The sequence below is a fragment of the Cupriavidus basilensis genome (genome assembly GCF_000876015.1).
GTDB classification, from domain to species: domain Bacteria; phylum Pseudomonadota; class Gammaproteobacteria; order Burkholderiales; family Burkholderiaceae; genus Cupriavidus; species Cupriavidus basilensis_B.
Genome location: NZ_BBQM01000034.1, coordinates 1 through 54,646 on the forward strand (window position 1 = coordinate 1; position 54,646 = coordinate 54,646).

The window sequence follows — 54,646 nt, forward strand, 5'->3', positions numbered from 1 at the left end:
TTTGACTTTGACTTTGACTTTGACTTTGACTTTGACTTTGACTTTGACTTTGACTTTGACTTTGACTTTGACTTTGACGTTCAGCCGTTAATGTTAAGCAGTTGACTTTGACGTTCAGCAGCCAACGTTAAGACACCGACTTCAAAATCAACCAGTTGACACCAAACTCAAAGCCCCCAGCAAAAAAACAAAAAACCCGCCCCAGGCTCACAGCCCCAAGACGGGTCCACCAGCCACCCTACAGCCGGCAAGGCACAAGAAACAAAAAACTCACCTCGGCAATTCAGAATGCCCCATCAGGAACGCATCCACCGACCGCGCCGCCTGGCGCCCCTCACGAATCGCCCACACCACCAGTGACTGCCCGCGACGCACGTCGCCGGCGGCAAACACCTTCGGCACATTGGTCTGATACGCCCGCTCGCCTTCGGTGGCGGCACGCGCGTTCTTGCGCGCATCGGTATCCACGCCGAACGCCGAGAGCAGCGAGCCGACCGGGTTGGTGAAGCCCATCGCCAGCAGCACGAGGTCGGCCTTGAGGATGAACTCGCTGTCCGGCACTTCCTGCATCTTGCCGTCCTTCCACTCCACGCGGCAGGCCTTGAGCGCGGTGATCTTGCCGCTGTCCTTGCCTTCCCCGCCGATGAATTCCTTGGTCGCCACCGACCAGTCGCGCTCGCAGCCTTCGTCGTGCGACGACGAGGTGCGCAGCTTGATCGGCCAGTACGGCCACACCAGCGGCTTGTTTTCTTCTTCCGGCGGCTGCGGCAGCAGCTCGAACTGGACGACCGACTCGGCGCCGTGGCGGTTGGAGGTGCCAACGCAGTCAGAGCCCGTGTCGCCGCCGCCGATCACGATCACGTGCTTGCCTTCGGCGCGGATCTCGTTGGGGCCGTCGCCGGCGACTTCCTTGTTCTGCGGGATCAGGAATTCCAGCGCGTAGTGCACGCCGGCCAGCTCGCGGCCGGGCACGGGCAGGTCGCGCGGCACTTCCGAGCCGCCGGCCAGCACGACGGCGTCGAACTGGTCCTGCAGCGCCTGCGCCGAGATGGTTTCGCGCGCGTAGTTCTTGATGCCGGCCGGCAGTTCGCCGTCGGTCACCATCACGCCGGGGCGGAAGGTCACGCCTTCGGACTGCATCTGCTCGATGCGGCGGTCGATCAGCGTCTTCTCCATCTTGAAGTCGGGGATGCCGTAGCGCAGCAGGCCGCCGATGCGGTCGTTCTTCTCGAACACGGTCACGTCGTGGCCGGCGCGCGCCAGTTGCTGCGCGGCGGCCATGCCGGCGGGGCCGGAGCCGACCACGGCCACGGTCTTGCCGGTCTTGTGCTTCGCCGGCTGCGGCGCGACCCAGCCTTCTTCCCAGGCCTTGTCGATGATGGCATGCTCGATCGACTTGATGCCGACCGGCAGCTCGTTGATGCCAAGCGTGCAGGCGGCCTCGCACGGCGCCGGGCAGATGCGGCCGGTGAACTCGGGGAAGTTGTTGGTCTGGTGCAGCACCTGGATCGCCGACTTCCAGTCCTGGCGGTACACCAGGTCGTTGAAGTCGGGGATGATGTTGTTGACCGGGCAGCCGTTGTTGCAGAACGGGATGCCGCAGTCCATGCAGCGCGCGCCCTGGATCTTCGCTTCGCTGTCGGACAGCGCGAAGACGAATTCCTTGTAGTGCTTCACGCGCTTGGTTACGGGCTCGTAACCTTCGTTCTGGCGCGGAAATTCGAGAAAGCCAGTCGCCTTACCCATGTTGCGTCCTTGGTCTTGCTGGGCGGCACCGGCGCATGCGCCGGCCCCGCTGTGAGGTCAGTATCTTGTGAGCCGGCGGCGCGGGCCGCGCCGCCGCTCCTGCTTGGTCGGGCCCGCGGGCCCTGCCTGCGAACTCAGGCGGCGATGGCTTCCCGGTCGCTGTCCTTCGCTTCCTGTTCCTTCGCGTACATCTCGCCCAGGGCGCGCTTGTACTCGGTCGGGAAGACCTTGACGAACTTGCGGCGCGCCGTGGCCCAGTCGGCCAGCAGCGCCTTGGCGCGCTCGGAGCCGGTGAAGCGGAAGTGCTGCTCGATCAGGCCCTTGAGGATGGCCTCGTCGAGCTGGCGCTTGCCGCCGACCTTGTGCCAGGAAGCGGGCGACTGGCCCTTTTCCTGGTCCGCCGACGCCAGCACCGCTTCGAGCGCGACCATCGAGGTGTTGCAGCGCTTGTCGAACAGGCCGTCCTCGTCGTAGACGTAGGCCACGCCGCCCGACATGCCGGCCGCGAAGTTGCGCCCGGTGCCGCCCAGCACCACCACCGTGCCGCCGGTCATGTACTCGCAGCCGTGGTCGCCGGTGCCTTCCACCACGGCGGAGGCACCCGAGTTGCGCACCGCGAAGCGCTCGCCGGCCACGCCGTTGAAGAACGCCTCGCCGGCGATGGCGCCGTACAGCACCGTGTTGCCGACGATGATGTTGCGGGTCGGATCGCCGCGGAACTCGTGCGGCGCGCGCACGATCACGCGCCCGCCCGACAGGCCCTTGCCGACGTAGTCGTTGCCGTCGCCCACGAGGTCCAGCGTGACGCCGTGCGCGAGGAACGCGCCGAAGGACTGGCCGGCGGTGCCCTGCAACTGGATGTGGATGGTGTCGTCGGGCAGGCCTTCATGGCCGTACTGCTTGGCCACCACGCCGGACAGCATCGCGCCGACCGTGCGGTTGACGTTCTTGACCGGCTGGATGAACGACACGCGCTCGCCCTTGTCGATGGCCGGGCGCGCCTTGGCGATCAGCACGTGGTCGAGCGCCTTGCCGGCTTCGACCGACAGGCCGTGGTCCTGCGTGTCGGTGTGGTAGCGCGGCACTTCGGCGGCGATCGGCGCCTGGTAGAACACGCGCGAGAAATCGAGGCCGCGCGCCTTCCAGTGCTCGATGCCGGCACGGGTGTCGAGCAGGTCGGCGCGGCCGATCAGCTCGTTGAACGTGCGGATGCCCAACTGCGCCATGATCTCGCGCGCTTCTTCGGCGATGAAGAAGAAGAAGTTCACCACGTGCTCGGGCTTGCCCTGGAATTTCTTGCGCAGCACCGGGTCCTGCGTGGCCACGCCCACCGGGCAGGTGTTCAGGTGGCACTTGCGCATCATGATGCAGCCTTCGGCCACCAGCGGCGCGGTAGCGAAGCCGAACTCGTCGGCGCCCAGCAGCGCGCCGATGACCACGTCGCGGCCGGTCTTCATCTGGCCGTCGGCCTGCACGCGGATGCGGTTGCGCAGGCCGTTGAGCATCAGGGTCTGCTGGGTCTCGGCGAGGCCCAGTTCCCACGGGGTGCCGGCATGCTTGATCGACGACAGCGGCGAGGCGCCGGTGCCGCCGTCATGGCCGGCGATCACCACGTGGTCGGCCTTGGCCTTGGCCACGCCCGCGGCCACCGTGCCCACGCCCACTTCGGACACCAGCTTGACCGAGATGTCGGAGACCGGGTTGACGTTCTTCAGGTCGTGAATCAGTTGCGCCAGATCCTCGATCGAGTAGATGTCGTGGTGCGGCGGCGGCGAGATCAGGCCGACGCCCGGCACCGAGTAGCGCAGCTTGCCGATGTAGTCCGACACCTTGTGGCCGGGCAGCTGGCCGCCTTCGCCGGGCTTGGCGCCCTGCGCCATCTTGATCTGGATCTGGTCGGCCGAGGCCAGGTATTCGGCGGTCACGCCGAACCGGCCCGAGGCCACCTGCTTGATCTTCGAGCGCAGCGAGTCGCCGGCCTGCAGTTCCAGGTCGCGCACCACGGCATCCGAGCCCAGCAGGCCCTGCATGGTGTCGCCCTGCTTGATGGGAATGCCGCGCAGCTCGTTGCGGTAGCGCTTCTCGTCCTCGCCGCCTTCGCCGGTGTTGGACTTGCCGCCGATGCGGTTCATCGCCACGGCCAGCGTGGCGTGGGCCTCGGTCGAGATCGAGCCCAGCGACATGGCGCCGGTGGCGAAACGCCGGACGATGTCCTTGGCCGACTCGACTTCCTCGAGCGGGATCGCGCGCGCCGGGTCGACCTTGAACTCGAACAGGCCGCGCAGCGTCATGTGGCGGCGGCTCTGGTCGTTGATGATGTTGGCGTATTCCTTGTAGGTCTGGTACGCGCCGCGGCCTTCGTCGGCGCGCACGGCGTGCTGCAGCTTGGCCACCGAGTCCGGCGTCCACATGTGCTCTTCGCCGCGGATGCGGAACGCGTACTCGCCGCCGGTCTCGAGCATGCCCTCGAGCACCGGGTTGTCGCCGAACGCGTCGCGGTGCAGGCGCAGCGCTTCCTCGGCCACCTCGAAGATGCCGATGCCTTCGACGTTCGAGGCGGTGCCGTGGAAATACTTCTGCACCAGCTCGCGCGACAGGCCGATCGCTTCGAAGATCTGCGCGCCTGTGTACGACATGTAGGTGGAGATGCCCATCTTGGACATCACCTTCTGCAGGCCCTTGCCGATCGCCTTGACGAAGTTCTTGACCGCCTTCTCGGACGAGAGGTCGCCGGACAGGCCCTGCGCCATGTCGGACAGCGTTTCCATCGCCAGGTACGGGTGCACGGCTTCGGCGCCGTAGCCGGCCAGCAGCGCGAAGTGGTGCACTTCGCGCGCGGTGCCGGTTTCCACCACGAGGCCGGCCGAGGTGCGCAGGCCCTTGTCCACCAGGTGGTGGTGGATCGCCGAGGTGGCCAGCAGCGCGGGAATGGCGACGTGCTCGGCGTCGACGCGGCGGTCCGACACGATCAGGATGTTGTAGCCCGAGCGCACCGCGTCAACGGCTTCGGCGCACAGCGAGGCCAGGCGCGCTTCGATGCCTTCCTTGCCCCACGCCTTCGGATAGCAGATGTTCAGCTCGTACGAACGGAACTTGCCGCCGGTGTAGTGCTCGATGTTGCGGATCTTGGCGATGTCCTTGAAGTCCAGCACGGGCTGGGACACTTCGAGGCGCATCGGCGGGTTGATGTTGTTGAGCTCGAGCAGGTTCGGCTTCGGGCCGATGAACGACACCAGCGACATCACCATGTTCTCGCGGATCGGGTCGATCGGCGGGTTGGTGACCTGGGCGAACAGCTGCTTGAAGTAGTGGTACAGCGTCTTGTTCTTGGACGAGAGCACGGCCAGCGGGCTGTCGTTGCCCATCGAGCCGGTGGCTTCCTCGCCGGACAGCGCCATCGGCGCCATCAGGAACTTGACGTCTTCCTGGGTGTAGCCGAACGCTTGCTGGCGGTCCAGCAGGCGCGCGTCGGGCTTCTTCTCGGCGGCCACGTCCTCGGGCTTCGCTTCGAGCTCGTCGAGCTTGATGCGCACGGCGTCGATCCAGCTCTTGTACGGCTTGGCGTTGGCCAGGTTGTCCTTGAGCTCCTTGTCGTCGATGATGCGGCCCTGCTCCATGTCGATCAGGAACATCTTGCCCGGCTGCAGGCGCCACTTCTGCACGATGCGCGACTCGGGGAACGGCAGCACGCCGGCTTCCGAGGCCAGCACCACGACGTCGTCCTCGGTCACGTAGAAGCGCGCCGGGCGCAGGCCGTTGCGGTCCAGCGTGGCGCCGATCTGGCGGCCGTCGGTGAAGCAGATCGCGGCGGGGCCGTCCCACGGCTCCATCATGGCGGCGTGGTACTCGTAGAACGCGCGGCGGTTGTCGTCCATCAGCGTGTGCTGTTCCCAGGCTTCCGGGATCATCATCATCATCGCGTGGACGAGCGGGTAGCCCGCCATCGTCAGCAGCTCGAGGCAGTTGTCGAACGAGGCGGTGTCGGACTGGCCGGGGTAGATCAGCGGCCACAGCTTGGGCAGGTCGTCGCCGAGCACCGGCGAGGAGATCGCGCCGGTGCGCGCGTTGACCCAGTTCACGTTGCCCTTGACCGTGTTGATTTCGCCGTTGTGGGCGACCATGCGGTACGGGTGGGCCAGCTCCCAGGCCGGGAAGGTGTTGGTGGAGAAGCGCTGGTGCACCAGGGCCAGCGCCGACACGGCGCGCGGGTCCTGCAGGTCGAGGTAGTACTCGCCGACCTGGTTGGCCAGCAGCAGGCCCTTGTACACCACCGTGCGCGCCGACATCGACGGCACGAAGTATTCCTTGCCGTGCTTGAGCTTGAGCGCCTGGATGGCGTGGCTGGCGGTCTTGCGGATCACGTAGAGCTTACGTTCGAGCGCGTCCGTGGTCATGATGTCGCGGCCGCGCCCGATGAAGATCTGGCGGATCACCGGCTCGGTCTTGCGCACGGTCGGCGACATCGGCATGTTGCAGTCCACCGGCACGTCGCGCCAGCCCAGCACGACCTGGCCTTCCAGGCGCACGGTGCGCTCGAGCTCCTGCTCGCAGGCCAGGCGCGAGGCGTGTTCCTTGGGCAGGAAGATCATGCCCACGCCGTACTCGCCCGACGGCGGCAGGGTCACGCCCTGCCTGGCCATTTCCTCGCGGTAGAACTGGTCCGGGATCTGGATCAGGATGCCCGCGCCGTCGCCCATCAGCGCATCGGCGCCGACCGCGCCGCGGTGATCGAGGTTTTCCAGGATCTTCAGGCCCTGCTGGACGATCTCGTGGCTCTTCTTGCCCTTGATGTGGGCGACCATGCCGACGCCGCATGCGTCTTTCTCATTGGCGGGGTCGTACATGCCCTGGGCCTGCGGCAGCGAGGCGGGCGCGTGCGTGGCGGCGGCAGAGGCGGACTCGGCGGCCTGCGCCAGCGTTGGCTTCGATTGGGATTGCGATTGGTCCACGGGCTTGATTCCGGTGAGGGCTGCGCAGCCAGCAGGGCAGACCGGAACGGGGACCGCACTCTGCCACCTGGGCCGGCCGGGGCCGGGAGCGGGATGACGAGAGGGACAGCGGGGCCGCAGCGGCGTACGCAAGCGTGACGCGCCGCACAATGAATGTGGGTGGAGGAACTATAAAAGAATCATCCACGTCTCGCAAAAAATTTAAATGGGGTCAGAAGATATTAAATCTCGCACCACAAACGGGATGGTCTTTATTTGGGGACATATTACTTTTTGGTGCATCGCGCGCCGTCCCGCGCACATCGGGCACCGCGACGGTTCAAGCCGCGCCGCCGCCTACGCAGCGCCGGGTTCGGGGTCCATGCCGCCCGCGCTGCGCCCCGGCGGCCGGCCCTTCGGCAACGGCTGCACGCGGCGCGTGCCCTGCCGCTCCAGCTGCGCCAGGAAAGCAGCATCGCCGAGCGGCCAGCCGCTGTGCGCGTGGCTGCGCAGCGTGGCCAGCGCCGCCGGCGACAGGCCTTCAGCCGCCACCGCGCGGTAGTTGGACTGGCGCTCGAACGGCGTATTGCCGAGCGCCCAATAGACGGAGTGATCGCTCACAAAGGGGCTGGCCTCGATGCCGGCGTGGTGGCGGTAGCTGCTCCAGCGGTCCGCCTCGGGCTGCGCGACCTCGCCGGCGCGCATGGCGTTGCCTTCCACGTACAGCATGGCCGGCAGCAGCCACTGCGCCGGGTCGAACACCGCGGAACGGAAGCGCCCGTCCCACAGCGTGCCGGTGCGCCCCGCGGCGCGGTTGAAGTAGCGCGCGTAGCGGCGCCCGACCGCCTGCATGGTCAGGCTGAGCGAGTCGGCCTGGCGCGGCGTGGCGACCAGATGCACGTGGTTGGGCCGCAGCGCGTAGGCGTGGATGGCGAGATCGTGCTCGCGCGCGGCCATGCGCAGGCAGTCCAGGTAGTGGACGTAGTCGTCGGGGCCGAGGAACACCGGCTGGCGGTTGTTGCCGCGCTGCAGTACGAGGGCGGGCAAGCCGGTCGGCGAAAAGCGGGGAAGTCGGGCCATGAGGGCAAACGCGGGAATCGGCGCCAGCGCCTTGCGGCGCGCCGGCAAAACCCGATGATAGCGCAGGCGCGCGCTGATCCGTCCCCAATTTGTCGGGGGCGTCCCGCTCCCCGCATGCGGCGCCTAGTTGCCGCCCTCGTGGACCGAGAAGATGCGGCGGTGCTCGCGGATCGCGTAGCGGTCCGTCATGCCGGCGATGTAGTGGGCGACCAGGCGCGCCTGATCGCGCCCCTGCCCGGCCTGGTACTGCGGCGGCAGCAGGCGCGGATCGGCCATGAAGACGTCGAACAGGTCGGTGATGATGCGCTGCGCCTTGGCCGACATGCGCATCACGAGGTAGTGCCGGTACAGGTGGCGGAACAGGAAGCGCTTGAGTTCGGCGGCTTCCTCGCGCACGGCGGCGCTGAAGGCGACCAGCGGGCCGGCGGCGCGCACCGCCTCGATGTTGCGCGGGCCGGCTGCGGCGATATTGCGGCTGGTGGTCTCGATCAGGTCGACGATCAGCGTGTTGATCATGCGCCGGACGGTCTCGTTGATGACGCGCCGGCCGTTGATGCCCGGGAACGCGGTCATCGCCTCGGCGCGGTGGCGGCGCCACATCGGCACTTCGTCCATCTGCTCGAGCGTGAGCAGGCCGGAGCGCAGGCCGTCGTCGATGTCGTGGTTGTTGTAGGCGATCTCGTCGGCCAGGTTGGCCAGCTGGGCTTCCAGCGAGGGCTGGGTGCCTTCCAGGAAGCGCCGGCCCAGCTCGCCCAGCGCCGAGGCATTGACGCGCGAGCAGTGCTTGAGCACGCCCTCGCGCGTCTCGAAGGTCAGGTTGAGGCCGTCGAAGCCGCCGTAGCGCTCCTCCAGCTCGTCCACCACCAGCAGGCTCTGCAGGTTGTGCTCGAAGCCGCCGTGGTTCTTCATGCAGGTGTTCAGCGCGTCCTGCCCGGCGTGGCCGAACGGCGTGTGCCCGAGGTCGTGGGCCAGCGAGATGGCCTCCACGAGGTCTTCGTTCAGGCGCAGGTTGCGGGCGATCGAGCGCGCGATCTGGGCCACTTCCAGGCTGTGCGTGAGCCGGGTGCGGAACAGGTCGCCCTCATGGTTGACGAAGACCTGGGTCTTGTATTCGAGCCGGCGGAAGGCCGTGCTGTGGATCACGCGGTCGCGGTCGCGCTGGAACTCGCTGCGCGAGGACGACGGCGGTTCGACGTGCACGCGCCCGCGCGACAGCGCGGAGCGGGCAGCATACGGAGCGAGATGGCTTTCGAGGTCGGTCATGCGGCAATCCGGTCGGCAGCCGGCCGGGGCTCGCGCCGCCGGCCGGGGTTGCGAGGCACAACCGATCGCGTCAGGCGACCGGCGCCTCGGTGGGCGGCCTGAGCACCGCGTGCTGCAGCGTAGCGCGCAGGTCGGCGTCCGGCACGGTGGTGATGAAGGCCTCGCCCAGCTTCCTGAGCAGGATGAACTTGACGCTGCCGGCTTCCGCCTTCTTGTCCACTTTCATCAGTTCGATGTAGCGGTCGGTGCCGAGATCCGGCGCCACCACGGGCAGCATGGCCGCGCGCGTGAGCTGCGTCACGCGCGCGCGCGTCTCGGTGTCGATGAAGCCGAGCCGGTGCGACAGGTCGGCCGCCATCACCATGCCGCAGCCCACGGCCTCGCCGTGCAGCCATTCGCCGTAGCCCATGCCGGCCTCGATGGCATGGCCGAAGGTGTGGCCGAAATTGAGGATGGCGCGCAGGCCGCCCTCGCGCTCGTCCTGGGCCACCACCGCGGCCTTGATCTCGCACGAGCGCTGCACCGCCAGCGCCATCATGTCCGGGTCGCAGTCGTTGAGCGCGCGGATGTTGCGCTCGATCCAGCCGAAGTACTCGGCGTCGGCGATGGCGCCGTGCTTGATCACCTCGGCCAGGCCGGCGGCCAGTTCGCGCGCCGGCAGCGTGCGCAGCGTGTCGATGTCGGCGATCACCGCGTTGGGCTGGTGGAACGCGCCGATCATGTTCTTGCCGAGCGGGTGGTTGATGCCGGTCTTGCCGCCCACCGAGGAATCCACCTGCGCCAGCAGCGTGGTGGGCATCTGCACGAACGGCACGCCGCGCATGTAGCTGGCGGCGGCAAACCCGGTCATGTCGCCGACCACGCCGCCGCCGAGCGCGACCAGCGTGGTCTTGCGGTCGGCGCCGGCCCGGAGCAGCGCGTCGAAGATCAGGTTGAGCGTTTCCCACTGCTTGAACGCTTCACCGTCGGGCAGGGTCACGGTGCGCACGGTCTTGCCGAGCGCGGCCAGCGTGGCCTCCACGCGCGCCGCGTAGAGCGGGCCGACGGTCTCGTTGGTGACGATGACGGCATGGGTGCCGCGCACGTGGGGACGCAGCAGCTCGGCCTGGTCGAGCAGGCCGGTGCCGATATGGATGGGGTAGCTGCGCTCCCCGAGGTCGACTTCAAGGGTGATCATCGTGATTCCGGTCCTGCGCCGGCGGTGCTTCCGCGCCGTCGCCGTCGTCCTGCCCGGGCTCGCCCGGCTCTTCGGCGGCCACGCTGAAACCGGCCATTTCAAGTTGCATCAACACCATATTAGCAAGCTGGGCCACCGAGGGCTTGCCGGTTTCGATGATGAAGTCCGCCACCTCGCGGTAAAGCGGGTCGCGCTCGGCATAGAGCGCCTCGAGCCTGCCCTTCGGGTCCGCGGTCTGCAGCAGCGGGCGGTTGCGGTCGTGGCGCGTGCGCAGCCACAGGTCGTGCGGGCTGGCGCGCAGGTAGACCACGGTGCCGCGCGCCTTCAGGTGCGCCCGGTTCTCCGGGCGCAGCACCGCGCCGCCGCCGGTGGCCAGCACGATGCCGCTGCGCTGGCTCAGCTCGTCGATCATGTGCGCCTCGCGCTCGCGGAAGCCCGCTTCGCCCTCATGCTCGAAGATGATCGGGATCCGCACGCCGCAACGCGCCTCGAGTTCGTGGTCCGAATCGAAGAAGGGATAGTTCAGGCGCCGGGCCACGGTTCGGCCGACGGTGGTCTTGCCGGCACCCATCAGGCCGACAAAAAAGAGGTTCGGGCGGGTGGCTGTCACTGGCATGTCGGGCGGCTGCCGGGTCTCTGGCCGGCCGCCGCAGTGGGAAACTGCGTCATCTTCTTATGTCGGGGCGATCCGGGCAAGTGGCACGGAGCGCGCGGGCGGCGGCCCGCCCCGTGTCCGCCCTGCCCTCCGCGCCGCCGGCCCGGCAATGAAAAAGGCCGCATCGCGCACGATGCGGCCTCCCAGTCTACTGCATCCGGCGGGCCGGGCGGGCCCGGCAGCGCCGCCGCCGGAGCCGCCGGCGGGCTTATTGGCGAACTTATTGGCGGACTTATTTCAGCGAGACGCTCTCGTTGAGCACGCGCGGCGTCAGGAATACCAGCAGTTCGGTGCGGTTGTTGACCTTGGCGTTGTCCTTGAACAGGTTGCCGAGCACCGGGATGTCGCCGAGCCACGGCACCTTGTTGATGTTGGTGGACTCGGTCTGGCTGTAGATGCCGCCGATCACCACCGTGCCGCCGTTCTCCACCAGCACCTGGGTCTGCACGTGCTTGGTGTCGATGGCAAAGCCCGAGCTGGTCTGGATGCCCACGCTGTCCTTGTTGACGTCCACGTCCAGCAGCACGTTGCCTTCCGGCGTGATCTGCGGCGTCACCTCGAGCTTCAGGTTGGCCTTGCGGAACTGCACCGAGGTGGCGCCGCTGGAGGTGGCGGCCTGGTAGGGCAGCTCGGTGCCCTGCTCGATCAGCGCCTTGATGTTGTTGGCGGTGACCACGCGCGGGCTGGAGATGATCTTGCCGCGCCCGTCCGCTTCCAGCGCGGAGAGTTCGAGCGCGAGGAAGCGGCCGGCCGTATTGCTGAACAGGCTCACCGCCACCGACCCCGGGTTGACGCCGTTGATCGCCGCCGCCGGCAGGCTCAGCGCGGGGCTGTTGTCCCAGGTGGCGTTCTGCGTCACCGGGCTCACCACGTTGGTGTAGTTGTTGCCGTAGCCGGCGCCGGCGGTCTTGGAGGCAAAGCCGAGCCTGACGCCGAGGTTGCGGCTGAAGCTGTCGTTGGCCTCGACGATGCGCGCCTCGATGATGACCTGGCGCACCGGGATGTCGATCTTGCCGAGGAAGCTCTGCACCTCTTCGAGCTTGCTGCCGATGTCCGACACGAACAGCTGGTTGGTGCGCGGATCGGCCGTCAGCGAGCCGCGCTTGGACAGCATGCGGGTATTGCTGGCCGCCGCGCCGCCCACGCCGCCCACGCTACCGATGGCGCCCGTGCTGCCGAGCGCGCCGGCGCCGCCCGCGCCGCCGGTGCTGCCCACCGCGGCCAGGCCGAGCAGCATGCGCCGCACGTCCTCGGCGCGCTGGTAGTTCAGCTGGAACACCTGGCTGCGAATCGGCTCGAGGTCGTTGATCTGCTGCTGCGACTCGAGCTCGAGCTTTTCCTTGGTGGCCAGCTCGGCCTTGGGTGCCACCCACAGCACATTGCCGTTGCGGCGCGAGGCCAGCCCCTTGGCGTCCAGCACGATCTGCAGGGCCTGGTCCCAGGGCACGTCCTTCAGGCGCAGCGTCAGGTTGCCCTGCACGCTTTCGCTGGTGATGATGTTGAGGTTGGTGAAGTCGGCGAATACCTGCAGCAGCGAGCGGATGTCGATGCTCTGGAAGTTCAGCGAGAGCCGTTCGCCGCGGAAGCCCGCGCCGCTGATCAGCTTGGCCGGGTCTTCCTTGACCGGGCGCACCTCGACCACGAACTGCGTGTCGGTCTGGTAGGAGCTGTATTCCCAGTTGCCGCGCGGCTCGATGGTCAGGCGCGTGCTGCCGTTGTTGTCGCCGGCGCGCATGCCCTGCACCGGCGTGCCGAAGTCGCTCACGTCGTAGCGCCGGCGCAGGCCGTCGGGCAGCGCGGTGTTGAGGAAGTCCACCACCACGTTCTGGCCCTGCTGGGCGATGTTGATGCCGGAGTCGCGCGCGGACAGGTCCACCACGATGCGCCCGGCGCCGTCCGTGCCGCGGCGGAAGTCGATGTTGCGGATCGCCGGCCGGCTGGCCGCCGCCTGCGGCACCAGCGCCGCGGTCGGGGCGAAGGTCGGCACCGCCGTGCGCGCGCTCGGCGCCACGTTGTCGAGCAGCACCACGAACTGGCTGCCGCGCACTTCGGTGCGGTAGCTGGCGACGCGCGTGAGATCGAGGACCACGCGCGTGCGGTCGCCGATCTGCACCACGTTGGCGCCCTTGAGCAGCTTGCCGCCGAAATCGTACTGCGCGCGGCCCTGGGCGAAGCCGGTATCGAGGAAGTCGATGGCGATCCGGGGCGGATTCTGCGTGGTGAAGTCCGCCGGCTTCTGCGCCGGCACCCCGGCGAGCTCGACCGTGAATATGGTCTGCTCGCCCGCGGTGGTGGCATCCACGCGCTTGACGGTATTGCCCGCCGTCGATTGCGCCATCGCGGCCGGCACAGCCAGCGCGAGCATCATGACCGCGGCGCCCGCAAGCGCCCGGTACCAGCGACCCATGATCATGCCGACCCCTCCAGCTTCAGGCTGGTCATTTTCTCTTTCCACTCGGCTACCCCTTCCCGGACCAATTCGCGCAACACGATCTCCTGATCGCTGATGCGGACCACCCGGCCGTAGTTCTGGCCGAGATACTGACCCACCTTGACGTGGTGGATCTTGTTGTCTACCAGCACGACGCCATAGGTTTCCCCGTGGTTGCGCATCGCGCCCAGCATCTTGAAATTCTCCAGCGGGTAGTCCTCCAGCGGCTCGTGCTGCCGGCCGGACTCCGGCGACTCGGACAGGACCCGGTTGAGGTCGCCGATCTTGTTCTGGGCGAACGGCTCGGGCGCGCTGCGCCCGGCGTACTCGCGCGGCACGTAGGGCTTGGGCTCGGGCAGCGGCGCCGGCGGCGGCGCCTTGGCCGCGCGCGCCTGGGCCATCCACTGGCGCAGGCCGTCTTCCTCGCTGGCCCCGCAGGCCGCCAGCAGCGCGGCGCCGAGCAGCGCGCACGCGCACGCGCGCAGGCCGGAGGCCCGGATCGCTGGCATCATTTCTTCGCTCCCGCAGCCGTCTTGGCCGCCGCGGCTTCCGCCTTGCGCTGCGCCGCCTGTTCGTCGGGGTCGAGCGCGCGGTAGGCCATCGCCACGGCCTCCATCGCCAGCCCGCCATCCTTGCCGGTGGTGAACTGCATCCCCTGCATCGACACGATGCGCGACAGCGCGGCCACGTCGGCGTTGAACTGCGCCACGTCGTGGTAGCGGCCCGTCACCTTCAGGTTGACCGGGATCTCGGCGAAGTAGGGCTTGATCACGGCAGCCTGCGGCTTGAACAGTTCGAACTGCAGGCCGCGCGCCACGCCGGCGTGGTTGACGTCGGCCAGCAGCGCGTCCATCTCGGTCTTGTTGGGCAACTGGCGCTCGACCAGCGCCACGCGCTGCTCCACCTCGGCCTTCTGCTTGCGCAGCGCGTCCAGGTTGGCGACCTGCGCCACCTTGGACTGGTAGGCCTGCTTCAGGCTTTCCTGCTCGAGATGCTTGCGGTCGAGCTCGTCGAGCTTGCCGCTCCAGTAGAACTGCCAGCCCAGCACCAGCACCAGCAGCGCCGCCAGCACCGCGAACAGCACGCGCGGCGCGGCCGGCCAGGTTTCGGGCTCGTTGAGGTTGATGCCGCGGAACTGCGCGCCGAGGTCGTTGAGCGCGGCCAGCGAGATTTCGGAATTGAGTGCCATATCAGCCCTTGCCCGTGCGTGCGCCCTGCGCCGCGGCGCCGCTGGCGGCGCCCGCGCGGCCCTTCTTGCCGTCGTCCGGCACCTCGGGCGCGCGGTAGGCGAAGCGCATGGAGAAGTCGAACAGGCGCCGCTGCTCGCGCAGGTTGTTGGTCATCATCACGGCCTTCGATTCGACCAGCTCGGCCTTGTCCAGCCAGCTCACCTGGCCGAGGTTGCGCAGCAGTTCCGAGACGCGCTCGTTCGACTGCGCGATGCCGGTCACGGTGAAGACGTCGCCGGCCTGCTTGAGCGTGGTCAGGTAGACGCCCTCGGGCACCTGGCGCACCAGTTCCTCGAGCAGTTGCACCGGGCGGTTGCGCTCGTTCTGCAGGCCCTCGATGGCCTTCTGCCGCTGCAGCAGCCCGTCGATGTCCTTGCGCAGCGTGTTGACTTCGCGGATCTGCACGTCGAGGCGGCTGTTCTCGGTGGCCAGCACCTGGTTCAGCCCCGTCTCCGCGTCGACGCGGCTGTCGATGTACCAGCCGCCGATCAGCACCACCAGCGCGCCGGCTCCCGCCGCGCCGCCGAGCATGGCGTAGACCTTCTTGCGGCGCGAAGCCTTGCGGGCCTCGTGGTACGGCAGCAGGTTGACGGTCGGGATCGTGTTGGTAGGCATGCGGCTTCCCTTGCTGGCTTACTGCAGGCCGCGCAGCGCGAGCCCGGCGCTCACGATGTAGGCCGGCAGGTCGCGCTGGAGATAGCGCTCGTTGACCTTGCCGGCGGTCATCATGTTGGCGAACGGGTTGGCCAGCGTGGTGGTGATCTCGGTCTGCTGCTCGATCGCGGCCTGCACGCCGACCAGCGAGGCATGCCCGCCGGACAGCAGGATCTCGTCGACCCGGCCGATGCTGGACGACGACAGGAAATTGCGCACGGCGCCTTGCACCTCGACCGCCAGCGCTTCCAGCGACGGCTTGAGCAACTGGGTGCGCCAGGCTTCCGGCAGCGTGTTCTTGCGCTTCTTGATCTCGGCCTTGAGCGCGTCCAGCGTGAACATGCGCGCCGCGCTCTGCGTGAGCTGGTCGCCGTAGCTGTTGAGGGGCTGCTCGTAGAGCTCTTTCCAGCCCTGGTAGAAGATCGCCTTGGAGCGGCTGCCGCCGAGATGGACCACCACCACCACGGGCAGCTCCTTGGCCTCGGTCTCGCTGAGGTCGGGCGACACGCCCAGCATCTGCACCACCGAGCGCTGCACCGCGTATTCCTCGACGTCCATCACGTGCGGCTTGAGCCCGGCCATCTCGGCGGCGGTCACGCGCTCCTGCACGCGGTCGCTGTTGGCGGCGGTCACGCGCACGCCGATGCCGCCCTCGGTCTCGCTGGGGCCGATCACGGCGAAGTCGAAATTGACGGCCTGCGACGGCGGATAGAGGCGGTGCGCCTCGGATTCCACCTGCACGTAGAGTTCGTCCTCGGACAGGTTGTCCGGCAGGCTGACGGTCTGCGATTCGGTCAGCATCGACGGCACGCCGAGCACGACCTCCTTGCTGCGGATGCCGGCCTTGCCGAGCGCGCGCTTGAGGGCCACGCCCACCGCTTCGATATTGACCACGTTGCCATCGGCAACGGCATTGCGATCCAGCAGTTCGCTGGCGCACTTTTCCAGCCGGTAGTCGTTCTTGCCACTGCCCACGGACAGCTCGACTACCTTCACGCTGGACGACCCGATGTCGACGCCGACCGTCGTACGGCGCAACAACCCCGACAAGATACCTCGCCGCAAGGTGACCCCCTGACCGTTTGAACTCGCCCCTGGCTTGGTAGCTCTAATCTGGCGAGTCTGTTTGTTTCTTGGATGAAACGTTTTGCTCTTTTAGTTGGTGGATTCTCACAAAAACGTGGTGTGCTGGCAATGTGCCGGTTTGACCACGGTTGCTTTTCGCAGACGCCTTACTCAAAGCGTTGTCAAAATCCCACGGTACACCAGCGGCCGCCGCGCCGGACCCCTCTTTCCGTTTCATGCAGATCTCAACATGATTACATCTTGTAACAGCCAGATAGCGGCGTTCACGCCACAAGGCGGCCGGAGCGCCCGATCCCGGGAGATATAATCCGGGCACCCCTAACTCGGTAGTTCCCATATGGCCACAGCACAACCGAAGCCGTCCCTGCCCGCCCGCCGCCCGCTCTGGATGCGGCTGACCTTCTGGGCGCTGGGCCTGCTGGCGGCCGGCATCGTGGCGGTGGCGCTGCTGGTCGGGTACGCGCTGCTGGTGGCTGCCCCGAACCTGCCTTCGCTCGACACCATCACCGACTACCGGCCCAAGATCCCGCTGCGCATCTACACCGCCGACAACGTGCTGATCGGCGAGTTCGGCGAGGAGCGCCGCAACTTCGTGCCGATCGCCGAGATCCCGGACGTGATGAAGAAAGCGGTGCTGGCCATCGAGGACGACCGCTTCTACGAGCACGGCGGCGTGGACTTCGTCGGCGTGCTGCGCGCCGGCATGGCCAACCTGCACGGCGGCCTGTCGCAGGGCGCGTCCACCATCACCATGCAGGTGGCGCGCAACTTCTTCCTCTCGAGCGAGAAGACCTACACCCGCAAGCTGTACGAAATGCTGCTGGCCTACAAGATCGAGGCCAACCTCTCGAAGGACCAGATCCTCGAGCTGTACATGAACCAGATCTACCTGGGGCAGCGCGCCTACGGCTTCGCCAGCGCGGCGCGCGTGTACTTCGGCAAGTCGATCAAGGACGTGACGCCGGCCGAGGCCGCCATGCTGGCCGGCCTGCCCAAGGCGCCGTCGGCCTACAACCCGGTGGTCAACCCCAAGCGCGCCAAGGTGCGCCAGGAATACATCCTGCAGCGCATGCGCGACCTGCGCTACCTGACGCCGGAACAGTACGAGCAGGCCATCCACGAAGAACTGAAGGTGCGCGGCGAGGGCAACGAGTTCTCCACGCACGCCGAGTACGTCGCCGAGATCGTGCGGCAGCTGATGTACGCGCAATACCGCGAGGAAACCTACACGCGCGGCCTGACCGTCTACACCACGCTCAACAAGACCGACCAGGACGCCGCCTACGAGGCGGTGCGCTCGGGCATCATGAACTACGAGCGCCGCCACGGCTACCGCGGCCCCGAGGCCTTCATCGACCTGCCGGCCAACCCCGACGAGCGCGAGCAGGCCATCGACGACGCGCTGCTCGAGCACCCGGGCAGCGACGACCTGCGCTCGGCGGTCGTCACCAGCGTGTCGGCCAAGCAGGTCACGGCCACGCTGCTGTCGGGCGAGGTCGCCAGCATCGAGGGCCAGGCGCTGCGCTTCATCGCGCCGTCGCTGGCGGCCAACGCGCAGCCCAAGGCCAGGATCCGGCCCGGCGCGATCATCCGCGTGACGCAGGACGAAAAGGGCGCGTGGTCGGTCACGCAGCTGCCGGAAGTGTCGGCGGCCTTCATCTCGCTGAGCCCCGAGAACGGCGAGATCCGCTCGATGGTGGGCGGCTTCGACTTCAACCGCAACAAGTTCAACCACGTGACGCAGGCGTGGCGCCAGCCCGGCTCGAGCTTCAAGCCGTTCATCTACTCGGCGGCGCTGGAGAAAGGCTTCTCGCCCGCCACGGTGATCAACGACGCGCCGATCTCGATCGCCGACAACGGCGGCCAGGTGTGGGAGCCGAAGAACTACGACGGCAAGTTCGAAGGCCCGATGACCATGCGCCGCGCGCTGGCCAAGTCCAAGAACCTGGTGTCGGTGCGCATCCTGCGCGCGATCGGCACGCAGTACGCCCAGGACTACATCACGCGCTTCGGCTTCGACGCCGACAAGCACCCCGCCTACCTGCCGATGGCGCTGGGCGCGGGCAGCGTGACGCCGCTGCAGATGGCCGGCGCGTACTCGGTGTTCGCCAACGGCGGCTACCGCATCAATCCCTACCTGATCGAGAAGGTGGTGGACGCGCGCGGCAACGTGATCTCGGAAACCCGGCCGCAGCGCGCCGGCGAGGACGCCGTGCGCGTGCTCGACGCGCGCACGGCGTTCATCGCCGACAGCATGCTGCGCGACGTGGTGCGCACCGGCACCGCCAACAGCGCCAAGCAGCGCCTGGGCCGCAACGACCTGGCCGGCAAGACCGGCACCACCAACGACGCCGTGGACGCCTGGTTCGCCGGCTATACGCCCAAGCTGGTGGCGATCGCCTGGATGGGCTACGACCAGCCCAAGAGCCTGGGCGTGCGCGAGACCGGCGGCGGCCTGGCCCTGCCGATCTGGGTCGGCTACATGAGCAAGATGCTCAAGGGCGTGCCCGAGATACCGGAGCGCCAGGCGCCCGAGGGCGTGGTGATGGTGGCCGGCGACTGGACCTTCGAGGAGAATGCCGGCGGCGCCGGCGTGGCCTCGGTGGGGCTGGGCGACCCGTGGCCGGGCAAGCCGGACGAGAGCACGCAGTCGCCGGCCGACATCGAAGGCGAGAAGAAGCGGATCCTGGAGATGTTCGGCGGCGGGGCCTGAGCGCCGCCCGCGCGCGATTCGTCGCGCGCGCCGGCGTTCGGCGCGATGCCGGCGCGCGATGCCGGCCGCGCGAAAGCGCGCCCGGCCCCGGTTCGGTTCAGCCCAGCTTCAGCGCCACCCCGGCCTGCTGGCTCATGTAGCCCGACAGCGCCGCGTACAGCTCGCCGCCGCCGCGCGTATCCAGCCACTGCCGGCCGTCGTGGCGGAAATGGAAGCCGCCCGCGCGCGCCGCCACCCACAGCTCCTGCATCGGCGCCTGGCTGTTGACGATGATCTTGGAGCCGTCCTCGAATTCCAGCTCGATCAGGTTGCCGGCGCGGTTGATTTCGATATCGGCGTCGGCCGCGTCGGCGGCCGTTTCCACCGCGCTCTCGAGCCGGTCCAGCTCTTGCTGGGCCAGGGCCAGGAACTCGCTTTCACTCATGGGGGGCATGCTAAACTCCGAGACCGCCCGGGCAGCGGCGCATCGCGCGCCGGCCGCGGCGTGTTGAATCCAGTTTCGATCCAGTTTCGTTTTTCGTTGGTCCCGCCGTTCCGCCGCCTTGCCGCGGAAACGGGCCGGACAACTCTTCTAGGACGACCCGATGTTGCGTCGTGTTGCGATTGTATCGGCGATTGCCGCCAGCCTTGCGATACCCCTGCTGTCGGGATGCGGCATCCGCGGCCCGCTGACGATGCCCCGGCCGCCGGCCGCGCCGGCCAGGCCGGCCGTGCCGGACCCCGGCCTGGGCAACCCGAACGTGCCGAATCCCGCCGCCAGGACGGCTCCGGCCGCCCCCGCGGACGAAGCCGCCCCGGCCGCCACCCCCACCGCCAAGTCATCATGACCGCCTTTTTCCATCGCCACGACGGCGCGCTCGCCGTCGAGCACGTGCCGCTGGCGCGCATCGCCGCCGAATACGGCACCCCCACCTACGTCTACTCGCGCGCCGCGCTGAGCGCCGCCTACCAGGCCTACGCCGCGGCGTGCCAGGGCCGCCGCGCGCGCGTGCAGTACGCCATGAAGGCCAATTCCAACCTGGCCGTGCTGCAGGTCTTCGCGCAGCTCGGCGCGGGCTTCGACATCGTCTCCGGCGGCGAGCTGCAGCGCGTGCTGGCCGTGGGCGGCGATCCGCGCAAGGTGGTGTTCTCGGGCGTGGGCAAGACCGTCGCCGAGATGGAGCTGGCGCTGGCGCACGACGTGCTGTCGTTCAACGTCGAGTCGATCCCCGAGCTGGACCGCCTGAACGCGGTGGCCGGCCGCCTGGGCAAGCGCGCGCGCGTGTCGCTGCGCATCAACCCGGACGTGGACGCCAAGACCCATCCGTACATCTCCACCGGCCTGAAGGGCAACAAGTTCGGCGTGGCCTTCGAGGACGTGCTGCCGACCTACCGCGCCGCGGCCGCGCTGCCGCACCTGGAAGTGGCCGGCATCGACTGCCACATCGGCTCGCAGATCACCGAGGTCGCGCCCTACCTGGAAGCGCTGGACAAGGTGCTGGACGTGGTGGAAGCGCTCGAGCGCGAAGGCATCAAGCTCGAGCACATCGACGTGGGCGGCGGCCTGGGCATCACCTACGACGACGAGACCCCGCCGGACATCACCGGCTTCGCCCGCACGCTGCTCGACCGCGTGGCCGAGCGCGGCCACGGCCACCGCGAGGTGCTGTTCGAGCCGGGCCGCTCGCTGGTGGGCAACGCCGGCGTGCTGCTCACGCAGGTGGAATTCCTCAAGCCCGGCGCGGCCAAGAATTTCTGCATCGTCGACGCGGCCATGAACGACCTGGCGCGCCCCGCCATGTACGAGGCCTACCACCGCATCGAGCCGGTGCAGCTGCGCGAGGCCGGCGAGGCCGCGCCGCTGACCTACGACGTGGTCGGCCCGGTGTGCGAATCGGGCGACTGGCTCGGCCGCGACCGCGCGCTGTCGGTGCAGCCGGGCGACCTGCTGGCCGTGATGTCGGCCGGCGCCTACGGCTTCGTCATGAGCTCCAACTACAACACCCGCCCGCGCGCGGCCGAAGTGATGGTCGACGGCGACGACGTGCACCTGGTGCGCGGCCGCGAGCGCGTGGAAGACCTGTTCCGCGACGAGCGCCTGCTGCAAGGCTGAAGCGCGCGTGCGCGCCGCGCGGCGCGCACCGCGAGATCGGCATTGCCGCAATCCCGAAGAAAAGCTCAGCGCCGCGCCGCCTGCGGCGCGGGCTTGCGCCACCACCACCACGCGCGCGCCGCCAGCAGCACGAACACCACCGCGGCATAGGCCGAGACCGTGCCGAAATCGTGCTTGCCCGCCTTGTGCCACCAGTAGTGCAGGATCCCCAGCACGGCGATGGCGTAGATGGCGCGATGCAGCCATTGCCAGCGCCGGCCGCCCAGCCGGCGGACCATCGCGCTGGTCGAGGTCGCCGCCAGCGGCACCATCAGCGCGAACGCGGCAAACCCCACCGTGATGAACGGCCGCTTGGCGATGTCCTTGACCATGTAGGCCACGTCGAAGCCACGGTCCACCGCGAGCCACAGCAGGAAGTGCTGCAACGCATAGAAGAAGGCGAACAGGCCCAGCATGCGCCGCAGGCGCGCGAGCCAGTGCCATCCGGTGAGCCGGCGCAGCGGCGTCACCGCCAGCGTGGCGCACAGCATCACCAGCGTCCAGGTGCCGGTCGAGCGCGTGACGAACTCCAGCGGGTTGGCGCCGAACTCGCCGGCGAAGCCCAGCGCGAGCAGCCGCAGGAACGGCAGCAGCGCCAGCACCCACACCAGCGCCTTGATGATGCGCACGCGCCCCGGCGCCAGCGTGGCCAGGCCCGCCGGCGCGGGCCGCGCGGCGCGCCCGCTGCCCGCCCCGGCGCGCGGCGGCGACAGGTCCGGCCGCGCCATCAGAAGAACTTCCTCAGGTCCATGCCCTGGTACAGCGACGCCACCTGCGGCGCGTAGCCGTTGAACGGCAGCGTCTTGCGCTTGGGCGCGAACAGCGCGCTGAAGCCGCCGCCGCTCTTGTCCTCGCCGATGCGGCGCTCGGTGGCCTGGCTCCAGCGCGGGTGGTCCACGTCCGGGTTGACGTTGGAATAGAAGCCGTATTCCTGCGCCGCGGCCAGGTTCCAGCTGGTGCTGGGCTGCTGGTCGACGAAGCGGATCCTGACGATGGACTTGGCGCTCTTGAAGCCGTACTTCCACGGCACCACCACGCGCACCGGCGCGCCGTTCTGGTTGGGCAGCACCTCGCCGTACAGGCCGAAGGCCAGCAGGGTCAGCGGATGCATGGCCTCGTCCATGCGCAGGCCCTCGGTGTACGGCCAGTCCAGCACGCGGCTGCCCAGCCCGGGCATCTGCTTCTTGTCGGCGAGGGTGACGAATTCCACGTACTTGGCGCCGGACTGCGGCTCGACACGGCGGATCAGCTCGGCCAGCGAATAGCCGCTCCACGGGATCACCATCGACCAGCCTTCCACGCAGCGCATGCGGTAGACGCGCTCTTCCTGCGGCATCAGGCGCAGCAGCTCGTCGATGTCGTAGACCCTGGGCTTCTTCACCAGCCCCTCGACGGCAACCTGCCACGGCCGCGTGCGCAGCGTGCCGGCGTTGTGCGCCGGGTCGGACTTGTCGGTGCCGAACTCGTAGAAGTTGTTGTAGGTGGTGACGTCCTCGTAGGGCGTGCGCTTTTCCGGCACCACGTAGGCGTTGTTGGGCGCGGCCGCGAGCTTCCGGCCGCGCGGCGCCTGCGCCAGCGCGCTGCGCGCGAACCAGGGCGCCAGGGTGCTCCCGGCGGCGCCGGCCGCGGCCAGCGCCATCAGGCGGCGGCGCGATTCGAAGACACTGCGCGGCGTGATCTCGCTGGCGGCGATGTCGCCGCCGCGCAGCCATTTGGGGGAAGGGATCAGCATCGTTGGCATTCCTTGTTGCATGCAGGTTCGCGCGCGCCGGCCGGCGCCCGGCGCGCCTGTCCGGTTGGACCGCGCGCGCGCTCGCCTGGTGCCGGCGAATCGTGACATCTTTTTCGGCATCGCGGCGGCGGCCCCGCCACCGTCTCAGCCGTCCTGGTACTGGCGGTAGACCGCCTGCGCCAGCGCCAGCAGCGCCGCGCGCTCGAGCGGCCCGGCCAGCGCGAAGCCGAGGTCGCGGTCCACCCAGTAGAAGGCCGCGGCGGCACCGGCGCCGCCGGCATTGCCGGGCAGGCGCTCGAGCCGGAAAGCCGCGTCCGCCGTGCCGGGCGCCATGTGCCGCAGTTGCAGCGAGACGCGGCTGCCGTTGTCGGCCTCGTACATGAGCATGGCCGACGGGCCGCCCTCGGCCACGCCCAGGCGCCCGCCGATCAGGCGGTAGCCCTCGGCCCGCAGGTCGGGCACGCGCAGCGGCGCGCCCAGGCGCTTGGACAGCCAGGCCACCAGGTGCGCCTCGTCCGAGGCCGCCACTTCCACCGGATGGCGCACTTCCGGCGCGTAGACCACGTGGCTGGCCAGCGCCTCGCGCGCGAAGCGCTCGGCCGACGGCGCGCGCGCGGCGAGGTCGTCCGCGTGGCCGTGGGCGAGCCAGCCGGCCGCGCCGCCGGCCACCAGCGAGGCCATGCTGGCGGCCAGCGCCATGCGCCAGCCGGCCGCGCGCGCGGCCGGCCCGGCGGCACGGCCTTGCAGGCGCGGCGGCAACGCGCGCAGCGGCACCGCCTCGTTGAGCACGCCGTCGAGCGCGGCGTGCAGTTCTTGCGCCTGGCGGCGCCAGGCGCCGACGCGCCCGGCAGCCTCCGGGTGGGCCGCCAGGAACGCCTCGACCTCGGCGCGGCGGGACGGATCGAGCCGGCCGTCGGCGTAGGCATGGAGATCGGATTCGCTGATCGGCGGCATCATTTGACTCGCTGCAGTCCGGGGCCGCCTGCCCCGGTGCCGGGGCCACTGCCTGCGGCGATGCCGGCGGCCGGCGCGGCGCCGTCCATCAGTTCGCGCATCCGTTCGCGCGCGCGCGCCAGCCGCGACATCACGGTGCCGGCCGGCACGCCCAGCACCTGCGCCGCCTCGGCATAGGTGAACTGCTCCAGGCCGACCAGCAGCAGCACCGCGCGCTGGGCCTCGGGCAACTGGGCCAGCGCGCGCGCCAGGTCGAGCCGGAGGGCCGGGCCGGGCGCAGCGCTGGGTACGTCGGGCAGGGTGTCGGCAAAGGTCACGAGGTCGGCTCGCCGGTAGGCATTGATGCGCAGCCTGTGCATCATGGTCAGCAGCCAGGACAGCAGCCCGTCGGCGCCGTCACCCCACCAGGCACCCGCGCGCAGGCGGAAGCGCCAGCGGTAGCGCAGGGCGCGCTCGAGCGTGTCCTGCACCAGGTCGTCGGCCGATGCCGCATCGCCGGTCAGGCCACGCGCATGGCGCCGCAGACGCGGCGCCAGCGCCACCAGTTGGCGGTCGAAGCCGTCCACGGCCCCGGGCTGCGCGCGCCGCGCTCAGGGCGTGGCGACGTGCCAGACGTTGTTGATGTTGTCGCCAGCGCGGTCGCCCGGCTTGGCGTCCTTGGCGAAGCGGTACAGCGGCTTGCCGCGGTAGGCCCACTGCTTGGCGCCGTCGTCGCGCGTGATGATGGTGTAGCTGCCCATCGCGCTGGTGCCCGGCGACGCCAGCAGCGGCGGCCAGTTGGTGGCGCAGCCGCCGTTGCACGCGCTCTTGTCGCCGCTGTCGCGGTCGAAGGTGTAGAGCGTCAGGCCTTGCGGATCGGTCAGCGCGCCGTTGGCGACCTTCACCGTGGGCGGCATGTTGCCGGCCCCGCCAATGCCACCCATGCCCGAGCAGGCGGACAGCAGCACGGCGGAGCAGGCGAAGGCGAGCGCGGCGGGACGCGACAGCGAAGTCAGGGCAGGTACTGCAAAAAGGCGGGAACGGACCATGATGGGTGTCTCCATGCGGGTCGGCGCCGCCAGCCGGCGCCGTCCCTCCAGTAAACACCGGATGTGACGTGTTTATTCCATGCGGGCGAAAAAAAACCCGCCGGTCGGACGGCGGGTCTTCCTGGCGGCGCCGCGGCGGCGGCCCCCCGGCGTCAGAGTTCGCCGTAGCTGTGCAGGCCGGACAGGAACATGTTCACGCCGAGGAAGGCGAAGGTGGTCACGAGCAGCCCGACCAGCGCCCACCAGGCCGCCACGGTGCCGCGCAGGCCCTTCATCAGGCGCATGTGCAGCCACGCCGCGTAGTTGAGCCAGACGATCAGCGCCCAGGTTTCCTTCGGGTCCCAACTCCAGTAGCCGCCCCAGGCCTCGGCCGCCCACAGCGCGCCAAGGATGGTGGCGATGGTGAAGAAGGCGAAACCGACCGCGATCGCCTTGTACATCACATCGTCGAGCACCTCGAGCGAGGGCAGGCGGTCGGCCAGGATGCCGCGCTGCTTGAGCAGGTAGGCCGACGACACCATCGCGGCCAGCGCGAAGGTGCCGTAGCCGATGAAGTTGGCCGGCACGTGGATCTTCATCCACCAGCTTTGCAGCGCGGGCACCAGCGGCTGGATCTCGCTGGCGTCGCGGCTGACCGTGTACCAGAGCAGGAAGCCGACCGCGGCCGACACCACCAGCATCACGAACGGTCCGAGCGCGCGCGTGCCGTAGTGGCTTTCGTAGTACAGGTAAAACAGCGAGGTGATCAGCGTGAACAGCACGAACACTTCGTACAGGTTGGAGATGGGAATGTGGCCGATGTCGGCGCCGATCAGGTACGACTCGTACCAGCGCACCAGCATGCCGGTGAAGCCCAGCACCACCGCCGCCCACACCATCTTGCTGCCGATCTGCATGCCGGTCTCGGCGCGCGCCAGCAGGCCGCCCCAGTAGAACAGCGTGGACAGGAACACCAGCGCGCTCATCCACAGGATGGCCGACTGGCTCGACAGGAAATACTTGAGGAAGAAGGCCTGCTCGGCGCGCGCCAGCTGGCCGTGGTAGAGCTGGATGGCAAACAGCGCCAGCACCGCCAGCGCCACCATCAGCAGCCGCAGCGGCTTCCAGTGCCAGCCCAGCAGCGCGAAGGTCGGCACCGCGGCGATCAGCACGCCCTTGTCATAGACGTTCATCCACTCGCCGTAGCGCGCGAGCGCGAAGCCCGCGCCCAGCGCCAGCAGCAGCGCGAACAGCCAGTCGGTCCAGCCCAGGCGGCGCAGAAACGACGGCTCCAGGTAAGCCTGGTCGCCGGCGGGGATGCCGGCGCTGGCGCGGGCGGCCGTGCTCGCCGGCATGGCCGTCCTGGCCTGATTCACATTCGAAGACATAGTGATTCCTGCTTGATTGCGGGGGCGGCCTCGTTCAATGCGCGGCCGGCGTGCCCGGGGAGGCATCGGTGGTGCCGCCCGCGCTGCCTGCATCGCTCGTACCGTTGTCGTCGCTCTTATTGTTCTCTTCGCTTGTGTCGCGCTTGTTGCCGTTGCTGCTGTCGTTGCTGCTGCTGTTACCGTTTTCGCCGTCCGTGCCGCGCAGCGCGACGATGCCGGCGGCGCGGCCGACATCGTCGCGCAGCGCGGCAAACTCCTTCTCGAAGTCCAGCGTGCGGCGCTGCGTGGACATGGCCATCAGCACGTGGCTGGCGGCGCCCTGCACATTCCCGCCACCATCGGTGCTATCGGCGCCATCGGCGCCATCGCCCGCCGGGTCCTTGACCCACAGCCAGACGCGGCGCTCGCGGATGTAGAACATGGAAAACACGCCCAGCACCAGCAGCAGACAGCCAAGATACACGATGTTCTTTCCAGGCGCACGAGTCATCTGGAACACGCTGGCCTTGACCTCGGTGAAGTCATCCAGTTGCAGGAAAACCGGCGCCGTGTAGAAAAAACTGTCGGACAGCGCGTTGACGGCCTGCTGGATGAAAGCGCCGCTCTGCGCACTATTCGGCACCACCGGCAGGTTGTCGCGCGCGCGCGCCAGTTGCCACAGTTCCCACATCGAGCCGTTGAGGATCTTCAGCAGGACGTCGGCCGCCTTCTGCTGCTCGGCCTGCGGCACCGATTTCTCGAGGAACGCGGCGATCGCGGTGAAGCCGCCCGGCGGCGCCTGCGGGCTGCTGCGCGTGGCGCCGGCGAACAGGTCGAGCGCGCGCAGCGCGCTTTCGGCAAGCTGGCCGCGCAGGATCTCGCGCTCGGCGCCGGGCATCGACACCAGCGCGAAGCGGCGCGCCGCCTCGCCGCGCAGCGCGCGGTCCTGCAGCGCGGCGCGCAGGCGCATCCAGTCCGCCACGCTGTTCTGCTCGTCGGCGGGAATGCGCAGGTAGCGGAACGGCTCGCTGGGCGAATCGCGCATGCCGGCCAGGAACACGGTCTGGCCGTCGAGCTGCACCGGCACCATGTAGTTGTTGAATTCGCGCGCCTGGCCGTTGCGGTCGCGCAGCTTGTACTGCACCGACGGGCCCACGTTGCGCAGTTCCTTGGCGCGGTCCGGGTTGACCGCCGAGCCGAGGTGCGACTCGAGCTTCTCGTTGAACGACTTGTGCGCCACGCCGCGCGCGTCGGGCTTGCCGGAGGCGTCGGTGACGTTCTCGATGTTCATCGGGCGGAAATCGCTGAACTCCACCGTCAGGCCGTCGGCGTCGGCGGCGCTGCCGGTGCCGGCCAGCGGCGTGTTGGCGCCCACCGTGCCGGCGAAGGCGAAGGTCTTGCCGCTGCCGCCCTGCATCGGGTAGCCGACGAATTTCAGCCGGGAGCCGCCGTCCTCGAAGCTCGACTGGTAGATCGCCACGCCGTCCACCACCAGCGGCTCGTTGACCTTGACGGTGGCCTCGGTGCGGCGGCCGGTGGCGCGGTCGGTGATGATCACGTCGGAGGCGAACAGCTTGGGCATGCCGGTCGAGTAGTGCTCGACGGTGAACTTCTTGAGCGTGATGGTAAACGGCAGGTCCTGCACCAGCGCGCCGTCGGCGATGTTGAGGATGGCGGTGGACACGGTCGCGCCTTCCGGCACGAAGGCGTTGCCGCGGAAGCCCGGATTGCCCGCCGACAGGCGGTGCTGCGGCGGAATGTCGGTGATCACGGCGTTGCCGCTGATCGGCGTCTTGCCGCCGAACCACATCTGCGCGCGGATCAGCATGTCGCCGTCGAGCAGGCCGCCGATGCAGATCACCACGATGGCGGTGTGCGCGAGGATGTAGCCGAGCTTGTTGGCCGAGCCGGCCTTGGCCGCCAGCAGCGTGGCGCCCTCGTGCGGCACCGCCTTGACGCGGTAGCCGCGGTTGGACAGCAGCGCGGCGAGGCGCGCCACCGCGTCGGCGCGCGGCCGGCCGGCGTCGAACTCGGCGCGGTGGTGGAAGGCACGCAGGCTGCGCTCGCGCACGTGGTCCTTCCACGAGCGCATGTCGGTGATCATGCGGGGCGCGTTGCGCGTCAGGCACAGCGAGGTGGAGACCACCAGGAAGGCCAGGATCAGCAGGAACCACCAGGAGCCGTAGACCTTCTGCAGCGACAGCGTGTGGAACAGGTCGGCCCAGAACGGCCCGAACTGGTTGACGTAGTTGGGGTACGGCTCGTTCTGCTTGAGGACCGTGCCGATCACGCTGGCGATGGCGATCACGGTCAGCAGCGTGATGGCGAAACGCATCGAGGACAGCAGCTCCACCGTGTCGCGCAGCAGGCGGTGGGAGGTCTTCAGGTGCAGTCCTGACGTGGAAGCGGTCGACATGTGCGGTGTGGCCCGGGGCCATCAAATAAAAAGAGGGTGGGCATGCTCGCGCAGGCCACCCTCTTCGATTGCCGCCGGGCTGCTTGGTTGCGCCGGCGCGGAACGACTTTGGGAGGTGGTTTCAGGCAGAAGCCTGGCGACAGTACATCAGGCGCGGCACGCCGCGCAACGACGCCAGGGTTTCCGCCTCTACCCCTCAACGCACACCGGCGACGTAGTCGGCGACGGCCTTGATCTCGGCGTCCGACATCTTGGCGGCGATCGTGGTCATCACGGTGTTGTTCTTGCGGGTGCCCTGGCGGAATGCGACCAGCTGTGCCTCGGTGTACTCGGACCACTGGCCGCCGATGCGCGGGTACTGCGCGGGAATGCCGGCGCCGGTGGGGCCGTGGCAGGCCGCGCAGGCCGGCACGCCCTTGGCCGCGATGCCGCCGCGGTAGATCTTCTGGCCGGCCTCGATGGTGTCCTTGTTCTTGGCGGTGGCCGGCTTCAGCGACTGCTTGGCCAGGTAGGCGCCGACGTCCTTCATTTCCTGCTCGGACAGCGCCGCCGCGTACGGCGACATGATGGCGTTGCTGCGGGTCTTGGCCTTGAAGTCGTCGAGCTGCTTGTGGACGTATTCGGGATGCTGGGCGGCCAGCTTGGGATTGACGGCGGCGCCGCTGTTGCCGCCGTCGCCGTGGCAGCTCAGGCAGGCGGGCACATTGCGATCGGGCGCACCTTGCGTGTACAGCGTCTCGCCCTTGGCCGGATCGGCCTTCGCGGCGGGCTGCTCGGCTGCAGATGCCAGACCCGTCATGGCGGTTGCAGGCAGGCCCAGCGCCATGACAGCCAGAAGTTTCGCAATGCGGTTCATTCGCACACCTTCTCTGATTGTTTTGAATTCCACGGAGCATGCCGCTCAGCCTCTTGCCTGCGGTGAGGACGCGCAGGGCCGGGACTTTGACATCGGAAATTCATCACGACGGCCACCCGGCCGCCTGAACCGACAACGCCCAGACGCAACCCGGATGGCGCCGCGCCCACGCAGAACGGAATCGAAATGGCATCGAAACGAATCGTGCGGATGCGGCGGACCGTGCGAATATCCAGGTAGCGGACTTCCGGTGCCGACTTGCCCCGCTGTGCCGGCACCGGGTTCTTGGCGCCGCCGCAACGAGGCCGGAACCGCAGGCCGCGCTACCACGATGGAACGGACACGCAAGGCTTCCCCCATGCGCAATGAAGCGTGCCAAGGATGTCACGCGTCACGCAATCGGGAGGCCGTTAACCGCGTTATTGTACAATAAATCGTGTGCCGGATAGAGGATGTGCGCGCTGCGACGCGGCCCGACGCCACCCCCGGCCAACCCGGTGGCCCAAGTGCCGCCCGCCTTACTCACTTCGGCGCGACCGCGCCGGCAGCGCCAATCTCGCGCGCGCCGCCGCCGCCCCGCCTCATTGCCCACGCGCATGTCCCTCCTACACCAGGCCCGCTTCTTCGTCACCGTCAACCACCTGCGCGACCTGCCCGCCACGGCGGTGCCGGAAGTGGCCTTCGCCGGCCGCTCCAACGCCGGCAAATCGACCGCCATCAACGTGCTGTGCAACCAGAAGCGGCTGGCCTTCTCCTCGCGCACGCCGGGCCGCACCCAGCACATCAACTATTTCGCGGTGGCGCCGGTCAAGGCGCCGGACCCGCTGGCCTTCCTGGTCGACCTGCCCGGCTACGGCTACGCGCAGGTCTCGGGCTCGGCCAAGTTCCACTGGCAGGGGTTGCTCAGCGACTACGTGCAGACCCGCACGCAGCTCGCCGGCCTGGTGCTGATGATGGACGCGCGCCGCCCGTTTACCGACCTCGATTGCCAGATGGTGGAGTGGTTCCTGCCGACCGGCCGGCCCATCCACGTGCTGCTGACCAAGGCCGACAAGCTGACCAACAGCGAGAACGCCCTGGCCCTGCGCGAGACGCGCAAGATCCTGGCCGGCTACGCCGGGCAGCTCGACACGCCGGTGGCGCTGACGGCGCAGTTGTTCTCCAGCCTCAAGCGGCGCGGCATCGAGGAAGCGCAGCGCGTGGTGGCCGGCTGGATGGGACTGCCCGAGGCGCAGCCGGCGGCGGCGCCGGGAACGGAACCGGAGACCGGGCCGGGAACCGAACCGGCACCGGCCGAAGGCGCGCCGGACCCGGCCGCGGAATAGCCACGGAATACCCGCCGCCGCGTACCCGGCGCTGCGCAAAAAAAACCCCGTTGCAAGCAACGGGGGCGAACTTTCCCGCCGGTTGAGGGCGGGTACCCGCTCAGGGAGGAGTAGCGGGGGACGCTGCATCGCGCAAGCGCAACACAGGGTGTCCGCGAGTATGATAGCGGGCACGATCAAAAGTTTAGTTTTTCTTGCCCGGCAGCCTGCCCGATCACGCGCGCGCCACATCGCGGCTGGCGGCGGCCATGTCCAGCCTCTGCGCCATCTCCGCCCATCTCCTGCCGACCGGTCCCGATTTTTTCTCCCGACTCCCTCACCTCAAGCCATGTCCACTTTCCCCGAGTACCGTCCGCGCCGCATGCGCCGCGATGATTTCTCGCGCCGGCTGATGCGCGAAAACCGCCTGTCGCCGGACAACCTGATCTACCCGGTGTTCATCCTCGACGGCCACAACCAGCGCCAGAGCGTGGCGTCCATGCCGGGCGTGGAGCGCGTCTCGGTGGACCTGCTGCTGCCGGTGGCGGAGGATTGCGTGAAGCTGGGCATTCCGGTGATCGCGCTGTTCCCGGTGATCGACCCGTCGCTCAAGACGCCGGACGGCATCGAGGCCACCAATGCCGAAGGCCTGATCCCGCGCGCCGTGCGCGCGCTCAAGGACCGCTTCCCCGAACTGGGCGTGCTCACCGACGTGGCGCTGGACCCGTACACCAGCCACGGCCAGGACGGCGTGCTCGACGACAACGGCTACGTGATCAACGACATCACCGTCGAGATCCTGGTCAGGCAGGCGCTCACGCAGGCCGAGGCCGGCGTGGACATCGTGGCGCCGTCCGACATGATGGACGGCCGCATCGGCGCGGTGCGCGCCGCGCTCGAGAACGACGCCCACATCCACACCCGCATCATGGCCTACTCGGCCAAGTACGCGTCGGCGTTCTACGGCCCCTTCCGCGACGCGGTGGGCTCGGCGGCCAACCTGGGCAAGGGCAACAAGATGACCTACCAGATGGACCCGGCCAATACCGACGAGGCCCTGCGCGAAGTGGCGCAGGACATCATGGAAGGCGCCGACATGGTGATGGTCAAGCCCGGCATGCCGTACCTGGACATCGTGCGCCGCGTGAAGGACGAATTCCGCTTCCCGACCTACGTCTACCAGGTCAGCGGCGAGTACGCGATGCTCAAGGCCGCCGCGCAGAACGGCTGGCTGGACCACGACAAGGTCATGATGGAGTCGCTGCTGGCCTTCCGCCGCGCTGGCGCCGACGGCATCCTGACCTACTTCGCGCGCGACGCGGCCCGCCTGCTCACGCGCTGAACCGGCACGGATGCAACTGCTAGGCTTCTCCGCCAGCCAGGTCCACCAGCTCGCCTCGCTCGACGAGGCGCGCGACTTCCTCGCCGGCAACGCGGCGGCGCGCTTCGTGTGGGTCGACACGCCGATCGAGGAAGTCGGCGCGGCGCCGGCCGCGTGGCGCGACAGCGTGCAGGTGCTGACCGGCGCGCCGGTGCTGGACCTGCATCTGCTCGACGCCACCAACCCGTCGCATCCGTCGTATTTCGACACGACCCATGCCTACGACATGGTGGTCTTCCGCAAGCTCACCTTCGAGACCAGCCGGCTGATCGCCGAGGCCGGCGGCGAGCCGGCGCCGGCGAACGCGGCGGCACCGGCCATGCCGAATGCACCGACGCCACCGGTAGGGCCGGCGGCCAACGCGGCGACAACGCTCGCCACCACGGCCGCCCGGCCGGCCGCGGCCAAGCCGCGCCGCTACCCGCCGGGCTTCCTGCCAGCACTCGCGCGCATCGACACCCAGCCGGTCACCTGCTTCGTGTTCGACAACGTGCTGCTGACGGTGCGGCCGGCGCAGTCGCGCACGCTCGACCAGGTGCGCCAGCGGCTGCTCGAGCTATGCCGCGAGCCGCGCCCGCAGCCGGCCGGCAAGGCGCGCGCCAACGGGCAGGCCGCGCTGGTGCACGGCATCCGCCCGCCGACGCGCCCCGAGGACCTGATGCTGCGGCTGCTCAACGCGATGGTGGACCGCTACCTGGAGCTGCGCGCGCCGCTCACGCGCCAGCTCGACCGCTGGCAGCGCGCGCTGCTCAGCACGCGCCGCAGTTTCTCCAGCTGGGAAGGACTGCTCGACGCGCGCATCGAGCTGCGCCGGCTCGAGCATCTGTGCGAGGAGCAGCACGACGCGCTGCAGGAATTCCGCGACAGCCTGCTCGACAACAGCTACAGCATCGAAAGCGAGGGACAGTCCGGCCCGGCCGGCCGCGACGATGCGCTGCTGGTGCGCATCAACGACGTGATGGAGCACATCTCGCGCGTGCTCGCGCACGCGCGCCGGCTCGAGGACTCGATCGAATCCGCGGTGCAGATCCATTTCTCGGCGGTGGCGCACCGCACCAACCGCACCATGCGCACGCTGACGCTGATCACCGCGCTGTTCATGCCGCTGACCCTGATCACCGGCATCTTCGGCATGAACTTCGAGCGCATGCCGTGGCTGCGCGAGCCGCAGGGCTTCTGGTGGTCGCTGGGGCTGATGGGCGCGGTGGTGGTGGTGCTGGGCGTGGTGTGGGCGCTGGGGCGGCGGCTGGAGCAGAACTGAACCGCTCCCGGCCCGTACCGGATCCGGATCCGCGCCGGCTCAGGCGCTGGCGTTGGCGCCGAACGCGCGCGACAGGCTGTCGAGAAAGCGCGCGGCCGGCTGGTAGCCGATCACGCGCACCGGCCGCTCGCGCCCGTCGGCGCCGTACAGGATGATGCCGGGCGGGCCAAACAGGCCGAAACGCTTGAGCAGCGCGCGGTCGTCGGCATTGTTGCGGGTGACGTCGGCCTGCAGCATCACCACGCCGGACAGGCGCGCGCGCACGCGCTCGTCGCTGAACGTGAAGCGCTCCATCTCCTTGCAGCTCACGCACCAGTCCGCGTAGAAATCCAGCAGCACCGGCTGGCCGGCAGCGGCGGCCCGCGCCACGCGCGCGTCGAGTTCGGCCAGCGAGCGCACGCGCTCGAAGCGCACCTCGGGCAGCCGGCCGGCGGTGGCCTCCGGAACCGCCCGCAGCGCCGCCAGGTGCGCCAGCGGCTGCAGCGGATCGCGGCCGCCCGAGGCCAGCCCCAGCAGCAGGATGGCGGCGGCCAGCGCGGCCAGCAGGCCAAGGCCCTTGCCCACGCGGGCCAGCCCGTGCGGATCCGGGCCGAGCGCGTCGAAGGCGCTCAGGAACACCGCGCCCACCAGCAGCAGCGCGGCCCAGCCCGTCATCAGGGCCCAGGCCGGCAGCACCGGGCTGACCATCCATAGCGCCACGCCCAGCAGCAGGAAACCGAAGAAGCGCTTGGTCATCTCCATCCAGCGGCCGGCGCGCGGCAGCAGGTTGCCCGCGCCCACGCCCACCAGCACCAGCGGCACGCCCATACCGAGCGCCATCGCGAACAGCGCGCCACCGCCGGTGACGGCGTCGCCGGTGCGCGCGATATAGGCCAGCGCGCCCGCCAGCGGCGCCGTCACGCAGGGGCCGACGATCAGCGCGGAGATCGCGCCCATGACCGCGGCGCCCACCAGTTGCCCGCCCTGGCGGCGATTGGACGATTCGGTCAGGCGGGCCTGCCAGTGCTGCGGCAACTGCAGCTCGTACAGGCCGAACATGGAGAGCGACAGGGCCACCATCAGCGCGGCGAACAGCGCCAGCACCCAGGGCGCCTGCAACGCCGCCGACAGGCCTTCGCCAAGCAGGCCGGCGGCCACGCCGACGCCGGTGTAGACCACCGCCATGCCGAGCACGTAGGACAGCGACACCAGCAGCGCGCGGCCGCGCGTGACGTGCTCGCCCACCACGATGGAAGACAGGATGGGCACCATCGGCAGCACGCACGGCGTGAAGGTCAACAGCAGGCCGAGGCCGAAGAACAGCGCGGCGACCAGGCCGAGGTTGCGGCTGGCCAGCGCGCCGGCGATGCGGTCGTTCTCATCCACCGCGGCCGCCAGGCGCGCGGCGGGAGCCGGAGCGGCCGGCGCGGCGCCGGCACTGTCGGCACTGTCGACGCCACCCGCGCCTTCCGCCTGCGCGGCGGCGCCCGCGGGGCTGGACTCGGGCCTGGCGCGCTTGCCGAACAGGCCGTCCAGCATGCCGCCGCCGACCTTGAAGACGTGCTCCTGCGGCGGGTAGCACAGGCCCTTGTCGGCGCAGCCCTGCGAAGTCACCGCCAGCGACCACTTGCCGTCGGCGGGCAGCGACGCGACCGGCACGCGGATGGTCACGCCACCGTGATAGGTCTCCATCTCCTTGCCGAAGGTCTCGTCGAACTTGACCTTGCCGGGCGGAAAGACCGGCGTGCCGAGCCTGACCGAGGCCGGCTGCGCGGCGAACGCGAAGCGGTCGCGGTAGAGGTAGTAGCCGTCGGCCACGTAGAAGCGGACCTCGACGGTCTGCGGGTCCAGCTGGCGCGCGGCAAAGCGGAAGGCCTGCTCGGGCGGCAGGAAATCGTCCTCGCTCGCGGCATGCGCGGTGCCGCCGAGGCAGAGGCAAAGCACGGCCAGCAGCGCCGCCGACAGCGCTACCAGGAAACGCGCCGCGGCACTTTGCCGCACCACCGCGAACCGGTGGCCAAACGCGCCCGACGCCACTGCGAAACCCATGCTCTGTCCTTGAAAATCGTTGGTTCATCCGACCGCCGCGGGCATCGCCGCCGCGGCCGGCCGTTGCTACGCCTGTGTGTCCCCGCCTGCGGCCGGGCGCGTTTCCGCGGCCACCCAGGCGAGGTAGGGCGCGAAGCCCGCCGCCACGGGCAGCGCGACGATCTCCGGCACCTCGTAGGGATGGGCCTGGCGGATCGCCGCTTCCAGCGCGGCGTAGCGGTCGCGCGTGGTCTTGATCAGCAGCGGCCATTCGCTGGCGGTCTCGAGCTGGCCGCGCCACCAGTATTCCGACTCGCACGGCGCGAGCCGGTTCACGCAGGCCGCCAGGCGCGAGGCGAGCACGGCGCGCGCCACGCGCGCGGCGGCCTCGGCATCGGGCAGCGCCGTCATCACCAGCAGCATCGTCCGGCCCGGATCGTCCGCCGCGCCCGGATCGCCCGGATCGCCGGTCCCGCCCGTTCCGCCCATCTCGCCGTCGCTCATCGCTCGTCTCTCACTCGCCACGCGGCTCCGCAAAACAAAAGAGCCAGGCATCAGCCTGGCTCGATTGTAAGCGGTGTCCGCGCCTGCCGCCGGGACCGATGGTCGCGGCGGCGGGACGGCATCGACCTTATTCCGCGGCTTCTTCGGCCGGGGCTTCGGTGATTTCCGGACGGTCGACCAGCTCGACCAGCGCCATCGGCGCATTGTCGCCCTGGCGGAAGCCGAACTTCAGGATACGCGTGTAGCCACCCGGACGGGCGTTGTAGCGCGGGCCCAGTTCGGTGAACAGCTTGGTGACGATGTCGCGGTCGCGCAGGCGGGCGAAGGCCAGGCGGCGGTTGGCAACGGTGTCCTTCTTGGCCAGCGTGATGAGGGGCTCGACGACCTTGCGCAGTTCCTTGGCCTTGGGCAGGGTGGTCTTGATCAGCTCGTGCTGGAACAGCGAGTTGGACATGTTGCGCAGCATCGCGAGACGGTGCGACGAGGTGCGGTTCAGTTTCCGCAAACCATGACGGTGACGCATGATGATTCCTTTATTGCAATGTTTGACCAGCTCTTCTATCGCTTGGCCGGGACATTCCCCGGTTCGGCGCGGGCCGGTAGTCGGTTGAAGCGGCCGGCACATGCCGGCTGCCGGAATCGCCGCGCGCCGCGCGGGGACCAGCCCCGCGCGGCACGCAGCGACATTACTTCTCGAGGCCTGCGGGCGGCCAGTTCTCGAGCTTCATGCCAAGGGTCAGGCCGCGCGAAGCCAGCACTTCCTTGATTTCGTTGAGCGACTTGCGACCCAGGTTCGGGGTCTTCAGCAGCTCGTTCTCGGTACGCTGGATCAGGTCGCCGATGTAGTAGATGTTCTCGGCCTTCAGGCAGTTGGCCGAGCGCACCGTCAGCTCCAGGTCGTCGACCGGGCGCAGCAGGATCGGGTCGATCTGCGGCGTGCGGCTCGAGGCGGCTTCCGCCGACGACTCGGTGCCTTCCAGCGCGGCGAACACGGACAGCTGGTCGACCAGGATGCGGGCCGACTGGCGGATCGCTTCCTCGGGCGAGATCACGCCGTCGGTCTCGATGTTCATGACCAGCTTGTCGAGGTCGGTACGCTGCTCGACGCGGGCCGATTCCACCGCGTACGACACGCGGCGCACCGGCGAGAACGAGGCGTCCAGCACGATGCGGCCGATGACCTTGCCCGATTCGTCGCCGAACTTGCGCACGTTGCCCGGCACGTAGCCGCGGCCCTGCTCGACCTTGATCTGCATGTCGAGCTTGCCGCCGGCCGACAGGTGAGCGATCACGTGGCCGGGGTTGATGATCTCGACGTCGTGCGGCAGCTCGATGTCGGCAGCCGTGACCACGCCTTCGCCTTCCTTGCGCAGCGACACCGTGACTTCGTCGCGGTTGTGCAGCTTGAAGACCACGCCCTTCAGATTGAGCAGCAGGTTGACCACGTCTTCCTGCACGCCATCGATGGTGGAGTACTCGTGGACCACCCCAGCGATCGTGACTTCGGTCGGGGCGTAGCCGACCATCGACGACAGCAGCACGCGACGCAGGGCGTTACCGAGCGTATGGCCGTAGCCACGCTCGAACGGCTCCATCACGACCTTGGCGTGGTGGTCGCCCAGCGGCTCTACGGCGATGATTTTAGGCTTGAGGAGTGCTGTTTGCATTAGGTTGTCCTTTTCAATACCCTCGGCTCGTTACACCGATAAGGCTGACGTATGGAACCTGAAAATCCCATCGTACGATGGGCAATAAGCCCGGCGCGCGGCAGCGCGTCGGGCTGAAAGTGAAGCTTGACGGGAAACGCAAGCCCCTGACCGTTCGATGGTGTCGGACAGATTCGAGCGATTAGCGCGAATACAATTCGACGATCAGGCTTTCGTTGATGTCACCCGAGATATCGGCGCGGTCCGGCACTTGCTTGAACGTGCCTTCGAACTTCTTCGCGTCAACGCTGACCCATTGCGGGAAACCCGACTGCTCGGCCAGCGACAGGGCCTCGGCGATGCGGACTTGCTTCTTCGACTGCTCGCGGATGGTGATGACGTCACCGGCCTTGACCTGTGCCGACGGCACGTTCAGGGCCTGGCCGTTCAGCAGGATCGCCTTGTGCGAGACCAGCTGGCGCGCTTCGGCGCGGGTCGAGCCGAAGCCCATGCGGTAGACGACGTTGTCCAGGCGCGATTCCAGCAGTTGCAGCAGCTTCTCGCCGGTGTTGCCCTTGCGGCGGTCGGCTTCGGCGAAGTAGCGGCGGAACTGGCGCTCGAGCACGCCGTAGATGCGCTTGACCTTCTGCTTTTCACGCAGCTGGTTGCCGTAGTCGGAGGTGCGTGCACCGGAGGTGCGGCCGTGCTGGCCCGGCTTGCTGTCCAGCTTGCACTTGTCGGCAAGCGAGCGGCGTGCGCTCTTCAGGAACAGGTCGGTACCTTCACGGCGGGAGAGTTTGGCCTTCGGGCCGATATAACGTGCCACTTTATCTTCCTTCCTGATCGATCGCGGCGCCTTCTGTACGCGCCGCGAGTCCGCCTGCTCCGCCCTTGCGGGGCGCCGAGTGGCGGACGGTGGGCTTATCCAGCGCACGCCCCGCAGGGTGCGCGCAAAAGCATGACTGGCTGCGCCGGGCCGCGGAACAAGGCTTCGATCCGACAAACGCAAGGCGCAAAACGAAAACCTGCCGCAAAGCTGATGCAGCAGGTGAACGTACGATAGTACCACACCGGAACACCGGCAGGAAAACCCCGCCGGCTATCCGGGTACGACGGCGTCGCTCAGATGCGGCGGCGCTTCGGCGGACGGCAGCCGTTGTGCGGCACCGGCGTCACGTCTTCGATCACCGAGATCTTGATGCCCAGCGCGTTCAGCGCGCGGACAGCGGATTCACGGCCAGGGCCGGGGCCCTTGATGCGCACGTCCAGGTTCTTGATGCCCTGGTCTTGCGCCACGCGGCCGGCGTTCTCGGCTGCGACCTGGGCTGCGAACGGGGTCGACTTGCGCGAACCCTTGAAGCCCTGGCCACCCGAGGTCGCCCACGCCAGGGCATTGCCCTGACGGTCGGTGATCGTGATGATGGTGTTGTTGAACGAAGCGTGGACGTGCGCAATGCCGTCGGCAACGTTCTTCTTGACCTTCTTACGCGCGCGCTGGGCGGCGTTGTTCGGACCTTTTGCCATTAGTTTCTTCCTCTGCCTTCGGCTTTACTTCTTCAGAGCCACGCCGGCCTTACGCGGACCCTTGCGGGTACGGGCGTTGGTGCGGGTGCGCTGACCGCGCATCGGGAGGCCCCTGCGGTGACGGACGCCACGATAGCAACCAAGGTCCATCAGACGCTTGATGTTCATCGTGGTTTCACGACGCAGGTCACCCTCGACCGTGGCCTTGCCGACTTCGTCACGAAGCTTTTCCAGGTCGGCGTCGGTCAGGTCCTTGACCTTCTTGTCAAACGGAACGCCGGTGGCCTCGCAAATCTTGCGGGCGCGCGAGCGGCCGATACCGTAAATAGCCGTCAGGCCGATCTCGGTATGCTTGTGGTTCGGGATGTTAACCCCTGCGATACGTGCCATTCGTCAATCCTCTTTACGATTAGCCTTGGCGTTGCTTGTGGCGGGGATCCGACGAGCAGATCACGCGCACGACACCGTTGCGCTTGATGATTTTGCAGTTGCGGCAAATGCGCTTAACAGAAGCCAGCACTTTCATGATTTTCCTCTTCCTTCAATTCCTGTTCGCTTCACTTCGTCCGAAAGACGATACGCGCGCGTGACAGATCATATGGAGTCAGCTCAACCGTCACCTTGTCACCCGGAAGAATCCGGATGTAGTTCATTCTCATCTTCCCGGAGATGTGGCCCAGCACTACGTGGCCATTCTCCAGTTTGACTCGGAACGTCGCATTGGGAAGGTTTTCCAGGACCTCCCCCTGCATCTGGATGACGTCGTCTTTTGCCATACCTAGCCCGTACCGACCCGGCTTCAGCGCAAGGTCAAATTACCCTTGAAATTCGCTTTCTTCAGCAGGGACTCATATTGCTGCGACATGACATAGGACTGGACCTGGGCCATGAAATCCATCGTGACGACCACGATGATCAGCAGCGAGGTTCCGCCAAAATAGAACGGAACGTTCCAGCGCAGTACCAGGAATTCCGGCAACAGGCAGACCAGTGTGATGTAGATCGCACCAGCCAGCGTCAGACGCACAAGGATCTTGTCGATGTAGCGCGTCGTCTGCTCGCCCGGACGAATGCCCGGAATGAAGGCACCGCTTTTCTTCAGGTTGTCCGCCACTTCACGGCTGTTGTACACCAGGGCCGTATAGAAGAAGCAGAAAAATACAATCGCAGCAGCGTACAGCAGGATGTAGACCGGCTGGCCCGGCGACAGCGTTGCCGCCAGGTCCTTGATGAACCGGCCCGCAGCGCCCGTCGAGTCAGAGGTGAACCAGCCCGCGATGGTCGCCGGGAACAGGATGATCGACGATGCGAAGATCGGCGGAATCACCCCGGCCATGTTCAGCTTCAGCGGCAGGTGCGACGACTGGCCGCCGTACACCTTGTTGCCGACCTGACGCTTGGCATAGTTCACCAGGATCTTGCGCTGGCCGCGCTCGACGAACACCACGGCGAAAGTCACGCCGGCGATGATCGCCACGATCAGGATCGACGCGATGATGCTCATCGAACCGGTGCGAACCAGCTCGAAGAGACCGCCGATCGCGTTGGGCAGGCCCGCCGCGATACCGCCGAAGATGATGATCGAGATGCCGTTGCCCAGACCCCGCTCGGTGATCTGCTCACCCAGCCACATCAGGAACATCGTGCCGGTCACCAGCGTGATCACCGCCGTGGCCCGGAACATCAGCCCCGGGTCGATCACCAGGCCAGGCTGGGATTCCAGCGCGACCGCGATCGACAGCGCCTGGAAGGTGGCCAGGACCACCGTGCCGTAGCGCGTGTACTGCGTGATCTTGCGTTGACCCGCCTGCCCTTCCTTCTTCAGCGACTCCAGCTGCGGCAGCACGATCGTCAGCAACTGCATGATGATCGACGCCGAGATGTACGGCATGATGCCGAGCGCGAAGACGGTAAAGCGCGACAGCGCACCGCCCGAGAACAGGTTGAACATCCCGAGGATGCCACCCGACTGACTCTGGAAAAGCTTCGCGAGCTGTTCAGGATCGATGCCCGGCACCGGAATATGCGCTCCGATGCGGTACACGATCAAGGCCAGCACCAGGAACATCAGCCGGCGCTTGAGGTCGCCGTACTTCGCCGTGTTCTTGGCTTGCGTGCTTGCATTGGGTTTCGCCGTGGCCAAACGATGCTCCGACTGTGACTCGCCTATGCTGCGAAATCAGCTGCTAAATTACGCCGCGATCTGACCGCCGGCGGCTTCGATCGCAGCCTTGGCGCCAGCGGTGGCACCCAGACCCTTGATCGTCACCTTGCGGGTCAGCTCACCGGCCTTGATGACCTTGGCGCTCTTGACCAGATCAGCCACCAGGCCAGCCTGCTTCAGAACCAGCAGGTCCACTTCGGCCGCTTCCAGACGCTCGATGTCGCGCAGGCTCACCTCGGCGGTGAATTCCTTCGTCAGCGAGGTGAAGCCGCGCTTCGGCAGGCGACGATACAGCGGCATTTGACCGCCTTCGAAGCCGACCTTGTGGAAGCCGCCCGAACGCGACTTCTGACCCTTGTGGCCACGACCGGCAGTCTTGCCCAGGCCGGAGCCGATACCGCGGCCGACGCGACGCTTGGCGTGCTTCGAACCGGCGGCCGGTTTCAGGTTGTTCAGTTGCATCTTGCTCTCCGTGTCCGGTATCAGGCCAGAACCTTGACCAGGTACGACACCTTGTTGATCATGCCGCGCACGGCGGGCGTGTCCTGCAGCTCCGACACCGAGTTGATGCGGCGCAGGCCCAGGCCACGGACGGTGGCGCGATGATCCTCGCGCGTGCCGATCAGGCTGCGCACGAGTTGCACTTTTACGGTTTGTTGCGACATTTCGTCCGACTCCTTAACCGAGGATGTCTTCGACCGACTTGCCGCGCTTCGCGGCGATCTCGCCCGGCGTGCTCATCTTCTGAAGACCGTCCAGCGTGGCGCGAACCATGTTGTACGGATTGGTCGAGCCGTGCGACTTGGTCACCACGTTGGTGACGCCCATCACTTCGAAAATCGCGCGCATCGGGCCGCCGGCGATCACGCCGGTACCTTCCTTGGCCGGCATCATCAGCACCTTGGCGGCGCCGTGCTTGCCCACGACTTCGTGTTGCAGCGTGCCGTTCTTGAGCGAGACCTTGACCATCTTGCGACGGGCTTCGTCCATTGCCTTCTGAACTGCCACCGGCACTTCCTTGGCCTTGCCCTTGCCCATGCCGATGCGGCCATCGCCGTCACCGACCACGGTCAGCGCAGCGAAACCGAGAATCCGGCCGCCCTTCACCACCTTGGTGACGCGGTTGACCGAGATCATCTTCTCGCGGAGGCCGTCGTCGCGTTCGTCCTGCTGGACTTTTGCTTGCATCTTTGCCATGACGTATCTCTCTTTGTGCGCTTAGAACTTGAGGCCGGCTTCACGCGCAGCGTCGGCCAGGGCCTTCACGCGACCGTGGAAGCGGAAGCCGCCGCGATCGAACGCAACGGTCTCCACGCCGGCAGCCTTCGCCTTCTCGGCGATGCGCTTGCCGATCAGGCTCGCAGCGGCGGCGGTAGCACCGCTGCCGGTCAGTTCCTTGCGCACTTCTGCCTCGACGGTCGAAGCCGAAGCCAGCACTTGCGTGCCGCACGGCGAGTAGACCTGGGCGTAAATATGCGAATTCGTACGGAACACGGTCAGACGATTGACTTTCAGTTCCGCGATCTTGGCGCGGGTCTGACGTGCACGGCGCAAACGAGCGTCTTTCTTGTTCATGATTGCACCCCTTACTTCTTCTTGGTTTCCTTCAGGATGACGCGCTCGTCCGAGTAGCGAACGCCCTTGCCCTTGTAGGGCTCAGGCGGACGGTACGCGCGGACTTCCGCGGCAACCTGACCGACTTTCTGCTTGTCCGCACCCTTGATGATGATCTCGGTCTGCGTGGGCGTTGTCGCCGTCACGCCTTCCGGCATCGCATGGATCACGTCGTGCGAGAAACCAAGCTGGAGCTTGAGCGCGGTACCTTGCAGCTGGGCACGGTAGCCCACGCCGACCAGGTTCAGCTTGCGCTCGAAACCGGTGGTCACACCCTTGACCATATTGGCCACCAGGGCGCGCATGGTGCCCTGCAGTGCGTTTGCTTCGCGCGATTCGTCGGCCGGGACGAAGGTCAGCGTGTCGTTTTCGACCTTGACCTGCACCAGGCTGTGAATCGGCTGCGTCAGCGTGCCGAGCGGGCCCTTAACGGAGAGCACGCCGGCCGCCACATTGACTTCTGCGCCTTTGGGCAGCGCGATGGGAGCCTTACCTACACGGGACATGGTTACTCCTTACGCGACGTAGCAGAGAACTTCGCCGCCCACGCCAGTGGCACGTGCCTTGCGATCGGTCATCAGACCCTGCGGGGTCGAGATGATCGCGACGCCCAGGCCGTTCATCACTTGGGGGATGTCGCTGCGGCCCTTGTACACGCGCAGGCCGGGCTTCGAGACGCGTTCGATGCGCTCGATGACCGGACGGCCGGCGTAGTACTTCAGACCGATGCTCAGTTGTGCCTTGCCGCCATCTTCCTGCACGGCGTAGTCGTCGATGTAGCCTTCGTCCTTCAGGACCTTGGCGATTGCCACTTTCAGCTTCGACGACGGCATGACAACCGACGCCTTCTGCACGCCCTGGGCGTTGCGGATGCGCGTCAGCATATCGGCGATAGGATCGCTCATGCTCATACTGTTTCTCCTGTAGCCTGTGCGTAATTACCAGCTGGCTTTCGTCAGACCCGGGATTTCGCCACGGAAGGCGATTTCACGGATCTTGTTACGCGCCAGGCCAAACTTGCGGAAGGTACCGCGGGGACGACCGGTGATCGCGCAGCGATTGCGCTGACGGGTCGGGTTCGCGTTGCGCGGGAGCTGCTGCAGCTCCAGACGAGCGCCATAACGCTCTTCTTCCGACTTTTCCTGGTCGTCGATAATGGCCTTGAGGGATGCGCGCTTCCCGGCATACTTCGCCACGAGCCTTGCGCGCTTCTTCTCACGTTCAATCAGAGCCAATTTAGCCACGGTAACCCCTTAATTACGGAACGGGAACTTGAATGCACCGAGGAGCGCCTTGGCTTCCTCGTCATTCTTAGCCGTCGTCGTGATGCTGATGTTCAGACCGCGCAGCGCGTCGATCTTGTCGTACTCGATTTCGGGGAAAATGATCTGCTCTTTCACACCGATGTTGTAGTTGCCACGACCATCGAACGAGCGGCCCGACACACCACGGAAGTCACGCACGCGCGGCAGCGCCACGGTCACGAAACGATCCAGGAATTCGAACATGCGTTCGCCGCGCAGCGTCACCATCGCGCCGATGGGATAACCCTGGCGGATCTTGAAGCCTGCGATTGCCTTCTTGGCCTTCGTCACCACCGGCTTCTGGCCGGCGATCTTGGTCAGGTCGCCCACGGCCAGCTCAATGACCTTCTTGTCATTGATGGCTTCGCCAAGGCCCATGTTCAGGGTGATCTTGGTGATGCGCGGCACTTCCATGACCGACTTGTAGCCGAACTGTTCGATCAGCTTCGGTACGACCTGTTCTTTGTAAAACTCTTGCAGACGTGCTGTCATGCTCAACTCCTATCCTTGCCCAGAATCAAGCTGCCACGACGGCGCCGGTGGTCTTCAGCACGCGCACGCGCTTGCCGTCTTCCACCTTGATGCCGACGCGCGACGGCTTGCCATTGGCATCCACGAGCGCAACGTTGGAAATATGCAGCGGCATGACCTTGTCGACCACACCACCGGTGGTGCCCAGCATCGGGTTCGGACGTGCATGCTTCTTGGCAACGTTCACGCCTTCAACCACGACCTTGTCGCCGAGCATGGCTTGCACGGTACCGCGCTTGCCCTTGTCTTTGCCGGTCAGGACGATGACTTCGTCGCCTTTGCGAATCTTGTTCATGGCGGCTCCTTACAGCACTTCCGGCGCGAGCGACACGATCTTCATGAAGCGCTCGGTACGGAGTTCACGAGTCACCGGCCCGAAGATACGGGTGCCGATCGGCTCGAGCTTGGTGTTCAGCAGGACAGCGGCATTGCTGTCGAACTTGACGAGCGAACCATCGGCACGGCGCACGCCCTTGGCGGTGCGAACGACGACGGCATTGTAAATATCGCCCTTCTTCACGCGACCGCGCGGCGCTGCGTCCTTGACGGTCACCTTGATGATGTCGCCCACGCTCGCATAGCGGCGCTTGGACCCACCCAGCACTTTGATGCACAGAACTTCGCGCGCACCAGTGTTATCGGCCACTTCGAGCCGGCTTTCTGTCTGAATCATGGTGTTATCTTCCCAACTTAATCCACCGGGCAACGCCCGCCGGTCAGTCTTGGTCCCGTCGGCCTCCGGCTTTGCGCCAGCAACCGTTTGGGTTGATCAACTTTGAAGTCGGTAGTTACCAGGCAGCCTGAACATGGTTAATCAGGAGCCGCTCGGCCTAGGTTCGCCCAGTCGATTCGCCGTGGTGATGGTGCTAAGGCGAATGCAACAAAGCGGAAGTCCAGGATTATAGCACATAACCCTGGACTCGCAAGTCAACCGAAAACCGTGTGGTTTTTTAGATGACGCGCGCAGCTTCGACCAGACGGGAAACCACCCAGGACTTGGTCCGCGACAGCGGACGCGATTCCTGGATCTCGACCTTGTCGCCTTCCTTGTACTGGTTGGCTTCGTCGTGCGCGTGGTACTTCTTCGAACGCAGCACGTACTTGCCGTACAGAGGATGCTTGACGCGGTTTTCGATCAGGACCGTGACGGTCTTGTCCATCTTGTCGCTGACTACACGGCCGACCAGAGTGCGGCGAAGCGACGATTCCGTTTGTGCAGTTTCAGTCATTTCGTGGTCGCCTTCTCGTTCAGCACGGTTTGCACCCGCGCGATGTCCTTGCGCACCTTCTTCAGCTGGCTGGTGTTCTGCAGCTGTTGGGTGGCCTTTTGCATGCGCAGGCTAAATTGGGCCTTCAGCAGCTCGGAGAGCTCCTGGTTCAGCCCGGCGGCGTCCTTGCCGCGAAGTTCGGATGCTTTCATCCCTGCTCTCCTTACGTCCCGACCTGGCGCACCACGAAATTGGTGGCGATCGGCAGCTTGGCAGCCGCGAGGCGGAACGCCTCACGTGCCAGCTCTTCGGTCACGCCATCCATTTCGTACAGCATCTTGCCCGGCTGGATTTCTGCCACGTAGTATTCCGGATTACCCTTACCGTTACCCATACGGACTTCGGCGGGCTTCTTCGAGATCGGCTTGTCCGGGAAAATCCGGATCCAGATGCGGCCGCCACGCTTGATGTGACGGGTCATCGCACGACGCGCCGACTCGATCTGGCGGGCCGTCAGACGGCCACGGCCCATTGCCTTCAGGCCGAATTCACCGAAAGACACGGCGTTGCCACGGGTAGCCTTACCCGTGTTGCGGCCTTTCTGCTCCTTGCGGTATTTTCTGCGCTTAGGTTGCAGCATCGTTATTCTCCACTCTTCGCATCTGCGCCAGGCGCAGCGCGGCGACCGGCACCGGCGCCACCAGCACCACCGCGGCGGTTGCCACCCGGACGGCCTTCGCCTTCGCGGCGGCGGCCTTCGGGACGGCCCGGACGGCGGCGACGTTCGTCTTGCGGCTCTTCCACCACCGGCGCGTCGTTGCGGCCGAGGTGATCACCCTTGTAGACCCACACCTTGACACCGATGATGCCGTAGGTGGTTTCTGCTTCGGAGAAGCCGTAGTCGATGTCGGCGCGCAGGGTGTGCAGGGGCACACGGCCTTCGCGGTACCATTCGGTACGTGCGATTTCGATGCCGTTCAGGCGGCCGGCGCTCATGATCTTGATGCCCTGGGCACCGAGGCGCATCGCGTTCTGCATCGCGCGCTTCATGGCGCGGCGGAACATGATGCGGCGCTCGAGCTGCTGGGTGATCGAGTCGGCGATCAGCTGCGCATCGGTTTCCGGCTTGCGGATTTCCTCGATGTTCACGTGCACGGGCACACCCATGCGGCGTTGCAGCTCGGCCTTGAGCAGTTCGATGTCCTCGCCCTTCTTGCCGATGACCACGCCCGGACGCGAGCTGTAAATGGTCAGACGTGCGTTGCGGGCGGGGCGCTCGATGACGACGCGGCCAACCGAAGCGTTCTTGAGCTTCTTCTTCAGAAACTCGCGAACTTCGATGTCTTCCTTCAGCATGCCGGCGAACTTCGTGTTGTTGGCGTACCAACGCGAAGCCCAGTTACGGCTGACGGCCAGACGGAAGCCAGTCGGATGAATCTTCTGTCCCATCGTGACTCCTTAGTTGCCGAGCGTCACAGTGATGTGACAGGTTTGTTTCTCGATGCGGTTGCCGCGGCCCTTGGCTCGTGCCGTGAAGCGCTTGAGCGAGGTTGCCTTGTCGACGAAGATGGTCTTGACCTTCAGTTCGTCGATGTCGGCGCCTTCGTTGTGCTCGGCGTTGGCGATGGCCGATTCGACCACCTTCTTCACGATCCCGGCAGCCTTTTTCGGGCTGAACGTCAGGACGTTGAGCGCGCGCTCGATCGGCAGACCGCGGATCTGGTCGGCGACCAGGCGAGTTTTCTGGGCGGAGATGCGGGCACCGCGATGAATCGCTTTCACTTCCATGATGGCACCTTACCTCTTCGCTTTCTTGTCAGCCGCGTGGCCCTTGAACGTGCGGGTGAGCGCAAATTCGCCGAGCTTGTGGCCGACCATGTTTTCCGAAACGTACACCGGCACGTGTTGACGGCCGTTGTGAACGGCGATCGTCAGGCCGATGAATTCCGGCAGAATGGTCGAGCGACGCGACCAAGTCTTGATGGGCTTCTTGTCCTTGCCGCCTGCAGCCGCTTCCACCTTTTTCAGCAGGTGGGCGTCACAGAACGGACCCTTTTTTGCGGAACGTGTCATGTCTAGGCTCCTACCTACCGATTAACGCTTGTGGCGCTTCTGCACGATCATGCTGGCAGTGCGCTTGTTGCTGCGGGTACGGTAACCCTTGGCCGGGGTACCCCACGGCGAAACCGGATCGCGACCAGCGGCGGTCTTGCCTTCACCACCACCGTGCGGGTGATCCACCGGGTTCATCACGACACCACGCACCGTCGGGCGGATACCGCGCCAGCGGGTGGCACCGGCCTTGCCGATGACGCGCAGGCTGTGCTCTTCGTTGCCGACTTCACCGATGGTGGCGCGGCATTCGATGTGCACGCGGCGCACTTCGCCGGAGCGCAGGCGCACCTGGGCGTAGATGCCTTCGCGAGCCAGCAGCACGGCGGAACCGCCGGCGGCGCGCGCGATCTGGGCACCCTTGCCGGGCAGCATTTCCACGTTGTTGATCGTGGTGCCGACCGGGATGTTGCGGATCGGCAGGTTGTTGCCGGCCTTGATCGGCGCTTCCGAGCCGTTCAGCACGGCCTGGCCGGCCACCATGCCCTTCGTGGCGATGATGTAGCGGCGCTCGCCGTCGGCGAACAGCACCAGCGCGATGTTGGCGCTGCGGTTCGGATCGTATTCCAGGCGCTCGACCTTGGCGGGGATGCCGTCCTTGTCGTTGCGCTTGAAGTCGACCACGCGGTAGTGGTGCTTATGACCACCGCCCTTGTGGCGGGTGGTGATGTGACCGTTGTTGTTGCGGCCCGACTTCTGGAATTGCTTTTCCAGCAGCGGAGCGTGGGGCTCGCCCTTGTGCAGGTTGGGATTGACAACCTTCACCATCGAGCGACGGCCCGGGGACGTCGGCTTGGTCTTGACGAGTGCCATGATTACTTGGCCTCCGCTTCAAAATTGATTTCCTGACCCGGCTTCAGCGAAACGTAAGCCTTCTTCACGTGGTTGCGACGCCCCATGAAGCGGCCAAAGCGCTTTTGCTTGCCCTTTTGGTTCAGGATCTGAACGGACTGCACCTCGACCTTGAACAGCAGCTCGACCGCCGCCTTCACGTCTGCCTTGTTGGCATCGCGAGCGACTTCGAACACGACTTGTTCGTTCTTGTCGGCGACCAGGGTTGCCTTTTCGGAAACCACCGGCGCGAGCAGCACCTGCATCAAACGATGATCGTTCTTGGCTACTTGCGTCATTTCAGCAACTCCTCGATCTGCGCGACGGCTGCCTTGGTCACCAGCACCTTCTTGTAGTGCACGAGCGACAGCGGGTCAGCCTGGCGCGGCTCGACAACCGCCACGTGCGGCAGGTTGCGCGAAGCCAGGTAGAGGTTTTCGTCGAGGCTGTCGGTGATGATCAGCACCGAGTCCAGGCCCATGGCCTTGAACTTGTCGGCCAAGAGCTTGGTCTTGGGCGCATCGACGGTGAAACCGTCCACCACGTTGATACGACCTTCACGTGCGAGCTGCGAGTAGATCGAGCGCATGCCGGCACGGAACATCTTCTTGTTGACCTTCTGGCTGAAGTTCTCTTCCGGCGAATTCGGGAAGATGCGGCCGCCCCCGCGCCACAGCGGCGAGGAAGACATACCGGCACGGGCACGGCCCGTACCCTTCTGGCGCCACGGCTTCTTGGTCGTGTGCTTGACCTCTTCACGATCCTTCTGCTTACGGTTGCCGCTGCGAGCGTTGGCCTGGTAAGCGACGACGATCTGGTGAACGAGGGCTTCGTTGTAGTCACGGCCGAAGACTTCGGGCGAGGCGTCAACGCCCGCGCCGACTTGGCCATTGTCCTGGAGGAGCTTGAGTTCCATTGATTCGCTCCTTAAGCTTTGGCTTTGGCCTTGACGGCCGGGGTCACGATGACCTTGCCGCCCTTGGAACCGGGGATCGCGCCCTTGACCAGCAGCAGCTTGCGCTCTGCGTCGATCTTGGCGATTTCCAGGTTCTGGACGGTGCGGGTGACGTCACCCAGGTGGCCCGTCATGCGCTTGCCGGGGAACACACGGCCCGGATCCTGCGCCATACCGATGGAACCCGGCACGTTGTGCGAACGCGAGTTACCGTGGGTGGCACGACCGGATGCGAAGTGGTGGCGCTTGATGGTACCGGCGTAGCCCTTACCGATGCTGACGCCCTGCACGTCGATCTTCTGACCGACTTCGAACAGGTCGACCGACAGCGAACCGCCAGCTTGCAGTTCGCCCGCCTTGGCGGCATCGATACGGAATTCGCGGATGATTTCGCCGGCTTCGACACCAGCTTTGGCGAGATGACCCGCCAGCGGCTTGGTGACGCGACTGGCGCGGCGTGCGCCGAAAGTGACTTGAACCGCGGTATAACCGTCGGTCTCGTCCGTCTTGATTTGCGTCACGCGGTTGTCGCCGACCTCGACCACGGTAACGGGAATCGAATCACCGTCGTCCGTGAAAATACGGGTCATGCCAACCTTGCGACCTACAAGGCCAAGGCTCATGGTTTGCTCCATTCCCAGCTGCGATTGGCCGGGGCTGATTGATACACGAAAACTGTGTGTGCAAACTGCGTTTGCAGTGCGCGGGCTTGCGCTAAAGAAGACGGCGCGCGGCCAAAACGGCCAGCCCACTACCCATAGACAAACGGGTAGCCTTACACTATATCGCACTGGTTTGGAAAGAGCAAGCACGGCGTGGAATGTCGCCGCACGTCGGGGCGCCGCGTGTTGCTTTGTGACGTTTTCCGCTACTTTTGCCGGCCGATGGCGGCGTCATGCGGGGCTTCAGCGGCCCGCGGCGGCGCCGATGCGGACGAATTCGCCGCCATAGAACACCAGCGGCTCGCCCTCCCCGGCTTCAAACCCCTCGACCGCGCCCACGATCAGCAGATGGTCGCCGACCGGGTCGGCGCGCTCGACCCGGCACGCCAGCGTGGCCAGCGCGTCCGCCAGGTAGGGCACGCCGCGCGGGCAGCGCCGGTGCGCGACGCCGGCGAACTTGTCCGCCGCGGGCGTGGCGAAGCGGCGCGCGAGCTCGCCCTGCTCCGCGCGCAGGATGCTGATGCCGAAGGCGGCGCCCGGCGCGAAGTGCGCGGCGCTCGGCGAATGCAGGGCCAGGCTCCACAGGATCAGCGGCGGCGCCAGCGACAGCGAGGCGAACGAGTTGACGGTCAGGCCGAGCGGACGGCCGCCGGCGCCGCACGCGCCGATGACCGCCACGCCCGTGGCATAGCGCCCGCAGGCGCGCCGCAGCGCGCGCGCGTCGCCGGTGGCGGCCGCCGCCATCTCAGGCCGCCCGCGGCAGGTGCCGCTCGATCATCTGCTGGCACGCCGCGGCGTCGGCCCACCACGGGAAGAAGTCCGGCGGGTTGTCGAAGCCGTTGGCGATGCGCGCGGCCAGTGCCGGCGCCTGCCCGGCCGCGCCGAGCAGGGCCAGGATGTGGGGCGGCGGCGGCGTGAGCAGCGAGTTGGTCCAGTTGACCACGTCGCCGGCGTATTGCCAGTAGCGCGCGAAGGTTCGCTCCATCCAGCCGGCGTCAAAGGCGCGCTCGCCGTGGGCGACGATGGCGTCGAGATAGACCTTGCAGCATTTGGCGGCGTTGTTGGAGCCCTGGCCGGTGATGGGATCGTTGACGACCACCGCGTCGGCCATGCCGAACACCAGCCGCCCGGACGGCAGCGTCATGACCGGGCGGCGCACGGTCGGCGTGAAGCGCCCGGCCAGGATGCCCTGCTCGTCGGTCAGCGTCACGGCTTCGCAGCGCTCGGCCTCCCACGGCAGCCAGGTGCGCAGGATGCGCAGGCTCTCGGCGAGGTGCTGCTCCGGCGTGCGCGCCTCGGCCCAGCGGTCCATCGGGCCGCCCGGCACGCCTTCGAACACCATGATCTCGCAGGGCCCGCCCAGCGTCAGCGCCGGGAAGACGAAGTACTCGCCGACGCCCGGGATCAGGTTGAAGGCCACGCGCGAGAACGGGCTGCCCGGGCGCATGCCGTTCACGTAGGTCAGCGCCAGCGCGCGCTGCGGCGCGGTGAACGGGCTGCGCGCGGCGTCGCGCTCGAAGCGGTTGACGATCTCGCCCTTGCCGGCGGCAAGCAGCACCAGGTCGTGCTCGGCGGCCAGCGCCTCGAGTTCGGCGATGCCCGCATCGGCGATGCGCAGGTCGCCGCCGCGCTGCGCGAAGGCTTCCATCCAGGCCGGCATCTTCAGGCGCTGGTCCACGGCCTGCGCCGGCCGCTCGAGGCGCGCGGCCCAGTCGATCAGCTTCGCGCCGGGCTGCTCGGGATGCGGCACCGCCAGGCCGATGCCTTCGACCGGCGGACAGGTATCGCCCCACCAGTCGAGCGCGAGTTCGCGCTCGCACTGCAGCGCGCGGTCGAACATGCACTGGCTGGACATGACCTTGCCCGCGCGCACCTGCTCCGGCGTGCGGTTGGTCATCAGCGTGACCCGGTAGCCCCGGGCCTGCAGGCCGAGGGCCATCTGCAGGCCGGACTGGCCGGCGCCGACGATGGCAATGCGTTGGCTCATGACGATCTCCTCGATATGGGCAAGTCGCTTCAGCCGGCCAGGCGGGGGATGGCGGGAACGTTCTGCTCCGGCCCCATCGCGCCATAACCGCCGTCCACGGCGTAGTCGGCGCCGGTGACAAAGCTGGCGTGGTCGGAGCACAGGAACAGCACCACCTGCGCCACCTCGTCCGGCTCGCCGGCGCGGCCGAGCAGGTGGAAATCCGCCGCCACGCGGTCGGTGCGCGCGCGGTCGCCGCCGCTGACTTCATCCATCAGCCGGCACCAGGTCCAGCCCGGCGAGACCGCGTTGACGCGGATGCGGTCGGGCGCCAGGTCCATCGCCATGCTGCGCGTGAGCTGGCGGATCGCGGCCTTGGAGGCGGGATAGAGCCAGCGCCCGGTCTGCGCCACGCCGGCCGAGATGCTGGTGAAGTTGACGATGGCGCCGCCGCCGCGCGCGCGCATGGCGCCGTGCACGGCCTGCGCCAGCATCGCGCCGGACACCACGTTGACGTCGAGCGCGGCAAGCCAGTCGCGGCGCGTCGAGCGCAAGCCGTCGTCGAGGTAGGTGCAGGCGAGGTTGACCAGGTAGTCGATGCCGCCGAAATGCCGCGACACCTCGGCCACGGCCGCTGCGACCTGGGCGTCGTCGGTGATGTCGGTGCGCACGAACAGCGCCCGCTCGCCGAGCTCGGCGGCGATGCGCGCGCCGCCGGCCGCGTCGATGTCGAGAATGGCCACGCGCGTGCCGGCCCGTACGAAGGCCCTGGCCACGCCGGCCCCGATCAGGGTGGCGCCGCCGCTGACGATGGCGACCTTGTCCTGCAGTCCTTTCATGACGTTGTCTCCTGATGTGAGGCGTTGCCCGCGCCGCGCGGGCACGCCCTTTTTTTTGCTATGCGATGGATACGCCGGGTGCGTCGCGGCGGAATGCCGGGCGCGCGCGCGGGCTACTTGCCCTCGCTCTCCCGCCAGCGCGCCATCAGCGTGTTCGACGGCAGCGTCTCGTCGAGCAGCTTGCGCGCCGTTTCCACGCCGGCCACCGGCAACCCGGCGGGATCGAGCTTGCCGATCTGCACCAGTACGCTGGCCTGGTCCCAGTAGATGTGCTCGTGGTAGAGCTTGTCGCCGCGGAACTTGACGATGGCGATCAGCGGGATCTCCACGCGCTTGCCGGTGGGCGGCACGCCGGGCAGCATCCAGTCGATCTCGCAGGTATGGGTGAAGCAGAACAGCAGCTCGTCGACGATCTGGCTGGCGCCCACCGTGCGCGACAGCGGGATCAGCGTGGTGTCGGGCGGATTGCTGTGGACGAAGTGGTTGGCGTAGAAGCGCCTGAGCTGGCCGTGGCCCACGCCGCCGGTCATGGTCGGGATGTGGTTGACGTAGGGCTGGGCCACCATCGTCGCCATCGTGGCGTCGACGTCGCGCGTGGCGAATTCGTATTCGCAATGCTTGTCCCACAGCGCCGAGAAATCGTAGTGCGGGCCCATCTCGGCGCGCAGCGCGGCGATCGAGCGCTGGTGCGCCATCAACGCGGCGGGGCGGCCGTAGTGCTCGCCGCCGGCGCGCGCGAACGCATGGTCGGCGCCGGGATAGACGTACAGCTCGACGTTCTCGCGGGCGCCCAGCGCCTCGCGGATCCGCGCCTGCGCCTCGGGCGGGCAGAAGCCGTCGCTGCCGGCCACGTGCAGCACCAGGCGGCCGCGCACATGGCGGGCTTCGTCGAGCGCGCGCTCGATGCCCACGCCGTAGTACGCCACCGCGCAGGCCACGCCGTCCAGGCGGCAGGCGGCGAGATAGGCCAGCTTGCCGCCCAGGCAGAAACCCAGCACGCCGGTCTGTCCCGCGCATTCCGGGCGCGCGCGCAGCGCGGCCAGCGCGGCGCCCACGTCCCGCACGCCCGCGGCTTCGTCGAACTGCTGGTAGAGGCCGAGCGCGCGCTGGAAGTCCGCGCCGCGGTCGCCCAGCTCGATGCCGGGCGCGATGCGCCAGAACAGGTCCGGCACCAGCACCGTGTAGCCTTCCTCGGCGTAGTAGTCCGCCACCGCCCGCATGGTGGCGTTGACGCCGAAGATTTCCTGGCACAGCACGATGCCCGGGCCCTTGCCCGCGGCGGGGGTGGCCAGGTAGGCGCTGAACGTGCCGCCGCCGTCGGCGGCGTGGATCTGGATGGTCCGGCCCATGAATGGCGCTCCTTCTTGTCTGGTTTGGGGGGCGGGGCTGCGGTGCCGGATTGCATGAT

At 67.4% G+C, this 54,646-nt stretch carries 60 protein-coding genes; 6 read left to right on the forward strand and 54 right to left on the reverse strand.

Features of this window, described 5'->3' with window-relative positions; all coding sequences use genetic code 11:
* Window positions 1–270 precede the first annotated feature (270 nt).
* From KF708C_RS32820 to pilM, 11 genes are all read right to left on the reverse strand, one after another.
* Window positions 271–1,746, reverse strand: a complete 1,476-nt coding sequence (locus KF708C_RS32820; protein WP_020203812.1) for a glutamate synthase subunit beta — start codon at window positions 1,744–1,746, stop codon at window positions 271–273.
* A 134-nt stretch (window positions 1,747–1,880) separates the two neighbouring features.
* Window positions 1,881–6,590, reverse strand: a complete 4,710-nt coding sequence (locus KF708C_RS32825) for a glutamate synthase-related protein (RefSeq protein ID WP_231586657.1) — start codon at window positions 6,588–6,590, stop codon at window positions 1,881–1,883.
* A 441-nt stretch (window positions 6,591–7,031) separates the two neighbouring features.
* Window positions 7,032–7,754 (reverse strand): transposase, encoded by a 723-nt coding sequence (locus tag KF708C_RS32830; RefSeq protein WP_043366864.1) that lies wholly within the window; start codon window positions 7,752–7,754, stop codon window positions 7,032–7,034.
* 123 nt (window positions 7,755–7,877) lie between these two features.
* Entirely contained in the window at window positions 7,878–9,017 is a 1,140-nt protein-coding gene (locus tag KF708C_RS32835; protein WP_059415999.1) for a deoxyguanosinetriphosphate triphosphohydrolase, read from the reverse strand.
* Window positions 9,018–9,087: 70 nt separating this feature from the next.
* On the reverse strand, window positions 9,088–10,194 hold the full coding sequence (gene aroB, locus KF708C_RS32840; protein ID WP_020203816.1) for a 3-dehydroquinate synthase: 1,107 nt from the start codon (window positions 10,192–10,194) through the stop codon (window positions 9,088–9,090).
* Complete coding sequence (locus tag KF708C_RS32845; protein ID WP_231401626.1) at window positions 10,181–10,810, reverse strand: shikimate kinase; 630 nt, start codon at window positions 10,808–10,810, stop codon at window positions 10,181–10,183. Before KF708C_RS32845 ends, aroB begins: the two co-directional genes overlap by 14 nt.
* 271 nt (window positions 10,811–11,081) lie before the next feature.
* On the reverse strand, window positions 11,082–13,262 hold the full coding sequence (gene pilQ / locus KF708C_RS32850) for a type IV pilus secretin PilQ (protein ID WP_020203818.1): 2,181 nt from the start codon (window positions 13,260–13,262) through the stop codon (window positions 11,082–11,084).
* Window positions 13,259–13,792 carry a pilus assembly protein PilP gene (locus KF708C_RS32855; protein WP_020423829.1) on the reverse strand — a complete coding sequence of 178 codons (534 nt, stop codon included), beginning with the start codon at window positions 13,790–13,792 and terminating at the stop codon, window positions 13,259–13,261. The genes pilQ and KF708C_RS32855 overlap by 4 nt, the downstream gene beginning before the upstream one ends.
* Entirely contained in the window at window positions 13,789–14,469 is a 681-nt protein-coding gene (locus KF708C_RS32860; RefSeq protein WP_020203820.1) for a type 4a pilus biogenesis protein PilO, read from the reverse strand. The genes KF708C_RS32855 and KF708C_RS32860 overlap by 4 nt, the downstream gene beginning before the upstream one ends.
* Window position 14,470: 1 nt before the next feature.
* Window positions 14,471–15,124 (reverse strand): PilN domain-containing protein, encoded by a 654-nt coding sequence (locus KF708C_RS32865; protein WP_020203821.1) that lies wholly within the window; start codon window positions 15,122–15,124, stop codon window positions 14,471–14,473.
* 18 nt (window positions 15,125–15,142) lie between these two features.
* The gene (pilM, locus tag KF708C_RS32870) at window positions 15,143–16,213 is read right to left on the reverse strand and encodes a type IV pilus assembly protein PilM (RefSeq protein ID WP_029043784.1); all 1,071 of its coding nucleotides are present in this window, start codon (window positions 16,211–16,213) and stop codon (window positions 15,143–15,145) included.
* 373 nt (window positions 16,214–16,586) lie between these two features.
* Here pilM and KF708C_RS32875 point away from each other — a divergent pair, with 373 nt between their 5' ends.
* Window positions 16,587–18,962: a penicillin-binding protein 1A gene (locus KF708C_RS32875; RefSeq protein ID WP_082080202.1), complete on the forward strand. Its 2,376-nt coding sequence runs from the start codon at window positions 16,587–16,589 to the stop codon at window positions 18,960–18,962.
* 97 nt (window positions 18,963–19,059) lie between these two features.
* On the opposite strand, the gene cyaY is transcribed toward KF708C_RS32875, so the two are convergent.
* Window positions 19,060–19,395 (reverse strand): iron donor protein CyaY, encoded by a 336-nt coding sequence (cyaY, locus tag KF708C_RS32880; RefSeq protein WP_029043786.1) that lies wholly within the window; start codon window positions 19,393–19,395, stop codon window positions 19,060–19,062.
* Window positions 19,396–19,546: 151 nt separating this feature from the next.
* On the opposite strand from cyaY, the gene lptM reads away from it, so the two are divergent.
* The gene (gene lptM / locus KF708C_RS37130; protein ID WP_081651438.1) at window positions 19,547–19,789 is read left to right on the forward strand and encodes an LPS translocon maturation chaperone LptM; all 243 of its coding nucleotides are present in this window, start codon (window positions 19,547–19,549) and stop codon (window positions 19,787–19,789) included.
* Complete coding sequence (lysA, locus tag KF708C_RS32890; protein WP_059416004.1) at window positions 19,786–21,054, forward strand: diaminopimelate decarboxylase; 1,269 nt, start codon at window positions 19,786–19,788, stop codon at window positions 21,052–21,054. The genes lptM and lysA overlap by 4 nt, the downstream gene beginning before the upstream one ends.
* A gap of 65 nt (window positions 21,055–21,119) precedes the next feature.
* Here lysA and msrQ read toward each other — a convergent pair whose 3' ends face one another.
* The 8 genes from msrQ to KF708C_RS32930 all read right to left on the reverse strand — a co-directional run bounded on the left by msrQ (window position 21,120) and on the right by KF708C_RS32930 (window position 29,425).
* A complete protein-coding gene (gene msrQ, locus KF708C_RS32895; protein WP_082080204.1) occupies window positions 21,120–21,821 on the reverse strand; it encodes a protein-methionine-sulfoxide reductase heme-binding subunit MsrQ in 702 nt (233 codons plus the stop codon).
* On the reverse strand, window positions 21,821–22,825 hold the full coding sequence (gene msrP, locus KF708C_RS32900) for a protein-methionine-sulfoxide reductase catalytic subunit MsrP (RefSeq protein WP_059416006.1): 1,005 nt from the start codon (window positions 22,823–22,825) through the stop codon (window positions 21,821–21,823). The genes msrQ and msrP overlap by 1 nt, the downstream gene beginning before the upstream one ends.
* Window positions 22,826–22,969: 144 nt before the next feature.
* Window positions 22,970–23,782, reverse strand: a complete 813-nt coding sequence (locus tag KF708C_RS32905; RefSeq protein WP_059416008.1) for an anti-sigma factor family protein — start codon at window positions 23,780–23,782, stop codon at window positions 22,970–22,972.
* Window positions 23,779–24,345 (reverse strand): RNA polymerase sigma factor, encoded by a 567-nt coding sequence (locus tag KF708C_RS32910; protein ID WP_059416010.1) that lies wholly within the window; start codon window positions 24,343–24,345, stop codon window positions 23,779–23,781. Before KF708C_RS32910 ends, KF708C_RS32905 begins: the two co-directional genes overlap by 4 nt.
* Before the next feature lie 24 nt (window positions 24,346–24,369).
* Window positions 24,370–24,807 (reverse strand): COG4315 family predicted lipoprotein, encoded by a 438-nt coding sequence (locus tag KF708C_RS32915; RefSeq protein ID WP_020203830.1) that lies wholly within the window; start codon window positions 24,805–24,807, stop codon window positions 24,370–24,372.
* Between the two features lie 152 nt (window positions 24,808–24,959).
* Window positions 24,960–26,141, reverse strand: a complete 1,182-nt coding sequence (gene ccsB / locus KF708C_RS32920) for a c-type cytochrome biogenesis protein CcsB (RefSeq protein ID WP_059416035.1) — start codon at window positions 26,139–26,141, stop codon at window positions 24,960–24,962.
* A 67-nt stretch (window positions 26,142–26,208) separates the two neighbouring features.
* The gene (locus KF708C_RS32925) at window positions 26,209–28,569 is read right to left on the reverse strand and encodes a cytochrome c biogenesis protein ResB (protein ID WP_059416012.1); all 2,361 of its coding nucleotides are present in this window, start codon (window positions 28,567–28,569) and stop codon (window positions 26,209–26,211) included.
* A 196-nt stretch (window positions 28,570–28,765) separates the two neighbouring features.
* Window positions 28,766–29,425, reverse strand: a complete 660-nt coding sequence (locus KF708C_RS32930) for a c-type cytochrome (protein WP_029043788.1) — start codon at window positions 29,423–29,425, stop codon at window positions 28,766–28,768.
* 596 nt (window positions 29,426–30,021) lie between these two features.
* On the opposite strand from KF708C_RS32930, the gene yihA reads away from it, so the two are divergent.
* From yihA to KF708C_RS32945, 3 genes are all read left to right on the forward strand, one after another.
* Complete coding sequence (gene yihA, locus KF708C_RS32935; RefSeq protein ID WP_020203834.1) at window positions 30,022–30,750, forward strand: ribosome biogenesis GTP-binding protein YihA/YsxC; 729 nt, start codon at window positions 30,022–30,024, stop codon at window positions 30,748–30,750.
* A 328-nt stretch (window positions 30,751–31,078) separates the two neighbouring features.
* Window positions 31,079–32,071, forward strand: coding sequence for a porphobilinogen synthase (gene hemB / locus KF708C_RS32940; RefSeq protein ID WP_029043789.1), 993 nt, complete (start codon window positions 31,079–31,081; stop codon window positions 32,069–32,071).
* 10 nt (window positions 32,072–32,081) lie between these two features.
* The gene (locus tag KF708C_RS32945) at window positions 32,082–33,371 is read left to right on the forward strand and encodes a magnesium transporter CorA family protein (RefSeq protein WP_059416013.1); all 1,290 of its coding nucleotides are present in this window, start codon (window positions 32,082–32,084) and stop codon (window positions 33,369–33,371) included.
* A 39-nt stretch (window positions 33,372–33,410) separates the two neighbouring features.
* Here the strand turns inward: KF708C_RS32945 and dsbD are convergent, their stop codons facing one another.
* The 34 genes from dsbD to KF708C_RS33105 all read right to left on the reverse strand — a co-directional run bounded on the left by dsbD (window position 33,411) and on the right by KF708C_RS33105 (window position 54,587).
* Window positions 33,411–35,399, reverse strand: a complete 1,989-nt coding sequence (dsbD, locus tag KF708C_RS32950) for a protein-disulfide reductase DsbD (protein WP_082080206.1) — start codon at window positions 35,397–35,399, stop codon at window positions 33,411–33,413.
* Window positions 35,400–35,465: 66 nt separating this feature from the next.
* Window positions 35,466–35,801, reverse strand: a complete 336-nt coding sequence (cutA, locus tag KF708C_RS32955) for a divalent-cation tolerance protein CutA (protein ID WP_043366869.1) — start codon at window positions 35,799–35,801, stop codon at window positions 35,466–35,468.
* Window positions 35,802–36,009: 208 nt separating this feature from the next.
* On the reverse strand, window positions 36,010–36,405 hold the full coding sequence (rplQ, locus tag KF708C_RS32960; RefSeq protein WP_029043791.1) for a 50S ribosomal protein L17: 396 nt from the start codon (window positions 36,403–36,405) through the stop codon (window positions 36,010–36,012).
* A gap of 163 nt (window positions 36,406–36,568) precedes the next feature.
* A complete protein-coding gene (locus KF708C_RS32965; RefSeq protein ID WP_017225222.1) occupies window positions 36,569–37,549 on the reverse strand; it encodes a DNA-directed RNA polymerase subunit alpha in 981 nt (326 codons plus the stop codon).
* A 181-nt stretch (window positions 37,550–37,730) separates the two neighbouring features.
* Entirely contained in the window at window positions 37,731–38,354 is a 624-nt protein-coding gene (rpsD, locus tag KF708C_RS32970) for a 30S ribosomal protein S4 (protein ID WP_020203841.1), read from the reverse strand.
* A 296-nt stretch (window positions 38,355–38,650) separates the two neighbouring features.
* Entirely contained in the window at window positions 38,651–39,052 is a 402-nt protein-coding gene (gene rpsK / locus KF708C_RS32975; RefSeq protein WP_017225223.1) for a 30S ribosomal protein S11, read from the reverse strand.
* Window positions 39,053–39,076: 24 nt separating this feature from the next.
* Entirely contained in the window at window positions 39,077–39,442 is a 366-nt protein-coding gene (gene rpsM / locus KF708C_RS32980; protein ID WP_020203842.1) for a 30S ribosomal protein S13, read from the reverse strand.
* Between the two features lie 19 nt (window positions 39,443–39,461).
* Entirely contained in the window at window positions 39,462–39,578 is a 117-nt protein-coding gene (gene rpmJ / locus KF708C_RS35265) for a 50S ribosomal protein L36 (protein ID WP_008642959.1), read from the reverse strand.
* Window positions 39,579–39,609: 31 nt separating this feature from the next.
* Window positions 39,610–39,828: a translation initiation factor IF-1 gene (infA, locus tag KF708C_RS32985; RefSeq protein ID WP_010812378.1), complete on the reverse strand. Its 219-nt coding sequence runs from the start codon at window positions 39,826–39,828 to the stop codon at window positions 39,610–39,612.
* Window positions 39,829–39,851: 23 nt separating this feature from the next.
* The gene (secY, locus tag KF708C_RS32990) at window positions 39,852–41,195 is read right to left on the reverse strand and encodes a preprotein translocase subunit SecY (protein WP_020203843.1); all 1,344 of its coding nucleotides are present in this window, start codon (window positions 41,193–41,195) and stop codon (window positions 39,852–39,854) included.
* 48 nt (window positions 41,196–41,243) lie between these two features.
* Window positions 41,244–41,678: a 50S ribosomal protein L15 gene (gene rplO, locus KF708C_RS32995; protein ID WP_020203844.1), complete on the reverse strand. Its 435-nt coding sequence runs from the start codon at window positions 41,676–41,678 to the stop codon at window positions 41,244–41,246.
* 20 nt (window positions 41,679–41,698) lie between these two features.
* Window positions 41,699–41,881, reverse strand: coding sequence for a 50S ribosomal protein L30 (rpmD, locus tag KF708C_RS33000; RefSeq protein ID WP_006160440.1), 183 nt, complete (start codon window positions 41,879–41,881; stop codon window positions 41,699–41,701).
* A gap of 13 nt (window positions 41,882–41,894) precedes the next feature.
* Window positions 41,895–42,413 carry a 30S ribosomal protein S5 gene (gene rpsE / locus KF708C_RS33005; protein WP_006160449.1) on the reverse strand — a complete coding sequence of 173 codons (519 nt, stop codon included), beginning with the start codon at window positions 42,411–42,413 and terminating at the stop codon, window positions 41,895–41,897.
* Between the two features lie 21 nt (window positions 42,414–42,434).
* A complete protein-coding gene (gene rplR, locus KF708C_RS33010; protein WP_020203846.1) occupies window positions 42,435–42,791 on the reverse strand; it encodes a 50S ribosomal protein L18 in 357 nt (118 codons plus the stop codon).
* Window positions 42,792–42,802: 11 nt separating this feature from the next.
* Complete coding sequence (gene rplF / locus KF708C_RS33015; protein ID WP_020203847.1) at window positions 42,803–43,336, reverse strand: 50S ribosomal protein L6; 534 nt, start codon at window positions 43,334–43,336, stop codon at window positions 42,803–42,805.
* 9 nt (window positions 43,337–43,345) lie between these two features.
* A complete protein-coding gene (rpsH, locus tag KF708C_RS33020) occupies window positions 43,346–43,741 on the reverse strand; it encodes a 30S ribosomal protein S8 (protein ID WP_010812384.1) in 396 nt (131 codons plus the stop codon).
* 27 nt (window positions 43,742–43,768) lie between these two features.
* Window positions 43,769–44,074 carry a 30S ribosomal protein S14 gene (rpsN, locus tag KF708C_RS35270; protein WP_081651439.1) on the reverse strand — a complete coding sequence of 102 codons (306 nt, stop codon included), beginning with the start codon at window positions 44,072–44,074 and terminating at the stop codon, window positions 43,769–43,771.
* A gap of 9 nt (window positions 44,075–44,083) precedes the next feature.
* Window positions 44,084–44,626, reverse strand: coding sequence for a 50S ribosomal protein L5 (gene rplE, locus KF708C_RS33025; RefSeq protein WP_020203848.1), 543 nt, complete (start codon window positions 44,624–44,626; stop codon window positions 44,084–44,086).
* Window positions 44,627–44,651: 25 nt separating this feature from the next.
* Window positions 44,652–44,960: a 50S ribosomal protein L24 gene (gene rplX, locus KF708C_RS33030; RefSeq protein ID WP_017225232.1), complete on the reverse strand. Its 309-nt coding sequence runs from the start codon at window positions 44,958–44,960 to the stop codon at window positions 44,652–44,654.
* 9 nt (window positions 44,961–44,969) lie between these two features.
* Window positions 44,970–45,338 carry a 50S ribosomal protein L14 gene (gene rplN, locus KF708C_RS33035; RefSeq protein ID WP_017225233.1) on the reverse strand — a complete coding sequence of 123 codons (369 nt, stop codon included), beginning with the start codon at window positions 45,336–45,338 and terminating at the stop codon, window positions 44,970–44,972.
* 277 nt (window positions 45,339–45,615) lie between these two features.
* Window positions 45,616–45,894, reverse strand: a complete 279-nt coding sequence (gene rpsQ / locus KF708C_RS33040) for a 30S ribosomal protein S17 (protein ID WP_020203849.1) — start codon at window positions 45,892–45,894, stop codon at window positions 45,616–45,618.
* A complete protein-coding gene (gene rpmC / locus KF708C_RS33045; RefSeq protein ID WP_020203850.1) occupies window positions 45,891–46,085 on the reverse strand; it encodes a 50S ribosomal protein L29 in 195 nt (64 codons plus the stop codon). Before rpmC ends, rpsQ begins: the two co-directional genes overlap by 4 nt.
* Before the next feature lie 11 nt (window positions 46,086–46,096).
* Window positions 46,097–46,513: a 50S ribosomal protein L16 gene (gene rplP / locus KF708C_RS33050; protein ID WP_006160465.1), complete on the reverse strand. Its 417-nt coding sequence runs from the start codon at window positions 46,511–46,513 to the stop codon at window positions 46,097–46,099.
* Window positions 46,514–46,515: 2 nt separating this feature from the next.
* Window positions 46,516–47,322 carry a 30S ribosomal protein S3 gene (rpsC, locus tag KF708C_RS33055; protein WP_020203851.1) on the reverse strand — a complete coding sequence of 269 codons (807 nt, stop codon included), beginning with the start codon at window positions 47,320–47,322 and terminating at the stop codon, window positions 46,516–46,518.
* Window positions 47,323–47,331: 9 nt separating this feature from the next.
* Window positions 47,332–47,661, reverse strand: a complete 330-nt coding sequence (rplV, locus tag KF708C_RS33060) for a 50S ribosomal protein L22 (RefSeq protein ID WP_020203852.1) — start codon at window positions 47,659–47,661, stop codon at window positions 47,332–47,334.
* A 9-nt stretch (window positions 47,662–47,670) separates the two neighbouring features.
* A complete protein-coding gene (gene rpsS / locus KF708C_RS33065) occupies window positions 47,671–47,946 on the reverse strand; it encodes a 30S ribosomal protein S19 (RefSeq protein WP_029043792.1) in 276 nt (91 codons plus the stop codon).
* Window positions 47,947–47,967: 21 nt separating this feature from the next.
* The gene (gene rplB / locus KF708C_RS33070; protein ID WP_020203854.1) at window positions 47,968–48,798 is read right to left on the reverse strand and encodes a 50S ribosomal protein L2; all 831 of its coding nucleotides are present in this window, start codon (window positions 48,796–48,798) and stop codon (window positions 47,968–47,970) included.
* 2 nt (window positions 48,799–48,800) lie between these two features.
* Window positions 48,801–49,115: a 50S ribosomal protein L23 gene (gene rplW, locus KF708C_RS33075; protein WP_006160473.1), complete on the reverse strand. Its 315-nt coding sequence runs from the start codon at window positions 49,113–49,115 to the stop codon at window positions 48,801–48,803.
* Window positions 49,112–49,732 carry a 50S ribosomal protein L4 gene (gene rplD / locus KF708C_RS33080; RefSeq protein ID WP_029043793.1) on the reverse strand — a complete coding sequence of 207 codons (621 nt, stop codon included), beginning with the start codon at window positions 49,730–49,732 and terminating at the stop codon, window positions 49,112–49,114. The genes rplW and rplD overlap by 4 nt, the downstream gene beginning before the upstream one ends.
* A gap of 11 nt (window positions 49,733–49,743) precedes the next feature.
* Window positions 49,744–50,394, reverse strand: coding sequence for a 50S ribosomal protein L3 (gene rplC / locus KF708C_RS33085; RefSeq protein ID WP_020203858.1), 651 nt, complete (start codon window positions 50,392–50,394; stop codon window positions 49,744–49,746).
* A 282-nt stretch (window positions 50,395–50,676) separates the two neighbouring features.
* Window positions 50,677–51,177 (reverse strand): flavin reductase family protein, encoded by a 501-nt coding sequence (locus KF708C_RS33090; protein WP_059416015.1) that lies wholly within the window; start codon window positions 51,175–51,177, stop codon window positions 50,677–50,679.
* A gap of 1 nt (window position 51,178) precedes the next feature.
* Window positions 51,179–52,420 carry a styrene monooxygenase/indole monooxygenase family protein gene (locus KF708C_RS33095; RefSeq protein WP_020203860.1) on the reverse strand — a complete coding sequence of 414 codons (1,242 nt, stop codon included), beginning with the start codon at window positions 52,418–52,420 and terminating at the stop codon, window positions 51,179–51,181.
* A 29-nt stretch (window positions 52,421–52,449) separates the two neighbouring features.
* On the reverse strand, window positions 52,450–53,238 hold the full coding sequence (locus tag KF708C_RS33100) for an SDR family oxidoreductase (RefSeq protein ID WP_059416017.1): 789 nt from the start codon (window positions 53,236–53,238) through the stop codon (window positions 52,450–52,452).
* A 113-nt stretch (window positions 53,239–53,351) separates the two neighbouring features.
* Window positions 53,352–54,587: a dienelactone hydrolase family protein gene (locus KF708C_RS33105; protein WP_059416019.1), complete on the reverse strand. Its 1,236-nt coding sequence runs from the start codon at window positions 54,585–54,587 to the stop codon at window positions 53,352–53,354.
* Window positions 54,588–54,646 lie beyond the last annotated feature (59 nt).

Excerpts from the sequence above, each read along its gene's own strand:
- KF708C_RS32820 (WP_020203812.1), bottom strand. The coding sequence starts at position 1,746 with ATGGGTAAGGCGACTGGCTTTCTCGAATTTCCGCGCCAGAACGAAGGT.
- KF708C_RS32825 (WP_231586657.1), bottom strand. The coding sequence starts at position 6,590 with ATGTACGACCCCGCCAATGAGAAAGACGCATGCGGCGTCGGCATGGTC.
- KF708C_RS32830 (WP_043366864.1), bottom strand. The coding sequence starts at position 7,754 with ATGGCCCGACTTCCCCGCTTTTCGCCGACCGGCTTGCCCGCCCTCGTA.
- KF708C_RS32835 (WP_059415999.1), bottom strand. The coding sequence starts at position 9,017 with ATGACCGACCTCGAAAGCCATCTCGCTCCGTATGCTGCCCGCTCCGCG.
- aroB (WP_020203816.1), bottom strand. The coding sequence starts at position 10,194 with ATGATCACCCTTGAAGTCGACCTCGGGGAGCGCAGCTACCCCATCCAT.
- KF708C_RS32845 (WP_231401626.1), bottom strand. The coding sequence starts at position 10,810 with ATGCCAGTGACAGCCACCCGCCCGAACCTCTTTTTTGTCGGCCTGATG.
- pilQ (WP_020203818.1), bottom strand. The coding sequence starts at position 13,262 with ATGATCATGGGTCGCTGGTACCGGGCGCTTGCGGGCGCCGCGGTCATG.
- KF708C_RS32855 (WP_020423829.1), bottom strand. The coding sequence starts at position 13,792 with ATGATGCCAGCGATCCGGGCCTCCGGCCTGCGCGCGTGCGCGTGCGCG.
- KF708C_RS32860 (WP_020203820.1), bottom strand. The coding sequence starts at position 14,469 with ATGGCACTCAATTCCGAAATCTCGCTGGCCGCGCTCAACGACCTCGGC.
- KF708C_RS32865 (WP_020203821.1), bottom strand. The coding sequence starts at position 15,124 with ATGCCTACCAACACGATCCCGACCGTCAACCTGCTGCCGTACCACGAG.
- KF708C_RS32875 (WP_082080202.1), top strand. The coding sequence starts at position 16,587 with ATGGCCACAGCACAACCGAAGCCGTCCCTGCCCGCCCGCCGCCCGCTC.
- cyaY (WP_029043786.1), bottom strand. The coding sequence starts at position 19,395 with ATGCCCCCCATGAGTGAAAGCGAGTTCCTGGCCCTGGCCCAGCAAGAG.
- lptM (WP_081651438.1), top strand. The coding sequence starts at position 19,547 with ATGTTGCGTCGTGTTGCGATTGTATCGGCGATTGCCGCCAGCCTTGCG.
- lysA (WP_059416004.1), top strand. The coding sequence starts at position 19,786 with ATGACCGCCTTTTTCCATCGCCACGACGGCGCGCTCGCCGTCGAGCAC.
- msrQ (WP_082080204.1), bottom strand. The coding sequence starts at position 21,821 with ATGGCGCGGCCGGACCTGTCGCCGCCGCGCGCCGGGGCGGGCAGCGGG.
- msrP (WP_059416006.1), bottom strand. The coding sequence starts at position 22,825 with ATGCTGATCCCTTCCCCCAAATGGCTGCGCGGCGGCGACATCGCCGCC.
- KF708C_RS32905 (WP_059416008.1), bottom strand. The coding sequence starts at position 23,782 with ATGATGCCGCCGATCAGCGAATCCGATCTCCATGCCTACGCCGACGGC.
- KF708C_RS32915 (WP_020203830.1), bottom strand. The coding sequence starts at position 24,807 with ATGGTCCGTTCCCGCCTTTTTGCAGTACCTGCCCTGACTTCGCTGTCG.
- ccsB (WP_059416035.1), bottom strand. The coding sequence starts at position 26,141 with ATGCCGGCGAGCACGGCCGCCCGCGCCAGCGCCGGCATCCCCGCCGGC.
- KF708C_RS32925 (WP_059416012.1), bottom strand. The coding sequence starts at position 28,569 with ATGTCGACCGCTTCCACGTCAGGACTGCACCTGAAGACCTCCCACCGC.
- KF708C_RS32930 (WP_029043788.1), bottom strand. The coding sequence starts at position 29,425 with ATGAACCGCATTGCGAAACTTCTGGCTGTCATGGCGCTGGGCCTGCCT.
- yihA (WP_020203834.1), top strand. The coding sequence starts at position 30,022 with ATGTCCCTCCTACACCAGGCCCGCTTCTTCGTCACCGTCAACCACCTG.
- hemB (WP_029043789.1), top strand. The coding sequence starts at position 31,079 with ATGTCCACTTTCCCCGAGTACCGTCCGCGCCGCATGCGCCGCGATGAT.
- KF708C_RS32945 (WP_059416013.1), top strand. The coding sequence starts at position 32,082 with ATGCAACTGCTAGGCTTCTCCGCCAGCCAGGTCCACCAGCTCGCCTCG.
- dsbD (WP_082080206.1), bottom strand. The coding sequence starts at position 35,399 with ATGGGTTTCGCAGTGGCGTCGGGCGCGTTTGGCCACCGGTTCGCGGTG.
- cutA (WP_043366869.1), bottom strand. The coding sequence starts at position 35,801 with ATGCTGCTGGTGATGACGGCGCTGCCCGATGCCGAGGCCGCCGCGCGC.
- rplQ (WP_029043791.1), bottom strand. The coding sequence starts at position 36,405 with ATGCGTCACCGTCATGGTTTGCGGAAACTGAACCGCACCTCGTCGCAC.
- KF708C_RS32965 (WP_017225222.1), bottom strand. The coding sequence starts at position 37,549 with ATGCAAACAGCACTCCTCAAGCCTAAAATCATCGCCGTAGAGCCGCTG.
- rpsK (WP_017225223.1), bottom strand. The coding sequence starts at position 39,052 with ATGGCAAAAGGTCCGAACAACGCCGCCCAGCGCGCGCGTAAGAAGGTC.
- rpsM (WP_020203842.1), bottom strand. The coding sequence starts at position 39,442 with ATGGCACGTATCGCAGGGGTTAACATCCCGAACCACAAGCATACCGAG.
- rpmJ (WP_008642959.1), bottom strand. The coding sequence starts at position 39,578 with ATGAAAGTGCTGGCTTCTGTTAAGCGCATTTGCCGCAACTGCAAAATC.
- infA (WP_010812378.1), bottom strand. The coding sequence starts at position 39,828 with ATGGCAAAAGACGACGTCATCCAGATGCAGGGGGAGGTCCTGGAAAAC.
- rplO (WP_020203844.1), bottom strand. The coding sequence starts at position 41,678 with ATGCAACTGAACAACCTGAAACCGGCCGCCGGTTCGAAGCACGCCAAG.
- rpmD (WP_006160440.1), bottom strand. The coding sequence starts at position 41,881 with ATGTCGCAACAAACCGTAAAAGTGCAACTCGTGCGCAGCCTGATCGGC.
- rpsE (WP_006160449.1), bottom strand. The coding sequence starts at position 42,413 with ATGGCAAAGATGCAAGCAAAAGTCCAGCAGGACGAACGCGACGACGGC.
- rplR (WP_020203846.1), bottom strand. The coding sequence starts at position 42,791 with ATGAACAAGAAAGACGCTCGTTTGCGCCGTGCACGTCAGACCCGCGCC.
- rplF (WP_020203847.1), bottom strand. The coding sequence starts at position 43,336 with ATGTCCCGTGTAGGTAAGGCTCCCATCGCGCTGCCCAAAGGCGCAGAA.
- rpsH (WP_010812384.1), bottom strand. The coding sequence starts at position 43,741 with ATGAGCATGAGCGATCCTATCGCCGATATGCTGACGCGCATCCGCAAC.
- rplE (WP_020203848.1), bottom strand. The coding sequence starts at position 44,626 with ATGACAGCACGTCTGCAAGAGTTTTACAAAGAACAGGTCGTACCGAAG.
- rplX (WP_017225232.1), bottom strand. The coding sequence starts at position 44,960 with ATGAACAAGATTCGCAAAGGCGACGAAGTCATCGTCCTGACCGGCAAA.
- rplN (WP_017225233.1), bottom strand. The coding sequence starts at position 45,338 with ATGATTCAGACAGAAAGCCGGCTCGAAGTGGCCGATAACACTGGTGCG.
- rpsQ (WP_020203849.1), bottom strand. The coding sequence starts at position 45,894 with ATGACTGAAACTGCACAAACGGAATCGTCGCTTCGCCGCACTCTGGTC.
- rpmC (WP_020203850.1), bottom strand. The coding sequence starts at position 46,085 with ATGAAAGCATCCGAACTTCGCGGCAAGGACGCCGCCGGGCTGAACCAG.
- rplP (WP_006160465.1), bottom strand. The coding sequence starts at position 46,513 with ATGCTGCAACCTAAGCGCAGAAAATACCGCAAGGAGCAGAAAGGCCGC.
- rpsC (WP_020203851.1), bottom strand. The coding sequence starts at position 47,322 with ATGGGACAGAAGATTCATCCGACTGGCTTCCGTCTGGCCGTCAGCCGT.
- rplV (WP_020203852.1), bottom strand. The coding sequence starts at position 47,661 with ATGGAAGTGAAAGCGATTCATCGCGGTGCCCGCATCTCCGCCCAGAAA.
- rpsS (WP_029043792.1), bottom strand. The coding sequence starts at position 47,946 with ATGACACGTTCCGCAAAAAAGGGTCCGTTCTGTGACGCCCACCTGCTG.
- rplB (WP_020203854.1), bottom strand. The coding sequence starts at position 48,798 with ATGGCACTCGTCAAGACCAAGCCGACGTCCCCGGGCCGTCGCTCGATG.
- rplW (WP_006160473.1), bottom strand. The coding sequence starts at position 49,115 with ATGACGCAAGTAGCCAAGAACGATCATCGTTTGATGCAGGTGCTGCTC.
- rplD (WP_029043793.1), bottom strand. The coding sequence starts at position 49,732 with ATGGAACTCAAGCTCCTCCAGGACAATGGCCAAGTCGGCGCGGGCGTT.
- rplC (WP_020203858.1), bottom strand. The coding sequence starts at position 50,394 with ATGAGCCTTGGCCTTGTAGGTCGCAAGGTTGGCATGACCCGTATTTTC.
- KF708C_RS33090 (WP_059416015.1), bottom strand. The coding sequence starts at position 51,177 with ATGGCGGCGGCCGCCACCGGCGACGCGCGCGCGCTGCGGCGCGCCTGC.
- KF708C_RS33095 (WP_020203860.1), bottom strand. The coding sequence starts at position 52,420 with ATGAGCCAACGCATTGCCATCGTCGGCGCCGGCCAGTCCGGCCTGCAG.
- KF708C_RS33100 (WP_059416017.1), bottom strand. The coding sequence starts at position 53,238 with ATGAAAGGACTGCAGGACAAGGTCGCCATCGTCAGCGGCGGCGCCACC.
- KF708C_RS33105 (WP_059416019.1), bottom strand. The coding sequence starts at position 54,587 with ATGGGCCGGACCATCCAGATCCACGCCGCCGACGGCGGCGGCACGTTC.